The following is a 56,618-nucleotide window of genomic DNA, read 5'->3' as shown; positions in this document are numbered from 1 at the left end:
CGTGGTCCCGCTGGTGCCGGGGTCCGCGACGGATTCGAACCGCGACACGCACACCTCGATGCGGGTGCCGGGGCCCGACGAGCTGGCGGGGGGCGCCCTGGGCACGGCGCGGGTGCCCCGCCCGGCCGGCGGGCACCGCCCGGGCGCGGCCCGGCACCGTGCGGAGGCCGCGCGCAAGCGGCGCCTCGCCCTGTCCGCGGGTGCGGCCCTGCTGGTCGCGGCGGCCGGCCTGGGCACGTGGCTCGCCGCGTCCGGCGACGACGACCCCGCGCCCCCGCAGGACAGCAAACACACGGCCCCCCGCACCCCGTAGCCGCCCACCGGTCCTCCGCCCCGGACCCCGCGCCTCAAACGCCGGCGGGGCTGATTCTTGCCGGGCAGAGCTGCCACCAGGCGGCATCAGCCAAAATCCAGCCCCGCCGGGCTGCGGTACAGCCAGCCGAGAGGCGGCATCAGCCAGAATCCAGCCCCGCCGGCGTTTGAGGCGCGGGTCCGGGCGGAGCCCGTGGAGGAGCCGGGCAGGGCGTTCCGCTCGGCGGCCCGGGCTCGGGTCCGGGGCGGAGCCCCGAGGGTGGGGCCCCGCCCGGGGAGCTACGCGCCGACCAGCTCCGGGTGCCAGCGCCGCGCAACGGCGGGGTGGGCCCGGACCCAGCCCTTCAGCTCGTTGCGCCCGTACTCCGCGTGCAGCGGGTTCGACGCGTCGTGCGCGATGCCCGGCGCCGACCGCAGGTAGTCGCCCGGGACCGTGTCCACCACCGCGTCCAGCCGCGGGTTGTAGAAGAACGGCACCGAGAACCGCTCCACCCCGCCCCGCGGGCTCACCACCCGGTGGTCGGTGGCGGTCAGGTACCCCTCCGTCGCGATCTCCAGCAGCTCCCCGAGGTTGACCACGAAGGCCCCCGGCAGCGGCGGTACGTCCACGAAGCCGCCGTCGCGCACCACTTGGAGCCCGCCCACCGAGTCCTGGAGCAGCAGCGTCAGGAAGCCGTAGTCCTTGTGCGCGCCCACGCCCTGGTCCGCTCCCGACGGTGCGGACCCGGGGTAGCGGATCAGCTTCGTGTGCAGGTGCGGCCGGTCCGCGAAGGCCGCGTCGAAGAAGTCCGGCGGGGCGCCGATCGAGGCCAGGAGCTCCTGCAGCAGCCGGTGGGCCACCGCCGCCAGGCGGGACTGCCACTCCAGTACCGCCGTCCGCAGCTCCGGCAGCGCCGCGGGCCACTGGTTCGGCCCCTCCAGCCACAGGTACGCCGGGTCGCCCGGCCCCAGCTCCGGCGCCGGCCGCTCGGCGCCGACGTCCAGCTGGTCGCGCCAGTCGGAGGCCCCGCCCGTCAGCTCGTGCCCGATGCGGGTGTACCCGCGGAAGTGCGGGGAGTTCAGATTGCTCACGGACAGCCGGTCGGCCTCCGGGAGCGCGAAGAAAACCCTGGTCAGCTCCAGGATGCGGGCGGTCTCGGCGGCGCTCACGCCGTGCCCGGTGAGGTGCAGGAAACCGCTGTCGCGGGCGGCGGCGTGCAGTGCCTTCAGGAAATCGGCCCGCTGGGCCGGGTCGTCCGCCCGTGAGAGGTCCAGGACGGGAAGGGAGTGCGCGGACGGCATGACGTCTCCGTTTCGGATGTCACGGGGTCCTGTCCCCAAGGGGTGGCGGGGTCGCGGAAGGGGAGGGCCGCCGACAGGGATGGCGTCGGGGCCGCGTGGCCGCGTACAGGACCAAGTCGGATCGGGGTGGATCAGGCTTGGGGATGGTCCGGCGGCAGACAGCTCGTCGTCGTGACACGCATGTGGTCCACATGGCGGCGCTTGACGAGGAGAACAGTCATACGGTGAGCGTACGCCCGCACGGAGGTCCATCAGTACGGGTGATCCGGCCTGCCCGGAGATCGGCCTCCGGGGACCGGCTACGCTGGACCCGTGGCAGTCGTCGATGTTTCCGAAGAGCTGAAGTCCCTCTCCTCGACCATGGGGTCGATCGAGGCCGTCCTGGACCTCGACAAGCTGAGGGCAGATATCGCCGTGCTCGAGGAGCAGGCCGCCGCGCCGTCCCTGTGGGACGACCCGGAAGCCGCCCAGAAGATCACGAGCAAGCTTTCGCACCTCCAGGCCGAGGTCCGCAAGACCGAGACCCTGCGCGGCCGTATCGACGACCTCGCGGTGCTCTTCGAGCTCGCCCAGGAGATGGACGACGCGGACACCCTGGCCGAGGCGGAGACCGAGCTGGTCTCCGTCCGCAAGGCGCTGGACGAGATGGAGGTCCGCACCCTGCTCTCGGGCGAGTACGCCGAGCGCGAGGCGCTGGTCAACATCCGTGCCGAGGCCGGCGGCGTGGACGCCTCCGACTTCGCCGAGCGCCTGCAGCGCATGTACCTGCGCTGGGCCGAGCGCCACGGCTACCCGACGGAGGTCTACGAGACCTCGTACGCGGAAGAGGCCGGCATCAAGTCGACCACCTTCGTGGTCAAGGCCCCGTACGCCTACGGCACCCTCTCCGTCGAGCAGGGCACCCACCGGCTCGTCCGGATCTCGCCCTTCGACAACCAGGGCCGCCGCCAGACCTCCTTCGCGGGCGTCGAGGTGCTGCCGGTCGTCGAGTCCAGCGACCACGTCGAGATCGACGAGGGCGAGCTGCGCGTCGACGTGTACCGCGCCTCCGGCCCCGGCGGCCAGGGCGTCAACACGACCGACTCCGCGGTGCGCATCACGCACCTGCCGACCGGCATCGTGGTCTCCTGCCAGAACGAGCGTTCGCAGATCCAGAACAAGGCCAGTGCCATGAACGTCCTCCAGGCCAAGCTGCTCGAGCGGCGCCGCCAGGAGGAGAAGGACAAGATGGACGCCCTCAAGGACGGCGGCAGCTCCTGGGGCAACCAGATGCGCTCCTACGTCCTGCACCCGTACCAGATGGTCAAGGACCTCCGGACGGAGTTCGAGGTCGGCAACCCGCAGGCGGTGCTCGACGGCGAGATCGACGGCTTCCTCGAGGCCGGCATCCGCTGGCGCAAGCAGCAGGAGCAGACCGCGTAAGCGCCCGGACACGGCCGAAGGGCCCGGACGCCTCCTCGTGAGGTGTACGGGCCCTTCGGTCGTGCGGTGATGCGTGATGCGCTTGATCGGGACGTGGCGTGGGCTGCGCGGGCTATGCCGTCTGCTGCGCCACCAGCGCCAGTGCGGCCACCAGGACCACCAGAAGCGCGATGAGCGCCACGGGGTTCAGGCCGGAGAAGGGGCCCTCCTGCTGGAGGCGCTCCCGGTTCGCCCGGCACACAGGGCAACGGCCCTGGCTGACGGGTGCGGCGCAGTTCGCGCACACGAGCCGGTCATATGTCATGCGCTCCTCCTCTCGTCCCCTTGGTGTCCCTCCATGAGGGACAACGGCGCGGGGAACGAGACCGTTCCCCCTACCACTGTGCCAGCTTCGACGACATTCGGCGCGGCCCGTCCGGGCAATCGCGGTCGAGGGCGCCTCGGAGGCGGGGATATATCGGGCAACTCCGGACGCCGGGTCCACACCTCGCGCCCGTTCGCGTATGGTCACGCACACCTACTCCCGGCGACCGTGGTGCACCCGTGATCCGATTCGACAACGTCTCCAAGTCCTACCCGAAGCAGAGCCGCCCCGCACTCAGAGATGTCTCCCTGGACATCGCGAAGGGCGAGTTCGTCTTCCTGGTCGGCTCCTCCGGCTCCGGCAAGTCCACCTTCATGCGGCTCATCCTGCGCGAGGAGCGGGCGAGCCACGGCCAGGTGCACGTACTGGGCAAGGACCTCGCCAGACTCTCCAACTGGAAGGTCCCGCACATGCGGCGCCAGCTGGGGACCGTGTTCCAGGACTTCCGGCTCCTGCCCAACAAGTCGGTGGCCGACAACGTGGCCTTCGCCCAGGAGGTCATCGGCAAGCCGCGCGGCGAGATCCGCAAGGCCGTCCCCCAGGTCCTCGAACTGGTCGGGCTCGGCGGCAAGGAGGACCGGATGCCCGGCGAGCTCTCCGGTGGTGAGCAGCAGCGCGTGGCCATCGCCCGTGCCTTCGTCAACCGTCCCGCCCTGCTGATCGCGGACGAGCCCACCGGCAACCTCGACCCGCAGACCTCCGTCGGGATCATGAAGCTGCTGGACCGGATCAACCGGACCGGCACCACCGTGATCATGGCGACCCACGACCAGCAGATCGTCGACCAGATGCGCAAGCGCGTCATCGAACTCGAACAGGGCCGACTCGTGCGCGACCAGTCGCGCGGCGTCTACGGCTACCAGCACTGAAAGGTCCCTGAGACGCAATGCGCGCCCAGTTCGTCATGTCGGAGATCGGCGTCGGTCTCCGTCGCAATCTCACCATGACCTTCGCGGTCATCATCTCCGTGGCCCTGTCGCTGGCCCTGTTCGGTGGCTCCCTCCTCATGCGCGACCAGGTCAGCAAGATGAAGGGCTACTGGTACGACAAGGTCAACGTCTCGATCTACCTCTGCAACAAGAACGACGCCGAGGCCACCAACGGCGCGTCCTGCTCCAAGGGCGCGGTGACCCCGGAGCAGAAGCAGGCCCTGGAGACCGAGCTCAAGGGCATGGACCTCGTCGAGAGCGTGTCGTACGAGTCCTCCGACGAGGCCTTCAAGCACTACAAGGAGCAGTTCGGCCACACCGCCCTGGCCGCCTCCATCACCCCGGACCAGATGCCCGAGTCCTTCCGGGTCAAGCTCAAGCAGCCCGAGAAGTACAAGGTCATCACGACCTCCTTCTCGGGCCGGGACGGCGTCCAGTCGGTCGAGGACCAGCGCACCGTGCTGGACAACCTCTTCAGACTCCTCGGCTACCTCAACTGGGCCGCCCTCGGCATCATGCTGATCATGCTGGTGGTGGCGCTGTTGCTGATCGTCAACACGGTGCGCGTGTCCGCCTTCAGCAGGCGGCGCGAGACCGGGATCATGCGGCTGGTGGGCGCCTCCAGCTTCTACATCCAGGTGCCGTTCATCATGGAGGCCGCCTTCGCCGGCCTCATCGGCGCCGTCTTCGCCTGCGGCATGCTGGGCGCCGGCCAGTACTTCGTGATCGACCACGGCGCCGCGCTGCGCACGAAGATGGAACTGATCAACTTCATCGGCTGGGACTCCGTCCTGACGAAGCTGCCGCTGGTGCTGGTCATCGGGCTGCTGATGCCCTCCCTGGCGGCCTTCGTCGCGTTGCGCAAGTACCTGAAGGTGTGACGAGTGCCCCGCGAGCGGTACGGCCAACGACCCGTACCGCCACGGGGCTTGTCCTAGACTCGGCGCCATGCCGGGACTGCCCGCCTTCTGTCTCCGGCCCCGCGACCTGCGTCGCGGGGCCGTTTTGACGTTGGTCTTCCTCGTGGCCGTCGCAACCGCCGCGAGCACCGGCTGCTGGGACTTCGACACCCCGGCGGACATCGCGGGCCCGGGAGCCGTGCTGATCGCCCGCGGCGTGGACGGGCCCGCGGAGGGACCGGGGGCCGCCGAGGGACCCGGGGCCGCGGCCCCGCCCCGTGCGGCCGGCACCGCGGACCGGGAGGCCGTCGCCCGCGCCGCCGGGGAGGCCGCCGCCGCCGGGAAGTCCGGCAAGGACGCCGCCCAGGAGGTGGTCAGCCGCAGCGGAGACCGCTGGGGCACCGTCTACGACCGGGACGAGTACGAGACCTTCGCCGAGGACCTCGACGGCCGCTGGACCGGCGTCGGGCTCTGGGTCCAGCGCCGCCAGGGCGGCCGCGTCGAGATCGACCGGGTCCAGCCCGGCGGCCCCGCCGCCCGGGCCGGCCTGCGCGCCGGCGACCGGCTGCTGAGCGTCGACGGTCAGGGCGTGACCGGGCTGCGCGTCCCCGAGGTGGTGGCCCTGCTGCGCGGCGCGGCCGGCACCCCCGCGGTGCTGCACCTGACCCGCGGCGGCGCCGACCTCACCCAGACCGTGCGGCGCGAGGTACTGCACGCCGAGCCGGTCACCGTACGGGAACTCCCGGGCGGGATCACCGTCATCAAGGTCGCCTCCTTCACCCGCGGCTCCGGCGAACGGGTCCGGGACGCCGTCCGCGCCGCCCCGCCCGGCTCCGGGGTCATGCTCGACCTGCGCGGCAACACCGGCGGGCTGGTCACCGAGGCGGTGGCGGCCGCCGCCGCGTTCCTCGACGGCGGGCTCGTGGCCACGTACGACGTACGGGGGGACCAGCACGCGCTGTACGCCCCGCCGGGCGGCGATACGGCCCGGCCGCTCGTGGCCCTGGTGGACGGCGGCACGATGAGCGCGGCCGAACTCGTCACGGGCGCGCTCCAGGACCGGGGCCGCGCCGTCACGGTCGGCACCCGGACCTTCGGCAAGGGCTCGGTGCAGATGCCGACGCGGCTCCCGGACGGCTCGGTGGCCGAACTGACGGTCGGCACGTACCGCACCCCGGGGGGCCGCAGCCTCGACGGCGGCGGCATCCAGCCGGACCTGGCGGCGGCGGACGGGGCCGAGGAACGGGCCCGCGCGGTATTGGGTGGCCTCGGGGCGGGTCGGTAGTGCGAAAATGACCGCACTATGGCTAAGGAAAAAGGGCGCAAGCTGATCGCCCAGAACAAGAAGGCGCGGCACGACTACACGATCATCGACACCTACGAGTGCGGCCTCGTGCTCACGGGCACCGAGGTCAAGTCCCTGCGCCAGGGCCGGGCCTCGCTGGTGGACGGCTTCGTGTCGATGGAGGGCCACGAGGCCTGGCTGTACAACGTGCACGTGCCGGAGTACAGCCAGGGCACCTGGACCAACCACAGCGCCCGGCGCAAGCGCAAGCTCCTCATGCACCGGGAGGAGCTCGACAAGCTGGAGCGGAAGTCGGAGGAGTCGGGTCACACGATCGTGCCCCTGTCCCTGTACTTCAAGGACGGCCGCGCGAAGGTCGAGATCGCGCTGGCGAAGGGCAAGAAGGAGTACGACAAGCGGCAGACCCTGCGGGAGAAGCAGGACACCCGCGAGACGAACCGCGCGATCTCGGCGGTCCGCCGCAAGCAGCGGGGTACGGTTTAACCTCCTGGCACGCGGAGGTCCACTTCGCGTACCATGGCGTCAGCGCCACCCCCTCGGGGGCGGAGCGGTTCGTGCAGTACATAACTCAATAGCGTGAAACATGGGGATGATCGGTTTCGACAGCGGATGTCGATGCAGGGGAAGCGAGCCGAGGAAGCGGCAATGATCTCGTAAACCATATGTCGCAAACAATAATCGCCAACTCCAAGAGCGATAACTCCCGCTTCACCCTCGCTGCCTAATAACAGTGAGCTGAAGCCTCTGTGAGGAGCGTCAGCCCGGAAGTGGTCCCGGTCCGGATCCTGGCGTCAATTAGGGATCTAAACCTCTAACCCCGGTCACGGGGGCTGGAGGGAAACCAAACAGTGACTGAGCCCGTCGGAGACTTGTCCGTGTGATCTCCGGGGCTGAGAAAAGCGCAGCGGAATGCGCTCGGAGAAGCCCTGCTTCTGCACCGTTGGACGCGGGTTCGATTCCCGCCATCTCCACCACCCCATGTGGGCAAAGGCCCCGCGGCCTCTCGGCTGCGGGGCCTTTGTCATGCCGGGGGGTGCCTTCACAGCCGCGTCTGCGTGTTCGCGGGGAAGGTGAACCCGGCGCGGGTCCCGGCGTTGCAGGTCAGCGGCCGCGCGTCGTCCGAGCGCGTGCCTGCGACCGGGGCGCGCCGGCCGTCCCGGTAGGAGCGGGCCTCCGGGAAGGTCCGACGAAGCAGACAAGGGGTGTTCCTTCGCGAAGGGAAGGGCCTTGGGGAAGACCCCCCGGTTATCGCCGGCCTTGGGCGTTGGCCGTGAATACCACGCGGGCTCGGTCACCCGCCCGCCGGACGAACGGCCCCGCCACGGTGACCGCGAGGGCGGCCGCCGCGGGCAGCAGGTAGGCCGCGGCCGGACCGAGGTGGTCGACGGCGGCGCCCGCCGTGGCGGAGCCGGCCGCGATGCCCGCCAGGATCGCCGTGACGGCCAGGGTCATGCCCTCGTTCAGGCGGCCCTCGGGCGTGACGGCGTGCACCCGGGCCATCGCCGTCACCATCGTCGGGGCCGTGGCCATGCCCGCCAGGAGCAGCGCCGGGGCCAGCAGGACGACCGAGCCCGTCGCCGCGGCCGCCGCCGGCAGGGCCATCGCCGCGGCCAGGACGGCCAGGCAGGTGCCCAGGCCGCGCGGGCGCAGCGTGCCGTACAGGAGCCCGGCCGCGCAGGAGCCGGTCGCCTGCAGGGCCAGGACCAGGCCGGTGCCGGCGCCCAGCCGGTGCGCGTCGAGGTACGCGATCGAAGAGACCTCCATCGAGCCGAACACCAGGCCCAGGGCCAGGAAGAGGACGAGCAGCGGGCCCAGGGCGCGCAGCGGCGAGCCGCGCCGGGGCGCCGCCGTCACCGGGGGCTCGGTGGCGCGCCGGGAGGTGAAGACCAGCATGCCGGTGAGGAGCAGGGCCGCCCCGGTGAGGGTGCCCGCCTCCGGGAAGACGGCCGCGCAGAGGAGGGCCGCGAGGACCGGGCCGCACATGTAGCAGAACTCGTCGGCGGCCTGCTCGAAGGACATCGCCGTGTGGTGCGCGGCCGGGGAGTCGCGCAGCAGGTGGGTCCAGCGGGCGCGGGACATGCCGCCGATGTTGGGGGTGGTGGCCGTGGCGGCGTACGCGGCGAAGAGGGTCCAGGCGGGGGCTTCGAGGCGGACGCAGACGATCAGGGCGAGGGAGCCCAGGACCGCGATCAGCGTGGCCGGTACGGCGATCCGGGCCTGGCCGTGCCGGTCGATCAGCCGGGCCGTCCAGGGCGCGACCAGGGCGGTGGCGCCGAGTCCGGTGGCCGTGACCGCGCCGGCGAGGGCGTACGAGCCGCGCTGGCCGGCGATCATCATCACCGCGCTGATGCCGAACATGCCCATGGGGAGCCGGGCGAGCAGGTTCCCGGCGGTGAAGGCGCGGGCGCCGGGGAGGGCGAACAGCCGCCGGTACGGGCCCGGGGCGCGGGGCGCGGGCCCGGCGGGGGAGGGAGCGGCCGCGGGCGGGGCGGCGAGGACGAGGGTGGTGCCGGTGACGGTCATCAGCGGGGCAGTGGGCATGGATCAAGGTTCCGGCCGGGGGCCGGGCCGGGTCCAACACCTGTTCCCGGGGGATTCACCGCTCCCTGTTGTTAGTCTCCGGGGGTGATGCCCCGTGATGTGGAACCCCGCCTGCTGCGCGGATTCGTCGCCGTGGCCGAGGAGTCGCACTTCACCCGCGCCGCCGCCCGGCTGTACGTCGCCCAGCAGGCCCTGAGCCGGGACGTGCGCCGCCTCGAGCAGACCCTGGGCACGGCGCTGTTCGCACGCACCACCCGCGCCGTCGAGCTGACCCCGGACGGGCAGCGCCTGCTGCCCCTGGCCCGCGGCGTGCTGCGCGCCCACGAGGAGCTGGTCGCCGCCTTCGCCGGGCCCCGCCCGCTGCTCGTGGACCTCAACACCGACGGGCCGGGCACCGCGCGCACCGTCCTGGAGCGGGCCCGCGAACTGGCCCCGGAGTGCGAGCTGATGGCCCGCTTCGAGAGCGGGCTGACCCACGCCGCCGCCGAGATCGCGGCCGGCCGCCTGGACGTCTCCTTCGGGTACGCCGGCGGGCTGGACCCGAAGCTGCGGGCCCGGCTCGCGCACACGCCCGTACGGTACGAACCGCTCGCGGTGCTGCTGCCCGCCGGGCACGCGCTGGCCGCGGCGGCCGGACCGGCCGGCGTACCGCTGGAGCTGGACGCGCTGGCGGGGGAGAGCGTGTACACCGGGGCGGGCAACGCGCGGACCCTGGAGTGGACGGGGCTGGCCGGGGAGCTCTTCGCCGGGCGCGGGATCGCACAGGCGCCGCCCGCCCCGGTGGCGGTGGGCAAGGACGAGTTCGGGCGGGTGATGGCCAAGACCCGCAACCCGGTACTGGTGACGGTGGACTTCGCCGACATGCCCGGGTGCGTGAAACGGCCGCTCGCCGACCCGGTGCCGCTGTCGCCCCTCGAGATGGTGTGGCGCGAGGGCTTCGCCCATCCCGGGCTGGACGCCCTGCGCACGGCCGCGGCGGAACTCGCCGCCGAGCGGGGCTGGCTGGACGTGCCCCCCGGAAGCTGGCTGCCGGCGGCCGCGCTCACACCCGGCCCGGTCGGCGGGTGAGTGCAAGGTTTCCCGGCGGTCATCCGGCGGGGACCGGGGCCGAAACGCGCCCTTCCTAGGGTCGTCACCACGGACGCGACGGCAGCTGCGGAGGCGTGTGATGAGGCGTACGAAGACCTGGATCGAACACTGGGACCCCGAGGACGAGACGTTCTGGAAGGCCACGGGCGAGCGGATCGCCCGGCGCAACCTGCTGTACTCCGTGCTCTCCGAGCACATCGGCTTCTCGATCTGGTCCCTGTGGTCGGTGATGGTGCTCTTCATGGGGCCGGCCTACGGGATCGACCCGGCCGGGAAGTTCTTCCTCATCGCCACCGCCACCTGCGTCGGCGCCCTCGTACGGGTGCCGTACACCTTCGCCGTCGCCCGGTTCGGCGGCCGGAACTGGACGGTGGTCAGCTCCCTGCTGCTGCTCGCCCCGACGGTGGGCGCACTGGTGGTCATGGAGCCCGGCACCTCCTACGGCACCTTCCTGGCCGTCGCCGCGCTGACGGGGGTGGGCGGCGGCAACTTCGCCTCCTCGATGACGAACATCAACGCCTTCTTCCCGCTCCGCAAGAAGGGCTGGGCGCTCGGACTCAACGCGGGCGGCGGGAACATCGGCGTACCCGTGGTGCAGCTGCTCGCGCTGCTGGTCATCGCCACCGCCGGGGCGGGCCGCCCCAGGGTGCTGCTCGCGATCTACCTCCCGCTGATCGTGATCGCGGCCGCTCTGGCCGCCCTGCGCATGGACAACCTGGCGCCCGTACGCAATGACACAGGCGCCGTACGCGAGGCGGTGCGCGACGCGCACACCTGGATCATGGCGTTCCTCTACGTCGGCACCTTCGGCTCCTTCATCGGCTACAGCTTCGCCTTCGGCCTGGTGCTCCAGACGCAGTTCGGCCGGACCCCGCTCCAGGCGGCCTCGCTGACCTTCGTCGGCCCGCTCCTCGGCTCCCTGATCCGGCCCGTCGGCGGGGCGCTGGCGGACCGCTTCGGCGGCGCCCGGATCACCCTCGGCACCTTCGTGGCCATGGCGGCCGCGACCGGGGTGGTCATCTTCGCCTCCGTGCGGGAGTCGCTGCCGGTCTTCCTCGTCGGGTTCGTGGCGCTGTTCGTGCTCGGTGGGCTCGGCAACGGTTCGACGTACAAGATGATCCCGGGCATCTTCCAGGCGAAGGCGCTGGCCCGCGGCATGAGCGGCGAGGACGCCGCCGCCTACGGGCGGCGGCTCTCCGGGGCCTCGATGGGGCTGATCGGGGCGGTGGGCGCGCTCGGCGGTCTCGGCATCAACCTGGCGTTCCGGGAGGCCTTCTCGACCTCCGGCTCCGGGACGGCCGCCTTCGTGACCTTCCTCGGCTTCTACGCCGCGTGCTGCGCCGTCACCTGGACGGTATACCTTCGCCGGCCCGCGGCCGTGGCCTCCCCGGCGGCCGGGACGGCGGCGAAAGCGCAGCTCACCTCGGTGTAACGGGGGTTAACCGCGTGGAAATGCGGGTGAACCGAGCCTGATACGCACCCTTGGCAGGCTCGGCTCACGCGACACCCGACCCACTGCGCAAGGCAGGTCACCATGTACGACACGCACACCGGGCCGCTCGCCGGCTTCACCGTCGGGGTCACCGCCGCCCGGCGGGCCGACGAGCTGATCGCCCTGCTGCAGCGGCGCGGGGCCACCGTGCTGCACGCGCCGGCCCTGCGCATCGTGCCGCTGGACGACGACACCGAACTGCTCGCCGCGACCAGGAAGCTGATCGACTTCGCGCCGGACGTCGTGGTCGCCACCACCGCCATCGGCTTCCGCGGATGGATCGAGGCCGCCGACGGGTGGGGGATCGGCGAGGAGCTGATCGCCCGGCTGCGCGAGAGCGAACTGCTGGCGCGCGGACCGAAGGTCAAGGGCGCGATCCGGGCCGCCGGGCTGGTGGAGGCCTGGTCCCCGCGGTCCGAGTCCCTCGCCGAGGTGCTCGACCGGCTGCTGACGGCCGGGGTGGCGGGGCGGCGCATCGCGCTCCAGCTCCACGGGGAGCCGTTGCCCGGGTTCATCGAGGCGCTGCGGGACGGCGGGGCCGAGGTGATCGGCGTACCGGTCTACCGGTGGATGGCGCCGGCGGACCTCGGGCCGCTGGACCGGCTGCTGGACGCGGTGGTCTCGGGCTCGGTGGACGCGGTGAGCTTCACCTCGGCCCCGGCGGTGGCCTCGCTGCTGGCGCGGGCCGGGGAGCGGGGCGTACGGGAACCCGTCCTGGCGGCGCTGCGGGACGGCGGGGTGCTGTCCGCGTGCGTGGGCCCTGTGACGGCCCTGCCGTTGCAGGCGGAGGGCGTGGCGACCCTGCAGCCGGAGCGGTTCCGGCTGGGGCCGCTCGTCCAGCTGCTCTGCACCGAACTGCCGGGGCGCGCGCGGGTGCTGCCGGTCGCGGGGCACCGGGTGGAGATCCGCGGGCAGGCGGTGGTGGTGGACGCGGAACTGCGCCCCGTACCGCCGGCCGGGATGGCCCTGCTGCGGGCCCTGTCGCGCCGGCCCGGGTGGGTGGTGGCCCGGGCGGAACTGCTGCGGGCCCTGCCGGGCGCGGGGCGCGACGAGCACGCCGTGGAGACGGCGATGGCCCGGCTGCGGGTGGCGCTGGGCGCGCCGAACCTGATCCAGACCGTGGTGAAGCGGGGGTACCGGCTGTCGCTGGACGCCGGGGAGTGCGCGCCGGGGGCGCGCGTCGGTTAGCGTGCCCGGATGATGATCGCTGACGGAGTGGAGATGCGCGGCGTCACGCTGGACGACGCCGCCGGGCTGGCCGACACGCTGGCCCGCAACCGGGAGTACATGGCGCCCTGCGACCCTTACCGGCCCGAGGAGTTCTACACCGAGGCCGGTCAGCGGGCCCGCGTCGAGGCGCTGCTCGCTGAGCGCGACGACGGCCGGACGGTGCCCTTCGTGCTGACCGCGGGAGGCGTACCGGTGGGCGGGATCAACCTGGGCTCCATCACGCACGGGCCGCTGTGCAGCGGCGGCGTCGGCTACTGGGTCGACCGGGCATGGGCCGGGAGGGGCCTGGCCACCGCCGCCGTGGCGGAGGTCTGCCGGCTCGCCCGCGACGAGGTCGGACTGCACCGGGTGCAGGCCGGCACGCTCCTGGACAACCACGGCTCCCAACGGGTGCTGGCCAAGGCGGGCTTCACCGCCTACGGGGTCGCCCCCCAGTACCTCCACATCAACGGCGCCTGGCGCGACCACCGGCTCTTCCAGCGCCTGCTGCACGACGACCCGCCGCGCCGCTGAGCGGTCTCCCCGAGACCGCTCAGGGCCTGCACGGGGGCTTCCGCCGCGGAGCGGCTACGGGCACTCTGGGGGCACGCCCCAAGAGCGAGGCGGTGACGGGCATGTGGTTCGACTCCGGGCGGGTCTGCCTGGACCTGGTGGCCACCTCCGGGTCCCGCAGGGACATCGAGGGCACAGAGGGGATCCGGGACGGTGACGAGCTGCGGCTGTGGCTCGTCGGGACCGGGCTGGTGCCCGGCCGGACACCGCTGAGCCAGATCCAGACCGACTGGGTCCAGGCGTTCCGGGCGCTGCGCGCCGACGTGGAGAGCCTCGTACGGGCCGAACTGGCCGCGGCGGGGCCCGACCGGGACGCGCTGGCCCGGGTCAACGCGGCGGCCGCCGGTCCACCCCCGGGACTGTGTGCCGTACCGGACCAAGAGGGTCACCTCGTAAGGGAGTTGTGCGGCGGGCTGGAGTGCGGCGCGCTGCTCGCCGCCGTGGCCCGCGACGCCGTGGAACTGCTCACCGATCCCGGCGACCGGGCGCTGCTGAGGGCCTGCGAGGGGGAGGGCTGTGCCCGCGTCTACCTGGACACCTCGCGCGGGCACCGGCGGCGCTGGTGCTCCAGCGAGCTGTGCGGGAACCGGGAGCGGGTCGCCCGGCACCGGCGCAGGGTCCTGGCGGCCCGACCCGGGTAGGGGCGGCCCGCCCCGGACGGTCCCGAGGGGTTCCCGGGAGGTCCCGGCGTAGTGATCTTCGTCGTGATCCGCGTCCGTTCCCGGAACGGGCGTGCGGACAGGGTGCCGCTTCGCGTACGGTTGACGGTCGCCCATGCACGTCAGAAGGGGGCCTTGGTGGCCGCGCAGAATGCCGCTGTCGACAGCACGGCGGATTCCGTCCGCGATCGGGAGATCGCGGTCGAGCAGACGCATCTCGACCAGGTGTACCGACGCCTTGAGGAGAAGATCCACGAGGCCGAGTTCCTGATGAACGACGCCGCCAAGCGTGGCCAGGTGGGAACGCCCGGCGCGCTCGCCGAGCGCGACGCGCAGGTCTTCCGCGCCGGGATCCACCTCAACCGGCTGAACAACGAGTTCGAGGACTTCCTCTTCGGCCGCATCGACCTGGTGCTCGGCAAGGACGGGGAGCGCGGCGCCGACGGCGCCTACACCTCCGTCGAGCCGGCCGACGACGCGATCCGCGCCGACCTCACCGCCGACATCGCCGAGACGCTGCACATCGGCCGCATCGGAGTCCTGGACTCCGACTACGCGCCGCTCGTCATCGACTGGCGCGCCCCCGCGGCCGCGCCGTTCTACCGTTCCACCCCCAAGGAGCCCGGCCGCGTCGTGCGCCGCCGCGTCATCCGCTCCAAGGGCCGCAAGGTCCTCGGCGTCGAGGACGACCTGATGCGCCCCGAGGTCACCGCCTCGCTGCACGGGCAGGAGCTGCCCGCCATCGGCGACGGCGCGCTGATGGCCGCGCTCGGCCGGGCCCGTACGCACTCGATGCGCGACATCGTCTCCTCCATCCAGGCCGAGCAGGACCTCGTCATCCGGGCCCCCGCCGCCTCGGTCGCCGAGGTCGCGGGCGGGCCCGGCACCGGCAAGACCGCCGTCGCCCTGCACCGTGCCGCCTACCTGCTCTACCAGGACCGGCGCCGCTACTCCGGCGGCATCCTGATCGTCTCCCCGACGCCGCTGCTCGTCGCGTACACCGAGGGCGTGCTGCCCTCCCTCGGCGAGGAGGGCCAGGTCGCCATCCGCGCGCTCGGCTCGCTCGTCGACGGGGCCGAGGCGACGACGTACGACGATCCGTCCGTGGCCCGCGTCAAGGGCTCCTCGCGGATGCTGAAGGTGCTCCGCAAGGCCGTACGGGGCACCCTGGAGCTCGGCAACGCCCGCGGCCCCGCCCCGGACCGGCTCCGCGTGGTCGCCTTCGGCCGGCGCCAGGAGCTGGAGGCCGACGATCTGAACCGGATCCGGCAGAACGTGCTCGGCGGCACCGCGCCCGTGAACCTGCTGCGCCCGCGCGCCCGCAAGCTGCTCCTCGACGCGCTGTACGCGAAGTCGGGCGGCTCCGGTCGGCACAGCGACCCGGAGCTGGCCGCCGAGCTGCGCTCCGCCTTCGACGAGGACATCTCCACCGAGGACGCCTTCATCGACTTCCTCAACGCCTGGTGGCCGGAGCTGACCCCGCGCATGGTGCTCGCCGCGATGGCCGACGAGCGCAAGCTCGGCCGCTGGTCGCGCCGGGACCTGAACCCGCGCGAGACCCGGCAGCTGGCGCGCTCGCTGCGCCGGGTGGGCCCGGACGGCAAGGGCCCGCTGTCGGTGCACGACGTGGCGCTGCTGGACGAGCTCCATCAGCTGCTCGGCGCCCCGGCCCGGCCCAGGCGGAAGCGGGAGATGGACCCGCTGGACCAGCTGAGCGGGCTGGAGGAGCTGATGCCGACCCGCGAGGAGACCCAGTGGGAGCGGGCCGAGCGGCTCGCGGCGGAGCGCACCGAGTACGCGCACGTCATCGTGGACGAGGCGCAGGACCTGACGCCCATGCAGTGGCGGATGGTGGGCCGCCGGGGCCGGATGGGCACCTGGACGGTGGTCGGCGACCCGGCGCAGTCCTCGTGGACGGACCCGCAGGAGGCGGCCGCGGCCCGCGACGAGGCCCTGGGCTCCCGGCCGCGCCGGCGGTTCACCCTCACGGTGAACTACCGCAACCCGGCGGAGGTCGCCGAGGTCGCGTCCCGGGTGCTGCGCCTCGCGATGCCGGGCATGGAGCCGCCGACGGCGGTGCGTTCCACGGGCCTGGAGCCCCGTTTCGCGGCCGCCGGGGGCGAGCTGGGCGCGGCGGTGCGCGAGGAGACCCGGCGGCTGCTGGAGCAGGTGGACGGCACGGTGGGCGTGGTCGTGGCCATGGACCGGCGCGCGGAGGCCGCGGGCTGGCTGGCGGACCTGGGCGACCGGGCGGTGGCGCTGGGCAGCCTGGAGGCCAAGGGCCTGGAGTACGACGCCACCGTGGTCGTCTCGCCGGCGGAGATCGCGGAGGAGTCCCCGGCCGGCCTCCGGGTGCTGTACGTGGCGCTGACGCGCGCGACGCAGCAGCTCACGGTGGTCTCGGCGGACCGGGACCGGCCGGACGGATCCGGGGTGCCGGAGCTGCTGCGGGGGTAGGCGCGGGCGCGTACGGCCGGATGGCCCGCGGCCAGGCGGCTGGTGCGCGGAGGTCAACTTCCGGGAGGGGGATCACTTCCGGCGAACCTTTGTTAGCCTGGTCAAGACACCGGCTCGATCCAAGCCCCCGGGCCCAACCTTCGTCGCCTAGAGCGACCACTTGCCGCGAGGCGAGCATGGCGGGTCGGTGTCGTAGTCGTACACAACAGGTCTGCCCTCTTCGCTTCGGCGGAGGGGGCAGACCTGTTTTGCGTGGCCGGAAAAGCTTCCGAGACACCTGGAAATCTCGTATGGTGGAAGAGTCTTTCCGAAATTTGTAGCTGGTTACCTCGTACTGGCTGGTAGGTGGGACGATCGGACAACAGGTCCTGCCGACACCTTGCGTGCAGCGGGACCCTGTGTGTACAGAAAAACCAGGGACAGAAGAGGAACACGGCCATGGCAACGGCGCCCAGCGTCTCGTACTCGATGACGGTCCGCCTGGAAGTGCCCGCGAGCGGAACCGCGGTCTCCCAGCTCACCACCGCCGTGGAGTCGTCCGGTGGCTCGGTCACCGGCCTCGATGTGACCGCTTCCGGCCACGAGAAGCTCCGTATCGACGTCACCATCGCGGCGACCTCCACGGCGCACGCCGACGAGATCGTCGAGAAGCTGCGGGGGATCGAGGGCGTCAGCCTCGGCAAGGTCTCCGACCGCACCTTCCTGATGCACCTCGGCGGCAAGATCGAGATGGCGTCCAAGCACCCCATCCGCAACCGCGACGACCTCTCGATGATCTACACCCCGGGCGTGGCCCGCGTGTGCATGGCGATCGCCGAGAACCCCGAGGACGCGCGCCGCCTGACCATCAAGCGCAATTCCGTCGCAGTCGTGACGGACGGCTCCGCCGTGCTGGGCCTCGGCAACATCGGCCCGATGGCCGCGCTGCCCGTCATGGAGGGCAAGGCGGCCCTCTTCAAGCGCTTCGCGGGCATCGACGCGTGGCCGATCTGCCTCGACACCCAGGACACCGACAAAATCGTCGAGATCGTCCGAGCCATCGCCCCGGGCTTCGCCGGCATCAACCTGGAGGACATCTCCGCGCCGCGCTGCTTCGAGATCGAGGCCCGGCTGCGCGAGGCCCTCGACATCCCCGTCTTCCACGACGACCAGCACGGCACCGCGATCGTGGTCCTCGCCGCCCTCACCAACGCACTTCGCGTGGTGGGCAAGGCAGTTGGCGATGTCAAGGTCGTCATGTCGGGCGCCGGCGCCGCCGGTACCGCGATCCTCAAGCTGCTCCTCGCCGCGGGCGTCAAGAACGCGGTCAGCGCCGACATCCACGGTGTCGTGCACGCCGACCGCCCCGACCTGGTCGACGCGGACGCCGATTCCCCGCTGCGCTGGATCGCCGACAACACCAACCCCGAGGGCTACACCGGCAGCTTGAAGGAGGCCGTGGTCGGCGCCGACGTCTTCATCGGCGTCTCGGCCCCGAACGTGCTCTCCGGCGAGGACGTCGCCGCGATGGCGGAGGGCGCGATCGTGTTCGCGCTCGCGAACCCGGACCCCGAGGTGGACCCGGCCATCGCCCGCCAGACGGCCGCCGTGGTGGCCACCGGCCGCTCGGACTTCCCGAACCAGATCAACAACGTGCTGGTCTTCCCGGGCGTCTTCCGCGGCCTGCTGGACGCCCAGTCCCGCACCGTGAACACCGACATGATGCTGGCCGCCGCGAGCGCCCTGGCCGACGTGGTCGGCGAGGACGAGCTGAACGCGAACTACATCATCCCGTCCGTGTTCAACGACAAGGTCGCCGGCGCGGTCGCCGGAGCCGTCCGCAAGGCCGCCTCGGCCGTCGGATCGGCCACCACAACCCCCTGATCCCCGGCGCGTCGCGGGATGCGGGCCCGGCGGGCCCCCTCTAGGGTTGCGGGGATGCCCGCGTGGCCCGCGGTCCGCATCGGCCGGATCCCCTCTGGTGCGGACGGAGCGTCACCGCGGCGTGACTGTGGCGCTTTTCGTGTGACCCTGGCGGGTGCCGGATTGGCTTTCCCGCCGCTGGTGGGGGCAGGATGCGTAATCGGGCGAGAGGGTCTGACGTCAGACCCGGGTCCGGGGACTGTCCTAGGGCCCTGGCAGCATCGGCTTCGATCTCACGCCTCTAAGGCAAGTTGAACACGGGAGTACAACATGAACCGCAGTGAGCTGGTGGCCGCTCTGTCCGAGCGCGCCGAGGTGACCCGCAAGGACGCCGACGCCGTTCTGGCCGCGCTCGCCGAGACCGTCGGCGAGATTGTCGCCAAGGGCGACGAGAAGGTCACCATCCCCGGCTTCCTGACCTTCGAGCGCACCCACCGTGCCGCTCGCACCGCGCGCAACCCGCAGACCGGCGACCCCATCCAGATCCCGGCCGGCTACAGCGTGAAGGTCTCCGCGGGCTCCAAGCTCAAGGAAGCCGCCAAGGGCAAGTAGTCCCGCCCTTGTGCCGAGAGCCGTACAGGCCCTCGGGACGGCAGTAGTACGTGACACGGCGAAGGGCGGCCACCCCCTGGTGGGGTGGCCGCCCTTCGGCCTGTTCCGGGCCCCTGAGGGGCCCGGAGGGGGCTTCGTCAGACGAGGTCGCCGTTCGGCAGCTCGACCTTGGCGCCGAGCTCCACGAGCTTCTCCATGAAGTTCTCGTAGCCGCGGTTGATCAGGTCGATGCCGTGGACCCGCGAGGTGCCCTCGGCGGCCAGCGCCGCGATCAGGTACGAGAAGCCGCCGCGCAGGTCGGGGATGACCAGATCGGCGCCCTGCAGCTTGGTGGGGCCGGAGACGACCGCCGAGTGCAGGAAGTTGCGCTGCCCGAAGCGGCAGGCGCTGCCGCCCAGGCACTCCCGGTAGAGCTGGATGTGTGCACCCATCTGGTTGAGCGCGGACGTGAAGCCCAGGCGGGACTCGTAGACCGTCTCGTGGACGATCGACAGGCCCGTGGCCTGGGTCAGCGCCACGACCAGCGGCTGCTGCCAGTCGGTCTGGAAGCCGGGGTGGACGTCGGTCTCCAGTGCGATGGCGTTGAGCGGGCCGCCCGGGTGCCAGAAGCGGATGCCGTTGTCGTCGATCTCGAACGCCCCGCCGACCCGGCGGAAGGTGTTCAGGAACGTCATCATCGAGCGCTGCTGGGCGCCGCGCACGTAGATGTTGCCGCCGGTGGCCAGGGCCGCGGAAGCCCAGGAGGCGGCCTCCAGGCGGTCCGGGAGCGCCTTGTGGTTGTAACCGCCGAGCCGGTCGACACCCGTGATCCGGATGGTCCGGTCGGTGTCCATGGAGATGATGGCGCCCATCTTCTGCAGTACGCAGATGAGGTCCTCGATCTCCGGTTCGACGGCGGCGTTGCTGAGTTCGGTGACGCCCTCGGCCAGCACGGCCGTCAGCAGCACCTGTTCGGTCGAGCCGACCGACGGGTAGGGCAGGCGGATCTTGCAGCCGCGCAGCCGCTGCGGGGCCTCCAGGTACTGGCCGCCCTCGCGCTTCTCGATGGTCGCGCCGAACTGGCGCAGCACCTCGAAGTGGAAGTCGATCGGGCGGCCGCCGATGTCGCAGCCGCCCAGGCCCGGGATGAAGGCGTGGCCGAGGCGGTGCAGCAGCGGGCCGCAGAAGAGGATCGGGATGCGCGAGGAGCCCGCGTGCGCGTCGATGTCCGCGACGTTCGCGCTCTCGACGTGCGAGGGGTCGAGGACCAGCTCGCCCGGCTCGTCACCGGGTCGCACCGTCACCCCGTGCAGCTGGAGCAGTCCGCGCACGACCCGGACGTCACGGATGTCGGGGACGTTGCGCAGCCGGCTGGGCTCGCTGCCGAGCAGGGCCGCGACCATCGCCTTCGGTACGAGGTTCTTCGCGCCGCGGACACGGATCTCGCCCTCGAGCGGGGTTCCGCCGTGAACAAGCAGTACATCGTCGCTGATGCCGGTCATGAATCTCGCGTTCCGGAGAGGGGTGGGCAGGGGGACCAGTGGCAAGGGTAAGGGGCACCACCCCCTTGTTTGTATGGCTGACGCGGCCGTAGGACTGTCATGGATTCGCCACAACACCCTCGGTGTGCGCTCCATGGCGGAGTGTCGCGTTCCGGCGGAGGAGGAAACGGTCGGCGCCACGCGCCGCGTACCGCTGCCGTGCGCCCTGAACTGCGTACGACCCGATGTCCCCGCCGACTCCCCCGAAGGGCGAATGTGCGAGATCATGTCGCCATGACCGAGGTGTCCTCCCTCACAGGGCGGTTGCTCGTGGCCACCCCCGCCCTCGCGGACCCGAACTTCGACCGCGCGGTGGTGCTGCTGCTCGACCACGACGAGCAGGGCTCGCTGGGCGTCGTCCTCAACCGGCCCACTCCCATTGGCGTCGGGGACGTCCTGCTGCCGTGGGCCCCGCTGGCCGGCGACCCGGGGGTGGTGTTCCAGGGCGGCCCGGTGGCGCTGGACTCGGCGCTGGGCGTGGCCGTCATCCCCGGCGAGGAGGGGCCGCTCGGATGGCGCCGGGTGCACGGGGCGATCGGCCTGGTCGACCTGGAGACCCCGCCGGAGCTGCTGGCCGCGGCGCTGGGGGGCCTGCGCATCTTCGCGGGCTACTCGGGCTGGGGCCCGGGGCAGCTGGAGGACGAGCTGGGCGAGGGCGCCTGGTACGTCGTGGACTCCGAGCCCGGTGACGTGTCCTTCCCCGATCCGCAGGGCCTGTGGCGCGCGGTCCTGCGGCGCCAGCGCAGCGAGCTGGCGATGGTGGCCACCTATCCGGACGACCCGTCGCTGAACTGACCCGGGCCGGGATCGGTACCCTGGCTGTTATGAGCACTCTTGAGCCCGAGCGCGGGACTGGTACGGGGACCCTCGTTGAGCCGACGCCGCAGGTGTCCCACGGCGACGGCGACCACGAGCGCTTCGCCCACTACGTCCAGAAGGACAAGATCATGGAGAGCGCGCTCGGCGGCACCCCCGTCGTCGCGCTCTGCGGCAAGGTCTGGGTGCCGGGCCGGGACCCGAAGAAGTACCCGGTCTGCCCCATGTGCAAGGAGATCTACGAGTCCATGGGCCCCGGCGGGGACAAGGACAAGGGCGGCAAGGACAAGTAGTCCGACCCGGTCCCGGCGGGACCAAGGCCCTCGGATGCGCCGTGCGCGTCCGGGGGCCTTTGCCGTGTCAGGGGGGCGGGTTAGGGTCGGCGGCACAAGCGCCATGTGAAACGCCCGTTGCGCCTGATGCAACGGCCGGAGCTGGAGGGGTCGAGGCCATGCCCGAGTTGATTCCGGAGCCGCGGTACGCACGGTTCGCCCGTGACCGCCGCGTGTGCGCACTGGACGATCCGCTGCTCTCCGTCGGCCCCGGCGCCGAAGGCACCGCGCGCTGGCTGCGCCGCGAGCTCGGCGCGGCCACCGGCTGGGAACTGCCCGCGCCGGCGCGGGGGCAGGAGGACGGGGGGCGCGCGGTGATCCGGCTCGCGCTGCGCCCCGACCTGGCGCGGAGCGTCGGCGCGGAGTCCTACGAGGTGCACGTCACGGACGGCGCCGTACTGCTCGAAGGCGCCGACCCGGCCGGTCTCTTCTACGCCGCGCAGACGCTGCGTCAGCTGCTCGGACCCGAGGCGTACCGGCGCGCACCCGTGACCCCGGGCCGCGGCTGGCGGCTGCCGGTGGGGGACCTCCTGGACGGCCCCCGCTTCGGCTGGCGCGGGATGATGCTCGACGTCGCCCGGCACTTCATGCCCAAGGACGGGGTGCTGCGGTACATCGACCTGCTCGCCGCCCACAAGCTGAACGTGCTGCACCTGCACCTGACGGACGACCAGGGCTGGCGGGTCGAGATCAAGCGCTACCCCAAGCTCACCGAGGTCGGCGCCTGGCGTGCGCGCAGCCGCTGGGGGCACCGGGCCTCGCCGCTGTGGAACGAGACCCCGCACGGCGGTTACTACACGCAGGACGACATCCGCGAGATCGTCGCGTACGCGGCCGAGCGGCACGTCCGGGTGGTGCCCGAGATCGACGTGCCCGGGCATTCGCAGGCCGCCATCGCCGCGTACCCGGAGCTGGGCAACACGGACGTGGTCGACACCGCGGCGCTCGGGGTGTGGGAGGACTGGGGGATCAACGAGAACGTCCTCGCCCCGACGGAGGCCGTCCTGCGGTTCTACGAGGGCGTGTTCGAGGAGCTGTTGGAGCTGTTCCCGGCCGAGGTGTCGCCCTTCGTGCACGTGGGCGGGGACGAGTGCCCCAAGGCGCAGTGGAAGGCGTCCGCGCTCGCGCAGGAGCGGATCCGTGAGCTGGGGGTGGACGGCGAGGACGGGCTCCAGTCCTGGTTCATCCGGCACTTCGACGGCTGGCTCGCCGAGCGCGGGCGCCGGCTCATCGGCTGGGACGAAATCCTGGAGGGCGGCCTGGCGCCGGGCGCGGCCGTCTCCTCGTGGCGCGGGTACGGGGGCGGGATCGCGGCCGCCGAGGCCGGGCACGACGTGGTGATGTGCCCCGAGCAGCACGTCTACCTGGACTACCGTCAGGCGGGCGGCCCGGACGAGCCGATGCCCATCGCGTACGTGCGCTCGCTGGAGGACGTGTACCGCTTCGAGCCGGTGCCGCCGAAGCTGTCGCAGGAGGCCGCGGCCCACGTGCTGGGGGCGCAGGCCAACGTGTGGACCGAGGTGATGGAGAACCAGAGCCGGGTCGACTACCAGGTGTTCCCGCGGCTGGCCGCCTTCGCGGAGGTGGTGTGGTCGCAGCTGCCCGGGCCGGCGGAGCGCGACTACGCGGGCTTCGAGGCGCGGATGGGGGCCCACTACCGCCGCCTGGACGCGCTCGGGGTCGCCTACCGGGCGCCCGGCGGGCCGTTGCCGTGGCAGCGCCGGCCCGGGGTGCTGGGGCGCCCGAAGGAGGGCGCGCCCCCGAACGTGTGACACGTGCGTGGCGGCGGGAACCGGAACTCTGTTCACTTTTCCTCCCTGTACGGGGGAAACCGGGCGATAGGGGAAGGGCCCGGCGCGGGCGGCGCGGCCCCCCGTGCGGGGAGCCGGACGGGGTGCCGCGCGAGGAGGGGCCCCCGGTCGACCCTCGCGCCGGGTGCCGTGCAAGATGTGCCAGAGTTGCCACGTCCCGGCGGCGAGCACGTACCGTACGGCGGACAGGCGTGAGCGCCGGGACCGGGACATCGGGAAGGGGCAGCTGGGTTGACCACGCACGCACCGCAGGCGGCGCAGTCCGTGACGCTGCCGGCCTCGCTCGAGGAGGCCGTGGCGGCACTCGCCGCCATGCCCGCCGCCGTGCCCGTGGCCGGCGGCACCGACCTCATGGCCGCCGTCAACGCCGGGCTGCTGCGGCCCGCCGCGCTGGTGGGCCTGGGCCGGATCAACGAGATCCGCGGCTGGCAGTACCAGGACGGGCACGCGCTGCTCGGCGCGGGCCTCACCCACGCGCGGATGGGCCGGCCCGACTTCGCCGCCCTGATCCCGGCCCTGGCCGCCGCCGCGCGCGCCGCCGGGCCGCCGCAGATCCGCAACGCCGGCACGCTCGGCGGGAACATCGCCACGGCCGCGCCGACGGGTGACGCGCTGCCCGTGCTGGCCGCGCTGGAGGCCGTACTGCTCATCGTCGGGCCGGGCGGGTCCGGGCGCGAGATCCCCGTGTCGCACCTGCTGGCGGGCCGCGAGATGCTGCGGCCGGGCGAGCTGATCGGCTTCGTCCGGGTGCCGCTGCTGCACGCCCCGCAGGTCTTCCTGAAGGCCACGGGCCGTACGGGTCCGGGGCGCGCGGTGGCGTCCGTGGGGCTCGTGCTGGATCCCGCGCGCCGGGGTGTGCGCTGTGCGATCGGAGCGGTCGCCCCGATGCCGCTGCGGCCGCTGGAAGCCGAGCAGTGGGTGGCGTCGTTGATCGACTGGGACGGGGAACGGAGCCTGGCCCCGGAGGCGCTGGAGGCCTTCGGCGAGTACGTAGCGGCCGCGTGCGTTCCCGACCAGGGGGAACCGGTGGCTCCCGGCGTACTGCATCTGCGGCGGACGGTGGCCGTGCTGGCACGGAGGGCCCTGGGGAGGGCGCTGACCTCATGAGTGAGAACGAGATCGAGAACGTGAGTGGTGGCAGCGGCCCCGCGTGGGGCTGGGAACCGGTACCGCACGGCGGCGAGTACGACTCCGACGCGACGGCCTTCGTGAAGCTGCCGCAGGACATGCTGGACGCGCTCGACACCGGGGAGCCGCTGGCTGCCCCCGGGCACGGGTACGTGCCGCCGCCGATGATCGTGCCGCTGGGCTCCGCGAGCACGGATCCGGCGGCGACGGGGACGTGGGCGATGCCGGTCCAGTGGCCTGAGGCCGGGGCCGGGGCGTCGGTCGCGTCCGGCGCGGCGCAGGGGTCCGCTCCGGCGCCCGCTTCGCCGCCCGCTCCGGCTCCGGTGCGCGGGCCGATCCCGGCATCGGTGCCGATCCCGGCGTCGGTGGCGGCCGCGTTCGCCGAGCCGCACGTAGCCGAGCCGCACGTAGCCGAGCCGCACGTCGAGGCGCGGGCCGTCGAGGCGCCGGCCGAGCCGGACGCCGGGCTGGACATCGACCCGGGGGCCACTGCCGAGTGGCGGTTTCCCGAAGTCGCGACGGGCGAGTTCCAGCCGGGCGCGCTGGCGGCCGACTGGAGCCAGGCCCCGGCGACGCTGCCCGGCGGGGCCGCGGCCCCGTGGGCGAGCCACCCCGACTTCGACGGGGGACTGAACTCGGGCGTGCTGCCGGGTGCCCCCGCGGCCGGCGCGCTGAGCCGCGGGCCGCGCGTGCTGGGCGGCCCGGGCGTGGGCACCCCGCTGCCCGCACCGGAGCCGGAGGGGGAGCCGGTGCATCCGGCCCCGCACGACATCGAGGCCGTCCACGGCCCGGCCGAGCCCCCGGTGGCGGGGGAGCGCCCGCATCCGGGGACGGAGGGCGGGCACGGTGCCGGCCGTGGCCTCGGCTCTGGCCCTGGTCCCGGCTCTGGCCTTGGCCCTGGCTCGACCGACGGGCACGGCTTCGTGGTGCCGCCGGTCGAGGAGGCGCCGGTGGAGGTGCCGCCGGTCGAGGAGGCGCCGGTCGAGGAGGGCGGGCGGACCGTCGCCGAAGCGGAGGCCGAGCCCGCTCCGGGTGAGGACACCGCCGACCGTGCTGTCACGGCGGCGGAGGGGGGCTTCGGCGAAGGGGTCCCAGACGCCGGGCCGACGTACGAGGAAGAACCGGAGGCCGCGGCCGTCGCTCATCACGAGCACCCGCTGGCCTCCTACGTGCTGCGCGTCAACGGCGCCGACCGTCCCGTCACCGGCGCCTGGATCGGTGAGTCCCTCCTCTACGTGCTGCGCGAGCGCCTCGGCCTCGCCGGCGCCAAGGACGGCTGCTCGCAAGGCGAATGCGGCGCCTGCGCCGTGCAGGTCGACGGCCGGCTCGTCGCCTCCTGCCTCGTCCCGGCGGCGACGGCCGCGGGCAGCGAGGTCCGCACGGTCGAGGGGCTGGCGACGGACGGGGAACTGTCGGACGTGCAGCAGGCGTTGTGCAGGTCGGGTGCGGTGCAGTGCGGGTTCTGCGTGCCCGGCATGGCCATGACCATCCACGACCTGCTGGAAGGCAACCACGCCCCCAGTGAGCTGGAGACCCGGCAGGCCCTGTGCGGGAACCTCTGCCGCTGCTCCGGCTACAAGGGCGTCATCGACGCGGTGCAGGACGTCGTGGCCGGCCGCGAGGCGGCGGCCGCGGAGAACGCGGCGTCGTCCGGATCGGCCGGGCCGGGCGGCTCGGGCGGCTCGTCCGCCGCGGCTTCCGAGCCGCGCATTCCGCATCAGGCCCCGCCCGGCGAGGGTGGCGTCCACGGCACCCACGACACCCACGGCACCCACCTCGGAGGCACGGCGTGAGCGGGCAGGACGCGACGGCGACGACGGCCGCGGCCGGAGGGTCCACGACGGTGGTCGCGACCGCGACGGCCGCGGCAGCCGCGGCGCAGGCCTCCGAGCAGGAGGTGCTGCGCGGAATCGGGGTCTCCGTTCCGGCCGCGGACACCCGTGCCAAGACCGAGGGCACCTTCCCCTACGCCGCCGACCTGTGGGCCGAGGGCCTCCTGTGGGCCGCCGTGCTGCGCTCCCCGCACGCCCACGCCCGGATCCTGTCCATCGACACCTCGGCCGCCGTCGAGATGCCCGGCGTGCGCGCCGTCGTCACGCACGCCGACGTCCCCGGCGCCACCACGCACGGCCGCCGCATCGCCGACCGGCCGGTGTTCGCGCACGACGTGGTCCGCCACCACGGCGAGCCCATCGCCGCCGTCGCCGCCGACCACCCCGACACGGCGCGGCTCGCTGCCGCCGCCATCGCGGTGGAGTACGAGCTGCTGGACGCGGTCACCGACCCCGAGCAGGCGTTCGGGGCCCCCGCCCTGCACCCCGACGGCAACCTCATCCGGCACATCCCGCTCCGCTACGGCGACCCCGAAGCCACCGGCGAGGTGGTCGTCGAGGGCCTCTACCGCATCGGCCGCCAGGACCCCGCGCCCATCGGTGCCGAGGCCGGGCTGGCCGTGCCGCGGCCCGACGGCGGCGTGGAGATCTACACCGCCTCCACCGACCCGCACAGCGACCGCGACCTGGCCGCGGCGTGCTTCGGGCTGGAGCCCGACCGCGTACGGGTCGTGGTCACCGGGGTCCCGGGCGCGACGGCGGACCGCGAGGACGCGGCGTTCCAGCTGCCGCTGGGCCTCCTCGCCCTGCGCACGGGCTGCCCGGTCAAGCTCGCCGCCACCCGCGAGGAGTCCTTCCTCGGCCACACCCACCGCCACCCGACGCTGCTGCGCTACCGCCACCACGCGGACGGCGAGGGCCGCCTGGTCAAGGTCGAGGCCCAGATCCTGATGGACGCCGGCGCGTACGCCGACGCGTCCGCGGAGTCGCTCGCGGCGGCGGTGGCCTTCGCCTGCGGCCCGTACGTCGTCCCGCACGCCTTCGTCGAGGGCTGGGCGGTCCGTACGAACAACCCGCCGTCGGGCCACGTCCGCGGCGAGGGTGCCATGCAGGTCTGCGCCGCGTACGAGGGCCAGATGGACAAGCTCGCCGCGGCCCTCGGGATCGACGGCGCGGAACTGCGCCTGCGCAACGTCCTGGCCACCGGCGACCTGCTCCCCACCGGGCAGACGGTGACGTGCCCCGCTCCGGTCGCGGAACTCCTGCGCGCGGTACGGGACTTCGAGCTTCCCTCGCTCCCGAAGGACACCCCGGAGGAGGAGTGGCTGCTGCCGGGCGGCCCGGAGGGCGCGGGCGAACCGGGCGCGGTGCGGCGCGGGGTCGGCTACGGCGTCGGCATGGTGCACATGCTCGGCGCGGAGGGCGCCGACGAGGTCTCGACGGCGACGGTCAAGGTCGTGGGCGGTTCGGCGACGGTCATCTGCGCGGCGGTCGACACCGGCCAGGGCTTCTCCACGCTGGCCCGGCAGATCGTCCAGGAGACCCTGGGCGTCGACGAGGTGGTCATGGCCCCCGTCGACACCGACCAGCCGCCGGCGGGCCCCTCGGCGCACGGTCGGCACACCTGGGTCTCGGGCGGCGCGGTGGAACGGGCCGCGAAGATGGTCCGTACGCAGCTCCTCCAGCCGATGGCGCACAAGCTGGGCATGTCCACGGAACTCCTGCAGATCGCGGACGGCCGGATCACCTCGTACGACGGGGCGTTCTCCACCACCGTGACCGAGGCCATGGAGGGCAAGGAACTCTGGGCGACGGCCCAGTGCCGCCCCCACCCGACCGAACCGCTGGACGGGGACGGCCAGGGCGACGCCTTCGTGGGCCTCGCCTTCTGCGCCGTGCGCGCGGTGGTCGACGTGGACATCGAGCTCGGCTCGGTGCGCGTGGTCGAGCTGGCGGTGGCCCAGGACGTGGGCCGCGTCCTCAACCCCCGACAGCTGGAAGCCCGTATCGAAGCCGGCGTCATCCAGGGCGTGGGTGCGGCCCTGACGGAGAACCTCCGCACGGCCGCGGGCCTGATCCGCCACCCCGACCTGACGGGCTACGCCCTGCCCACTTCGCTGGACGCCCCGACGGTGCGCATCGTCAAGCTGGTGGAGGAGCGCGACGTGGTGGCGCCGTTCGGCGCCAAGGCGGCCAGCGCCGTCCCGGTGGTGACCTCCCCGGCGGCGATCGCGTCGGCGGTGCGGGCGGCCACGGGCCGGCCGGTCAACAGACTCCCGATCAGGCCGCAGGCGGCGGTCGTGGTGCCCGGCGCGTAACGGGGCCGGCGGTGGCTCTGGACCGGCGCGCGGACTTGCGCGCCCTGGAGATCGATTTCAACTCCCTCACGCACTACAAAGCAACGGTCGACGGCCTCCTCCTGAAGCTGGGCGAATCCGCGGCGTCCGACGAGGAGCTGGCCCGGTTCGCCCTGCCGTCGGGCGCCCTGGGCACGGGCTTCGCGGAGGCCGACGCGCTCTTCACGGCGTACCACACGGTCCAGGAGCACTTACGGGACCTGTCCAGGGCCCTGGCGGGGCAGATCGAGGCGCTGGGCATCGCGATCCTGTCGGCCGACAAGGGCTTCACCGCGATGGACGACGAGGCCAAGCGGCGCATGGCGGCCCTCGCGAAGCGGGCGCGGCAGGACTACGCCGAGGACCGTGACCCGCCGGCGCGCGGGAGCACGGCGGGGGGCCGGTTCTGATGGTGACGCGATTCGACGGGTACTCGCACGAGCAGCTGTGGCACATGATCGCCGCGCTCGACCCGGGGACGGTGGCGGCGCGGGCCGCGCAGCTGACGACGGCCGCGACCACGATCGAGGAGATCGGCGAGGCCCTCAAGCGGCACGAGGTCCGAGGCTGGCGGGGCGAGGCCGCCCAGGCCTTCCATGACTGGGCCGGCCGGGCGGGCAACGCGACGCTGCGCCTGAGCGAGTACAGCGCGGCGAGCGCCCAGTGGATGAGCCGCGCGGGCCAGGTGATGCACGAGACCAGGGGCGAGGGCGGCGTCCCGCCGTACGACCCGCCAACGGCGGCGGCCCTCACGGCGAACATCGCCGCGGCCCGCGCCGCCCACAACGACCCGGACGCCCAACGGATCGCCCACGACTCCCGCGCGAAACTGACGACCGACCACGAGCGCGCGATCGACGGCCTGAGAAAACTGGCGGAGGCATACGAACAGTCGACGACGCAACTAAACAGAGCAGAAATCCCCACGTTCCCCCCGGTACCGACAGTGTTCGTGCCGCAGAACTATGGCAATTCGGAGGATATTTCACCTCCTGGGGAACGGTCAGGGGGCGGGAGGCCGTCGTCGCACTCCTCAAGTGTCCCGATCGGTGCACCTGGCGGAACGCCCTCGAACGAGCCCAGTTCGGCGGCCGGGCGCCATATCCAAGTCGGCAGCATGCTCCGTCCCACCGCGGTGCACGGGCTGGTGACGGGCCAAGAGGCCGCGGATTGCGATCCAGGTGTCGTCCTGGACAGCCTCGGGACTATCTCGGAAATGTCAGCATCGAGCGGCTACCAGGCAGGAGCGCCCGTCAACACTGGCGGGGGAATCATCCCCGGTGCTGCCATTCCGCCCCTGCCGCTACCACCGTTCGGCGGTCTGGTGACACCTGGCGGCGCCAGTGGTTCCGCTGGCGCCTTTCCAGGTACCAATGCCCCTGGTGGCAATCTCGGCACCATCTCCCCGCGGGACACCGGGATCGTGGGTGGGCGTCCAGTGGGGACCGCCGGGCCGGCTGCGGGCATTCCGCGAGGTACCGTCATCGGTTCTGAGAGCACGCCAGCCGGTGGTCGAGGCCTGGGCGGAATGGCGGGCGGCGGTACTCATGGAGGTCCACGCGCTTCGGCGCCCGGTCGTCGGCTCGCCATGGAACCCGGCGGGGTCGTTGGAGGGCGCCAGCCCGGGGCGGATGGTCGGCCATTCACACAAGGTGGCTCGGGGCTCGTGCGCGGAAATACGGGCGCCATGGCACATGGTGGTGCGGGAGCCAACTCGCCTGGTAAGCGGCAGGGGATCGAGGGCGGCCAACGCCCTGAGTATCTGGCTGAGGATGTGGAGACCTGGGAGGCGCACCGCCATGTTGTGCCGCCTGTGATCGACTGAGCAGAACGGACGTTGCAGGGGATGCGTATGCGTAAGGCGACCGCGGTCGTTTTGGGTCTTCTGCTGGCCGTCGTCGCCGCGACCCTGGCCCAGGCAGAGCCCATTCGGGCGCAGCAATGGCATCTCGATGCAATGAAGGCCGACGACTTGTGGAGGCTCAGTACTGGCAAAGGAGTCACCGTAGCGGTGATCGATACCGGCATCGGTCGCATCCCAGAACTCGAGGGGCAAGTCCTTCCTGGTAAGGACTTCGCTCCGGACAATGTCGACGGCGACGAACGCAGCGACTATGACAATCACGGCACCGCCATGGCTGCTTTGATCGCGGGTTCCGGGAGGAAGTCGAGCGGTGATGGATCGTTCGGGCTTGCGCCCGATGCCCAAATTCTTCCCCTGCGTGTTCCGCACGAGGTCAGCCCGGTGACCCCATCCTGGGTTACAGCCATTCGCTACGCAGCGGACTCGAAGGCCAAGATCATCAACCTCTCCTTGGGCTTGTCCAGTGAGCCCAAGGAGGATCATGATCGATTCGAAGCTGTGAAGTACGCCTTGAGTAAAGGCAAGTTGATCTTTGCGGCCGTTGGCAACGATGGGGATGCGGGCAACAGGGTCAGTTACCCCGCCACAACGCCCGGAGTTGTGGGTGTCGGGGCAGTGGACGCCAGCGGCGTTGCGACCAAGGAGTCCGTGCACGGCCCCCAGGTGGACATGGCCGCGCCCGGCATCGACATCGTCACGGCCTGCGCCGGCAAAACGGGACTGTGCAAGAGCCACGGCACGAGCGACGCCACCGCCCTCGCCTCCGCCTCCGCGGCATTGCTCTGGTCCGCCCACCCCGACTGGACCAACAACCAGGTACTCCGCGTGCTCCTGAACACCGCCGGCAAGCCCGTGGACGGCGTCGCGCGCAACGACTACGTCGGTTACGGCATCGTCCGCCCCCGGGTCGCGCTGCCCACCCCCGGGGACCCCGGCCCGGCGGACGTGTACCCGCTGCCGGATCTCGCGGCGGCGGAGGCCGAAGCCAAGTCGCCCCCTCCGTCGTTGGACACCACGACCCCCCGGCCAGTCGCGCAGGAGGGCGACGGCAGCACCCTCCCCTGGCTCGCCCTGGGAATCGGCGCCTGCCTGCTGATCGGCGGCGCCGTCGCCGTCGCCGCCCTCGTCCGGCGCGCGAGCCGCTGACGGCGCCCGACACGCAAGGAGAACCGCCCGCGATGTCCTTCGACGAGGAATGGTCCGCCGCCCGGGCCACCGCCACCGCCAGCGCCTCCATGCGCCTCAACCACGTCGCCACCGGCCCCACCAGCCCCACCGCCCCCGCCGACCTCGAGCTCAACCAGGACCACATCGGCGCCATCGGCAGCGAGGCCCACAAGCTCCACGCGCGGCTGTCCACCGACGGCAAGCACGCCGCCACCGCCACCGCCGACGCCGCGAGCGCGCTCTCCAAGGAGAACTTCGCCAGCGGGGCGGCCCTGCTCAAGGTCAACAGCAGGTGGGAGAGCCAGGTCAAGACCCTCGTCGCCGCCTGCGCGCACATCTCCAACGGCCTGAACTACTCCCTGTCCTCCCACCACAAGGAGGAGAAGGAACTCCACGCCGAGTTCACCGCCTCCAAGATCGACACGGTTCTCAAGTAAAGGCACAGCGCAGGTGCTGAAGTACGACAACGTGATCAACGCACCCGTGGCCAAGCTCCACACCGCGGTCAGCGACTGGCAGGCGCTCGTCACCAAGCTCGAAGAGCTGGCCGAAGCCGCCCGCAACGGCATGAAGGCCAAGGCCGCCAAGGCTGAGTGGAGCGGGGTCACGGCCGGCGTGGCACGGCAGTTCGTCGACAAGACGGCCAAGGAGTTCGAGGACGCGGCCAAAGAAGCCAAGGGCATCCACCGGGCACTCACCGAGAGCCACGCCACCTTCGCATCCTCCCGCGAGAAGCTACGGAAGATCGCCGAGCAGGAGGCTCCCGCCGCCGGCTTCCGGGTCGACGCCGAAGGGCGCGTATCGACCACACCCCTCCTCACCGACGAAGAGGAGAACGCGGCGCGCCACGACCCCGACTACCAGGAGCTGATCCGGGTCAACCGGCCGAAATGGCAGGCCAGGATCGACGCGATCATCGACGAGTGCGACGACATCGACCAGTCATTGGCCCGCATCCTCAACGCGAACGTCACCGACGACCACGACTTCAGCGCACCCAAGTACGCCGGCCTCGACGCCGAACAGGCCGGCCGCGCCACCGCCCTGGCGAAGAAGGGGCGCGACCTCACCCACGCCGAGCTCATCGAGCTCAACGAACTGCTGGCGGACAACGCCAAGGTCCCGGAGTTCTCCAGGGACTTCTACGCGGCGCTCGGCCCCAAAGGCGCGCTGGAGTTCTTCGGCCGCCTGTCGACGGACACGTACGACTACTCCGACCTCGACGAGCAGCGCCTCAAGGACGTCCAGGCCCTCCAGCGCAACCTCGGCCTCAACCTCGCCACCGCCACCAACAGCAAGACCGAGCCGCACCTGCCCGACGGCTTTGCCCAGGAGCTGCGCAAACTCGGCACCCAGCACATCCCGCTGGCGAGGTACGACCAGAACCCGCCGTACGGGTACCAGCTGCTCGGCGGCATCATGCGGTACGGGAACTACGACCCGAAGTTCCTGCTCCCCATCGCGGAACACGCGACCCAGCTCCACGCGAAGGACCCGGACTTCTTCAACCAGACGCGGCAGCTCAACGGCCACGGCCGCAGCCCCCTCAACCCGTCAGGCCTCAACGGCGCCGGCTACGACCCGGTGGTCAGCTTCCTGGAGGCGCTGGGCCACAGCCCGGACGCGGCGAAGCAGTTCTTCGACCCGGACCGGCCGCCGCACGCGTACAACCACGACGGTACGGAGCGGCCGGGCCCGGCAGACCTGGGCAGGGGCGCGAAGAAGCAGCCGATCACGAGCTACCTCGACTTCTTCGGCCACGAGAAGTACGCCGCCACCATCGACGTGGCGGGCTCCAACCCGGACGACTTCGCGAAGGCGCGCGCCCACATGCCGGACGCCTTGGGCCACGCCCTGGAGGCGGCAACCCTCGGCCACGCCTGGGACGACCCGGCGCCGACGTTGGTGCGTGACAAGACTTCGGCGAGCATCATGCAGGAGGTCGTGGCCAAGTACGGCGGCGATGCGGCTCTGCTGAAGAATCAGGAGTCGATGGCGGACAGCCTTGGGCGCATGGGGGCGGGCTACATCGACGACCTCAACCACGGCTTGACTGAAAACGATTCTGTGAGTGTGTTCGCTCAGGCCACCCGCGGCCATGCGTCGTTCGAGAAGGATGACGCTCTGGGGTTCCTGAGCAGTCTCGGCCAATACCCGGACTCCTACCTCACGATGTCCCGCGCGGAGTCTGTCTTCCAGGCCTCTGTGTTGGAGTCTCAGGTGGGGTCTGACGGAAAGCTGAACCAGAGCGGTCTTACGGAGGCCGCCCGAATCGGTGGAGAATTCCAGGGGATTCTGGACGAGTCGCGTGGCAAGCAGATCGATGCCGATGCAGAGAAATGGACCAAGGATTACGAGCAGGCACTCGAGAAGCGCTCTGGCTGGGTCGAGTTCGGGACCACGGCGGGTATCGCGGCCGGCGTCGCCTTCTTGCCAGCCACCGCGGTGGCTGCCGGAGCGGCTGCGGTAATCGTGCCCCTCGCCGTCGACACCGGCAGCGGAGCGCTGGAGCAGATCGCTGGCGATGTGATTGGAGACTGGTCGGAAGCCGACCGGGAGCGCAAGAAGGAAAGGGTGGAGGGTCAGGCTCACGAGGACAAGGCGAGTGTCTACCAGCACGGGGAGGATCTGGCCCGGGCGCCCGTGCGCCGGTTCCTTGATCACCACCCCGTTGGGCCGGAGGATCCGCTGGACGAGGTTCTGAGGCAAGCAGTGCTGGTGGGCTATGACCACGGGTGGGGCATCGAGCGGCACAGGGGCAACGAGCCCCAGGTGAAGAAATAGGCCGCCGGATGGATACGCGCGGCCGGGGCACTGGGCGCGGTGTCAACATGATTGTGGCTGTGCTGACGGCCGGGATGGTCGTCACGGGCTGCGGTGGAGACGAGGCTCCGGTCGTCGGTCCGACTGAGATGTCGCCGGCTGAAGCCTGCCCCGGGGTTCTCCTCAATGTGGAGGCCCAGCAAGGGCTCGCACGGGTCATGGGCACTGCGCGCTTCCAGTTACGAAAGTACGGCGCTAACCCGGGCGTGGAATGGGTGGCTGGAGTCTTGGAGCGCGGTTACGCGATACGAGGTAGCTCGGCCGGGGCTGAGGTATGCATGGCCACCCCGTTCGACAACATGAACCGGCGGCGGGTCACTGTGGCATTCCAGGTGGAGAGCGAACTCCAACGGACCGGGGAGCACAGCGAGAACGGCGACGGCTACTACTGGGAGTACGACCTGGGGCGCAACGCCCTTGCGTTGTCCCACCAGGCGAGGCTCTTCTTCGACTGTGCGAGTACTCGCCTCGCGGGGCTCGACAAGACAGTGCCGATCAGGGCAAGCGTGAACGTGTCGAACGGCTCCGAAGAGGACGACCCCGCCCTGCGTGAAGCCAACCTCGCCATCGCCCATTCGGCCGCTCTCGCCATGGTCAAGGAGCTCGGCTGCAAGGACAACGGGGGACTGCCGGACAAGTTGGTCGTCAAGGAGAAGGCTGCCCGGACCAAGTAGCGGCGCCGGCGGGACGCCGCGGGGGCAGGTTCGGGGGCCTCTAACTCTTTGGTCAAGGTGGTGGGGTGGGTGCCGGGCGGGTAGGCCGCCTGGCACTGTGGCTGTCATGAGTGTTGAAGCACCTGTTGAGGAGTCGGCTGATGAGGGCCTGCGTCCGTGTGACCACTGCGGTCACCCGGTCTTGATCGACTCGGTCGACGAGTGCGACTGCCCAGCGTGTGGCGAGCGTGACGAGGATCAGCCTGAGGCCGCTGGCCGGGGTTCGTAGAAGGTTCCGTCGCGGAGCATGGCGAAGAGGACGTCGGCCCGTCGTCGGGCGAAGCAGAGCAGAGCAGGGCCTGGGTGTGGTGCTTCCCTTGGGCGATCTTCTTGTCGTAGTAGATCCGCGATGCCGGGTCGCCAAGTGCCGCGAACGCGGAGAGGAAGAAAGCCCGTTTGCCCCGCCGCCGGGCGGTCGAGCATGGGGGCCGGCTGTTCACGCCGGGCGGGTCGGGGCTCGTACGCTCACCCGGTGCCGCCGGTGCCGCCGGTGCCGGCGGGAGTACGCCGCGGTCGACCGGCCGCGCGGCCACGCGCCGCGGGAGCGCGTCGAGGGGGAGGCCGGCGAACGCCCCGAGTACCTCGTCGAGGACGGGGGGACCTGGGAGGGCAGGCGGGGCTCGTACCGCCGGTGATCGACTGAGTGCCACAGCCGGCCGACCCCGCCCGCCCCGCGGACCGGGCGCGGACATGGCGAAAGCCGCCCAGGGGAGCGCCTTCCCCTGAGCGGCCTGCCGCGAAGCCGTGACCGGAATCGAACCGGCGTAACTCGCTTTGCAGGCGAGTCCCTCAACCACTCGGGCACACGGCTGTGTGGTGGTGATGTGTAAGACCGTACGGAGGAGCGGTCTGCTGGGGAAGGGATCCGCGGCGGCTGCAATGTGACTGCCATGCCGCGTTCACAGTCCGGTTCATCCCAACCGTCCCCGCCCTCCCCGCCCTCCCCGCCCTCCCAACCGTCCTCGCCATCCAGGCCATCCCCGCCGTCCCCGCAGGCCCGGCCTAGGACTGGAGGCCGAGTCCGGATCCGCCGAATTGACAGGGTCGCGGGCGGGGAACGCACCTTACGCTGGGGCGATGAGCGCCCTAGAACCCCGTGTGCCCCAGAGAACCGCACCGGTCCCGCCCCCGCCGGAGGACGGGATCCTGGGTGCCGCGTACCGGACGCTCAGCATCGGGATCATCTCCGTCGTCTTCCTCATAGCCTTCGAGGCGACCGCCGTCGGTACGGCCATGCCCGTCGCCGCCCGCGAGCTGGACGGGATCGGGCTCTACGCCTTCGCCTTCTCCTCCTACTTCACCACCAGCCTCTTCGGCATGGTCCTGTCGGGCCAGTGGGCCGACCGGCAGGGCCCGTTGCGGCCGCTGACCGTCGGGATCGGGGCCTTCGCCGCCGGGCTGGTCCTCGCGGGGACCGCCGGCACGATGTGGATCTTCGTGCTCGGCCGGGCCGTACAGGGCTTCGGCGGCGGGCTGGTCATCGTCGCCCTGTACGTCGTGGTCAGCCGGGCCTACGAGGAGCGGCTGCGCCCCGCGATCATGGCGGCCTTCGCCGCGAGCTGGGTGGTCCCCTCGATCGTCGGCCCGCTGGCCTCCGGGACCGTGACCGAGCACCTCGGCTGGCGCTGGGTGTTCCTCGGGATCCCGGCCCTGGTCGTCGTGCCCCTGGTCGTCGCGCTGCCCGCGATACGGCGGACCGCCTCCGGCCCGGTGGACACGGGCGGCGGCGAGCCGGCGGCCTTCGACCGGCGGCGGATCCGGCTCGCGTTCGGGATCTCGGTGGGCGCGGGGCTGCTCCAGTACGCCGCCCAGGACCTGCGGTGGCTCTCGCTGCTGCCCGGCGCCCTGGGCGCGGCCCTGCTGGTGCCCGCCGTGCTGGGGCTGCTGCCGCGCGGCACCTACCTGGCCCGGCGCGGGCTGCCGTCCGTGGTGCTGCTGCGCGGGGTGGCGGCGGGGTCGTTCATCGCCGCGGAGAGCTTCGTACCGCTGATGCTGGTGACCCAGCGGGGGCTGAGCCCGACGCTGGCCGGCTTCTCCCTCGCGCTGGGCGGGCTCACCTGGGCGGGCGGCTCGTGGGTGCAGTCGAAGGGGCGGATGGCGCCGTACCGGGTGCGGCTGATGGTGGCCGGCATGGTGATGGTGGCCTTCGCCATCGCGGCGGCGCCGGCCGTGCTCGTCGAGTCCGTGCCGGTGTGGACCCTGGCGGTGGCCTGGGCCGTCGGCTGTCTCGGCATGGGTCTGGTGATCGGCTCCACGAGCGTGCTGCTGCTCAAGCTGTCGGCGCCGCAGGAGGCGGGGGCGAACTCCGCCGCGCTGCAGATCTCGGACGCGCTGGCGAACGTCGTGCTGCTGGCGGCGGGCGGCGCGGGGTTCGCCGCGCTGGGCGGGGGAGCGGTGGGGGCCGCGCACACGGTGGCGGCCGACGGTGGTGCCTCGCACCCCGCGGCCTTCGTGGTGGTCTTCCTGCCGATGGCGTGCGTGGCCCTGGTCGGGGCCTGGGTCGCGACCCGGCTGGACGCCCCCGCCGAGGCTCTCGGGTCACAGCGCTGACTAACCTTCCCTCATGAACGAGCTGATCATCCGGCTGTCCGACACCGAGCGCGCGGAGCTCGCCGATCTCGCCGATGCCACCGGGCGGACCCCCGAGGAGTGCGCGCGGGGCGCCGTACGGGCCCACCTGCGGGCGGAGCGGGAACGCGTCGGGGAAGCCGCCGGGCGGCTGGCCGAGCGGCACTCCGCGCTGCTGAAGCGGCTCGGCCAGTGAGGGCCGCAGGAGCGGCCGCCGGAGCCGGAGCCGCAGCCGGGGCCACACCCCCAGCCGGGGCCACACCCGCACCCGGAGCCACAGCCCGGGCCGCCGCCGGAGCCGCGGCCGCTGTGCCCGAGGTCCGCCACCTCACCCTCGCCGAGGTGCTCGACCTCGCCCGGCACGCGTGCCGGGCCCAGGACCAGCCCGTCGAGCTGCGCGCCCCCGGGCTGCTGGAGTCGGCGGTGCACCGGCCGCGCGCCCGGATGTTCGGCACCCCTGCCTACGAGGACCCGTACGAGCAGGCGGCCGCGCTGCTGCACGGCATCGCGACGAACCACCCCCTCGTCGACGGGAACAAGCGGACCGCCTGGCTCGCTGCCGCGACCTTCCTCGCCGTCAACGGCATCGATCTCGCCGACGCCGACCAGGACACGGCGTACGACCTGGTCATCGACGTGGCGGCCGGGAACGAGGTCGATGTGGCCGTGATCGCGGGGCGGTTGCGCAACCTGAGAGGCCGCACGCGAGGCCACACGCGGGGCCACACACGAGGCGACACACGAGGCGACACGAGCCGCCACATGTGACGCTCGCCGCACGCGCCGAGGTCACGGGCCTGTCCCTCCGCGAGGGCGTGCCCGGGCCGGTAGGGTGGCCCGGTTGTCCTACGTACGACTGCCGAGAGCGACGAACCGGAGACCGTGACTACTACCGCCTCCCACCACCTCTCACCCGCCTTCCCCGGCCGCGCGCCGTGGGGTACCGCCAGCAAACTGCGTGCCTGGCAGCAGGGTGCGCTGGACCGGTACCTGGAGACCCAGCCCCGCGACTTCCTCGCCGTCGCCACCCCCGGCGCCGGCAAGACGACCTTCGCGCTGACGCTCGCGTCCTGGCTGCTGCACCACCACGTGGTCCAGCAGGTGACCGTCGTCGCGCCGACCGAGCACCTCAAGAAGCAGTGGGCGGAAGCAGCCGCCCGGATAGGCATCCGGCTCGACCCGGAGTACTCGGCGGGCCCGCTGAGCAAGGACTACCACGGGGTCGCCGTCACGTACGCGGGTGTGGGCGTACGGCCGATGCTGCACCGCAACCGGTGCGAGCAGCGCAAGACCCTCGTGATCCTCGACGAGATCCACCACGCCGGCGACTCCAAGTCCTGGGGCGAGGCCTGCCTGGAGGCCTTCGACCCGGCGACCCGGCGCCTGGCCCTGACCGGTACGCCCTTCCGGTCCGACACCAACCCGATCCCCTTCGTCGCGTACGAGGAGGGCAACGACGGGATCCGGCGGTCCTCCGCCGACTACACCTACGGTTACGGCAACGCGCTGGGCGACGGCGTCGTGCGGCCGGTCATCTTCCTCTCCTACAGCGGCAACATGCGCTGGCGCACCAAGGCCGGCGACGAGATCGCCGCCCGGCTCGGCGAGCCGATGACCAAGGACGCCATCTCGCAGGCCTGGCGCACGGCGCTGGACGCGCGCGGCGACTGGATGCCGAACGTGCTGCGCGCCGCCGACCAGCGGCTGACCGAGGTCAGGAAGGGCATCCCGGACGCGGGCGGGCTGGTCATCGCCTCCGACCAGGACTCGGCGCGTTCGTACGCCAAGCTGCTCCGGGAGATCACCGGGACCAAGCCGACGGTCGTCCTGTCCGACGACACGGGCGCGTCGAAGCGGATCGACGACTTCAGTGCGAACGAGGACCGCTGGATGGTCGCCGTCCGCATGGTGTCGGAGGGCGTCGACGTGCCCCGCCTCGCGGTGGGCGTGTACGCGACGACGATCTCGACCCCGCTGTTCTTCGCGCAGGCCGTGGGCCGCTTCGTGCGCTCGCGCAGACGCGGTGAGACCGCGTCCGTGTTCCTTCCGACGATCCCGTACCTGCTCGGCTTCGCGAACGAGATGGAGGTCGAGCGCGACCACGTGCTCGACAAGCCGAAGAAGCAGGGCGAGGAAGACCCGTACGCCGAGTCCGAGAAGGAAATGGACGAGGCGAACAAGCAGGAGGACGAGGACACCGGCGAGGACGAGCAGATGTCCTTCGAGGCGCTGGAGTCCGACGCCGTCTTCGACCGGGTGCTCTACGACGGCGCCGAGTTCGGCATGCAGGCGCACCCGGGCAGCGAGGAGGAGCAGGACTACCTCGGCATCCCCGGACTGCTGGAGCCGGACCAGGTCCAGATGCTGCTCCAGAAGCGGCAGTCGCGGCAGATCGCGCACAGCAGGCGCAAGCCGGACGCGGAGGCCGACCTGCTGGAGCTGCCGGCCGACCGGCGGCCGGTGGTCTCGCACAAGGAGCTGCTGGAGCTGCGGAAGTCGCTGAACACGATGGTGGGCGCGTACGTCCACCAGAGCGGCAAGCCGCACGGGGTGATCCACACCGAGCTGCGCCGCGTGTGCGGGGGCCCGCCGAGCGCGGAGGCGACGGCCGGGCAGTTGCGCGAGCGGATCAAGAAGGTCCAGGAGTGGGCCACCCGTATGCGGTGACGCCTCCCGGCGGGGTGTGCGGTGGAATGCGGACGGGGTCCGTGCGGCGTGCCGCACGGCCCCCGTCGCCGTTGCGCCCTTACGCGGTCGGGCGCCGGCGGCGGCCGGTGCCGGCGACCAGGGCCGCGCCCATGGAGAGCGCGACCGCGGCGCCGCCGAGGGCCCAGGTGGTGGCCGGGTCGGTGCCGGTGGCGGCGAGCTGCCCGCCGGTGGTGGGAGCGGTGTGCTGGTTGCCGGCGTCGACGATCGGGGTCGTGGCGCCGCCGTCGGGCTTCGGGGTGTTGCCCGTGTCGCCGCCGCCCGTGTGGCCGCCGTTGCCGGTCTGACCGCCGGTCTGGCCGCCGGTGTTGCCACCGGTCTGGCCGCCGTTGTCCGTGCCCGTGCCCGCCGCCGCGATGATCTTGGTCGTTTTGGTGTCCGTGCGGGACGAGACGAACTCGTTCGCGGCCTCGTTCAGCACGGACCCGTCGAACGAGAAGTGGAACGCGCCGGGGACGGTGTCGCCGGTGAAGCGGATGCGGAGGTCGACCGAGGTCTTGGCGCCGGCCTTCAGGGACAGCCGGCCGATGTCACCGCCCATCACCTCCTCGGAACCGCCGAGTTCGACGTCGTGCCATCCGTTCACGCCGCGTGCCTGGAGCTGGACCTGCGAGGTGGTGACCCACGGGCCCTCGCCTTCACCGCGGCCCATGTGGGTGGCCAGCAGGAAGTCGTCGACGGCTCCGCGCCCGGTGTTGTCGAGGTGCAGCGTGAGGTTCTGCCAGTCCGCTCCGGCCCGGAAGCCCGCGTCGGGAGTTCCCTCGAAGGTCATCCGGGGGCCCTCGACGTGGGCGGCCTCGGTCGCGCCGATGATCCCCGAGTAGTAGGTGGCCATGTCGGAGACGGCGCCGCCGTGGTGCGGATCGCCGGCGCCCACGACGTTCAGGCTGAAGGAGGTGCGGGGGGCGTCTCCCGCGAACCGGACCTGGAAGACCAGGTCCCGCTGCTCGCCGGCGGCGTACTCGCCCCCGTAGGTGAAGATCCGGAGCTTGCCGTCCTCCTCGACGACCTCCACGGGGTGCCAGTAGGACTGTCCGTCGGCGGTGGTGGCGAGGAACTCCACCTCGACCTGGCCGGCCCGGATGTCCTCCGCGGCCTGCGGGACGAGGTCGACGCCGACGCGGTACTCGCCGGTCCCGGCGCGCCCGGAGTTGTCCACCTTCAGCGTGAGCGTGCGCCAGGTGGCGGCGCCGGCCCGAAAGCCCTCATGGGGCAGCCCGTCGAGGCGGAGCTTGGGTCCCTTGGCGTCCTGCTGGCCCTCGCCGGCCCGCGTGATCTTCGACTCGTAGATCGCGGTGCGGGAGTCGACGGACGTGTGGTTGCTGCCGGCGAGGTCGATGCGGATCGGGGCGGCGGCCGCTTCCGCTGCCACGCGCACCCGCACCGGGACGTCGACTGTCGCGTCCTGCTGGACGGCGGTGCCGGGCAGGAGGAACGAGGCGGTCATCGGGCTGGGGCCCGTCTCCCGTATGACGGACTGCCACACCCCCGCGACGCGGTGCTCGACCTCGATGTGGGCGCCCTTGACCGGGCGGTCGGTGCCGGAGAAGAACAGCATGAGGTCGTAGGACGGCGACAGCTTCGGCTTGCCGGTGTTGTCCAGACGCAGGCTGAGCTCGGTCCACTCGCCCCCGGCCGCGAACCCGTCCTTCGGGAGGCCGTCGATCGACAGCACCGGCCCCTTGTAGGCGTCCTCGGACGCCGCGTCCCCCTTCGGCTCCGAGTCCGGCGTGGTGACCGCCGTGCCCTTGGCCTCGTCGGCCATCGCCGGGGTCGCGGCAAGGACCGTCGGCCCGAGTACCGCGGCCGCTGCCACGATGGTCATCCGCTTGTTGAGCTTCACTGAACTGCTTCCCCTCCGTGCGGCGGCACCCGTGCGCACGACTGCGCCCCTCCCGGATGCCCGCCCCTTGTTTTTGAACATGATCAGCGTAGAGGGGGCGTGAGGGGGCCATGGGACCGGGGAGGTCACGAATTGACACTGTGGGGAGATCCGAACCTGCATAAAGCGGTAGTAGGCGCCCGGATTCTGGACGAGCCCTTCCGCTGAGCGGACCCGCTCGCTAATGTCCCCGCATTGAACGCACCGTGGCAGCGCCGCCGCGGGAGCGCAGCCGGTGCCATGGCCGCTACCGGCGGCCTCTCCGTGCGCCGCCGAGGGACCGGCGGCGTTCCACTCAGAGAGTCACCGCCGCTCACCGAAAGAGGGAGAGGCGTCGTGACCGCGGAAACCTCCCAGACTCTCGACAGAGGGCTCAGAGTCCTCAAACTGCTCGCCGACACCGACCACGGTCTGACCGTCACCGAGCTCTCCAACCGCCTCGGGGTGAACCGCACCGTGGTCTACCGCCTGCTGGCCACCCTCGAACAGCACGCCCTGGTCCGCCGTGACCTCGGCGGCCGGGCCCGCGTCGGGCTCGGAGTGCTGCGCCTGGGCCGCCAGGTGCACCCGTTGGTCCGCGAGGCGGCACTGCCGGCGCTGCGCTCCCTCGCCGAGGACATAGGCGCCACCGCGCACTTGACCCTCGTGGACGGCACAGAGGCGCTCGCCGTGGCGGTCGTGGAGCCGACCTGGACGGACTACCACGTGGCCTACCGGGCCGGCTTCCGCCACCCGCTGGACCGCGGGGCCGCGGGCCGGGCGATCCTGGCCGCGCGGTCGGGCGCGCTGATCGAGCCCGGGTACACGCTCACCCACGGGGAGCTCGAGGCGGGCGCCAGTGGCGCAGCCGCGCCGCTCGTGGGCATCACCGGGCTGGAGGGCAGCGTCGGCGTCGTCATGCTGGCCGACGCGGTGCCGGAGCGGGTGGGGCCGCGGGTCGTGGACGCGGCGCGCGAGGTCGCCGACGCGTTGCGCTAGTGCTGAGGCCGCGGGCCCGGCGGGTCCCGGCGAGGCCGATTTCGCCCCGCGGGGCCGGGGGAGGCCCGGCCCGATAGATTGGCCGGGTGCTCTCTCGTCTCACGCGTCTGCCGCGTCCCACCGCACTGGCCGTCTGCGCCGTTCCCGTGCTCGGGCTGTTCGCCGTCGCCGCCTTCGCGCCGCTGCCCTTCGTGATCGCCCAGCCGGGGCTCACGGCCGACGTGCTGGGCTCGCGGGACGGCAAGCAGGTCATCGTCGTCAGCGGCGCGCCCTCCCGGTCGACCAGCGGTCAGCTCCGGATGACCACGATCCAGGCCACCGGCCCGTCCACCTCCGTCCGCCTGAGCGAACTGGTCGGCAAGTGGTTCGACACGACCCGGGCCGTGATGCCCCGCGAGGCCGTGTACCCCTCGGGCGGCAGCGACGAGGAGATCGAGGAGCACAACCTGGAGGAGATGACCAAGTCCCAGTCGGCGGCCGCCGACGCCGCGCTCGGCTACCTCCACAAGAACCCGAAGGACGTCAAGGTCGAGCTCAACCTCGCCGACGTCGGCGGCCCGAGCGCCGGGCTCCTCTTCTCCCTCGGCATCGTCGACAAGCTCGACGGCAACGGCAGCGGCGGGGACCTCACCGGCGGCCGCACCATCGCCGGTACGGGCACCATCACCGCGGACGGCGAGGTCGGCGCGGTCGGCGGCGTGGCCCTGAAGACCCAGGCCGCTCAGCGCGACGGGGCGAGCGTGTTCCTCGTCCCGCAGGCGGAGTGCTCGGACGCGCAGTCCGAACTCCCCGAGGGCCTGCGGCTGATCCCCGTCACGACGCTGTCGGGTGCGGTGAACGCTCTTCGGGCGCTGGGCAAGGGCGAGCCGGTTCCGTCCTGCTGACCGCCGGCGCCGCCGGCCGGGCCTCCATCGAGCGCCAGGCCGGGAAGACCAGCGGCGAGAGCGTGGCCAGCAGGTACGCGCCGCCGAAGGCCAGCAGCGCCCAGCGCGCCCCGAAGCCGTCCACCAGCAGGCCCGCCGCGAGCCCGCCCAGCGGCATGGTCAGTTCGCAGCCCGCGGTGCTCACGCCGGAGACGCGGCTGCGCAGGGCGTCCGGTACCCGCTCGTAGACCACGGTGGTCAGGACCGGGTTGAGCACGCCCGCGCCCAGCCCGGCCAGCGCCATGGTGACGGCCAGCGGCAGCGCCGTGTCCGTGAAGGCCGCCACGGCGAAGCGCGGGGCCCCGCACACCAGGAAGGCCACCGCGAAGACCGTTCTCCGGGGGAACCGCTCGCCCCACGCCCCGTAGAGCAGGGCGCCCAGCAGCGCGAAGCCGCCGAACAGCGAGATCATCAGCCCCAGGGCGGTGGCCCCGCCGAGGTCCTCCCGGCCGTGGACGGGCAGCAGGACCGAGGACCAGCCCTGGTCCAGGCCGTTGGTCACCATCACCATCAGGGTGATGCCGAGCAGGAGCCGCTGCCGGGTCAGGAAGCCCCAGCCCTCGGCCAGTTCGGCCCGGTACCCGGCGAACGACACCTTCCCGGCCGCCCGTTGGGGCTCGGCGGCCGGCACCCCGCGCAGGAACGCGGTGACCAGCAGCGCCGACGCCCCGAAGGTGGCCGCGTCCACCAGCAGCACCGCCTCGGAGCCGAAGGCCGCGATGAGTACGCCGGCCAGTGCGGCCCCGATCATGCGGGCTCCGCGCGAGACCGCGTCGTACAGGCTCGCGGCCCGGGCGACGGTGGTGCCGGCGTGCTCGGCGAGGTCGGGCAGCAGGACGTAGCGGGCGGTCAGGCCCGGGGTGTGCACGAGGCCGCCGGCGGCCATCAGCGCGCACAGCATCCAGAACTCCAGCAGGCCCGCGTAGTGCAGCAGCGGGATCGCGGCGACGGCGAGGCCGCAGATCAGGTCGGAGGCGGCCGAGACCCGCCGGCGGCCGATCCGGTCGATGACCGGCCCGCCGACGAGCGCGGCCACGACGACGGGCAGGGTGGCGCAGAAGGCGACGATCCCGGCCCGTCCGGCGCTGCCGGTGGTCTGGAGCACGAACCAGGGGACGCCGATGAGGGTCAGTGAACTCCCGGCTATGGAGATGGTGTTGGCGGCCAGGACAGCGGTGAAGGGACGTCTGCTCATGCGACGCGCTGCTGGATTCGGGCGTGGACGTGGGCCGGCTGCATCAGGCGGATGCCGGCGGCGACCAGGGCTTCGCCGAGCCGGTCGCGCAGGGCGGGGGTGAGGGGGGCGGTCTCGTGCGCGAGGCGCCAGGCGGCGGCCTCGGCGGCGAGTTCCGCGGTGCGGGCGGCGTGCGTGCGGGCATGGGTGAAGGCGTGCATGGCAGGACTCCTTCTGCTTCTGCTTCTACTCGCTGGTGCGGGGGAAGGCGTGGGTGTGGACGCGGACCGACTTCGTGCCTTCCGCGGGCGGCAGGTCCCGATAGCTGTTGATCACGTCGTGCAGTTCGCGGATCAGTTCGAGGCTCTGTGCGGCCGTCAGGTGCAGGGTGAAGTCGCTGATGTCCGAGCCGCGCCGCCACTCCTGGGACCAGCTGTGGGCGTTGCCGAGCCAGGTGCTCAGCTCCTGCGTGTGGATCGTCGCGATCTCGTGCAGGAAGAGGTCCGCCGCGCCGCGCGTGGCCGGGTCCTCGTCGTAGATCAGCTTCTCGTCGAAGGCGGTGCCGTCGTGCGCGGCCTGCCACCACCGCTCGCGGCCCTTGCCGTGCCCGGGCGCGTCCTCGACGAAGCCGTGCGCGGCGAGCTGGCGCAGGTGGTAGCTGGTCGACCCGCTGGACTCCCCGAGCCGCTCGGCCAGTTGGGACGCGGTGGCCGGGCCGTCGTGGCGCAGCGTCGCCAGCATGCGGATGCGCAGGGGGTGGGCGAGGCCGCGCAGGGAGCGGGCGTCGAGCATGCGGACCTGGGGCGGCGGGGCATCCGGTTCTTCGGGCATGCCCCCACAGTAGAGTTGCAAAGACTTCTCTGCAAGGGTTTCTTTGCAACGTTTTCTTTGGAACTCATGAACTCGCGAACTCACGAACTCGGGAACTCAGCCCTCCTTGATGAACCCCTCCTCGATCAGCCACTCCTTCGCCACCTCGTGCGGATCCTGCCCGTCCACGTCCACCTTGGCGTTGAGCTGCCGCGCCACGTCGGTCGTGAGCCGCTTCGTCAGCGGGTCCAGCAGCTGTGCGATCACCGGGTACTTCGCCAGCGTCTTCGCGTTGATCTCCGGCGCCGCGTTGTAGTTGGGGAAGAAGTGCCGGTCGTCCGCGAGGATGTCCAGGTCCATGGCCTTGATCCGGCCGTCCGTGGTGAACGCCTCGCCCAGCAGGCAGGAGTCGGACTTCGACACCTGCGTGTAGATGATCCCGGCGTCCATCTTCTTGACGTTGCCCGGCGGGATCTTCATCCCGTACGCCTTCTCCATGCCCGGCAGCCCGTCCTCGCGGGAGGCGAACTCGTTCTCCACGCAGAGCGTCACCGCCGACGGGTTCTCCCGCGCCAGCTTCGCCAGGTCCGACATGGTCTTCAGCCGGTACTTCGCGTTGTTCTTCTTGCTGATCGCGAGCGTGTACGTGTTGTTGAGGGCGGACTGCGGCAGCCAGGCGACCCCTTTTCCCCTGTCCCCCTCCCGTACCGCTTCCCACTGCTTGTGCGGGTCGTCGATCGGCTCCGCGTTGCCCTGGTAGGTGATCCAGGCCGTGCCCGTGTACTCGTACATGGCGTCCGCGTCGCCCTGGACGATCGCCTCGCGCGAGCTGATCGAGCCGGGCAGGTTGGTGCGGTCGAGGACCTCCGCGCCGGCGGCCTTGAAGATCAGCCCGATCATCTGGCCGAGCACGATGTTCTCGCTGAAGTTCTTCGAGGTGACCGTGAGCGAGGCGCCCTTGAGGGGCTGCCCCCGGCCGACCGAGCCCGGTACGACCTCGTCCACCAGCGGGGACCCGCTCTTGAGCCCGCAGCCCGCGAGCGCCAGTACCGCCGCCGAGCCCGCGACCGCCGTGGCCGCCCGCAGGAAGTGGGTGCGCATCTACGCCTCCAGCCCGCGCGGCGTCAGGACCGTCTCCGCCAGCGAGGCCAGCCAGTCCACGAACAGGGCCAGCGCCACCGTCAGCACCGAGCCCAGCACCAGCACCGGCATCCGCTGCGTCTGGATCCCGGAGGTGATCAGGTCGCCCAGCCCCCCGCCCCCGCCGAAGGTGGCCAGGGTCGCGGTGCCGACGTTGAGGATCAGGGCCGTGCGGACGCCCGCCAGGATCAGCGGTACGGCCAGCGGGAGTTCCACCTTGCGCAGCCTCCCCGTCGAGGACATCCCGATCCCGCGCGCGGCCTCCACCAGCTGCGGGTCGATGGCACGCAGCCCCGCGACCGTGTTGGACAGCACGGGCAGTACGGCGTACGCGACCATGCCGATGATCGCGGTCGACGGGCCGATGCCGAGCCAGATGACGAGCAGGGCCAGCAGGCCGATGGCGGGCGTGGCCTGGCCGATGTTGGCGATCGCGGTCACCAGTGGGGCGGCCCGGCGCATCGCCCCGCGGGTCAGGGCGATGCCCAGCGGGATCGCGATGACCAGCACCCAGAAGGTGGAGATGGCGGTGAGCTGCACGTGCTGCCGCAGCCGCAGCCGCACGATGCCGCCCGCGAGGGAGTTCTCGGCGACCGAGTCGAGGGTGATGTTCTCGATCCACAGGTACGTGGCCAGCAGCACCAGCGCCAGGACGGCGGGCAGGACGACCAGCTTGCGCCAGGTGATCCGGGACGGGGGCGGGGCGGGCGCCGGCGCCTCCTCGGCCTCGACCAGCTGATCGTCCCGGAAGGTGAGGTCCCTGAAGGCGTGCCCTTTGACCTCGTGCTCGCCGGGCGGGCGCTCGGGGGTGGCGGGGTTCCTGGTGTTCATGGGCCGTCCGCACCGCCCTCCAGCTCCTGTTCGGTGCGGCGGTGGCGCAGTTCCTCCAGGTCGTGCTGATGCTCGGCCGCCGTCAGCCGGTCCGCCTCCAGCATCTCGTGCACCGAGTTCATGAGGGTCTGCATGTCCACGACGCCGATGTACTCTCCGCGCCGCCCGGTCACCGCGACCCGGCCGCCGCTGTCGGTCAGGACGGCTTCCAGGGCGTCGTGCAGGGTCGCGTCCCGGGTCACCGTGTCGTGTACGAGCTGTCCGGCCCGGGCCAGGGAGCCCTTGGCGCGCATCAGGTCGCCGCGGCGCAGCCACTTGTACGGGCGGCCGCGCCGGTCCAGCATCAGCACCTCGTTGTGCGCGCCGCCGCGCAGGGTGTTGAAGATCTGCTGGAGCGGGTCGTCCACCGACACGGTCGGGAAGTCCGCGATCCCGACGTCCCGTACCCGGGTGAGGTTGAGGCGCTTGAGGGCGGCGCCCGCGCCGACGAAGCCGGAGACGAAGTCGTCGGTCGGGTTGGTGAGGATCGCCTCGGGGGTGTCGAACTGCGCGATGTGCGAACGCTCGCGCAGCACCGCGATGCGGTCGCCGAGCTTGATGGCCTCGTCGAAGTCGTGGGTGACGAAGACGATCGTCTTGTGCAGCTCGTGCTGCAGCCGGATCAGCTCGTCCTGGAGGTGGTCGCGGGTGATCGGGTCCACGGCGCCGAAGGGTTCGTCCATCAGCAGCACGGGGGGGTCGGCGGCCAGTGCCCGGGCCACCCCGACGCGCTGCTGCTGGCCGCCGGAGAGCTGGCGCGGGTAGCGGCCGTGGAACTCGCGCGCGTCCAGCCCGACCAGGTCGAGCATCTCCTCCACCCGGTCCTTGACCCGCGACTTCGACCAGCCGGTCATCTTCGGGACCAGTGCGATGTTCTCGGCGACCGTCATGTGCGGGAAGAGCCCGGAGGACTGGATCGCGTACCCGATCTTGCGGCGCAGCTTGACCGGGTCCATGTCGGTGACGTCCTCGTCGCCGATGCGGATCCGGCCGGAGCTGGGCTCGATCAGCCGGTTGATCATCTTCAGGGTGGTGGACTTGCCGCAGCCGGAGGGGCCGACGAAGACCACCGTCTCGCCCGCCTTGATCTCCATCGAGACGTTGTCGACGGAGGGGTTGGGGTTGCCGGGGTAGCGCTTGGTGAGGTTCTCCAGCCGGATGGTCGCGCCCGAGGTGTTCCCCGGGCCGTCGGCACGGGCGGGCTCAGGCACGGATTCCCCTCGGGATGGTGAGACGGCCGAGCAGGACGTACGCGGCGTCGAAGAGCAGGGCGAGGATGACGATGCCGATCGTGCCCGCCAGGACCTGGTTGAGGGCGTTGGCGCTGCCGAGCGAGGCGATCCCGCGGAAGATCTCGTTGCCGAGGCCCGGCCCGGAGGCGTACGCGGCGATGGCGGCGATGCCCATCAGCATCTGCGTGGCGACCCGGATGCCGGTCAGGATCGGAGGCCAGGCCAGTGGCAGCTCCACCTTGAGCAGCCGGGCGGTGCGGGACATCCCGATGCCCTTGGCCGCGTCGACCAGCGCCGGGTCCACCCCGCGCAGGCCCACGATCGAGTTCCGCACCACGGGCAGCAGTCCGTACAGGGTCAGGGTGATCACGGTCGGGGGGACGCCGAGCCCGACCAGCGGGATCAGCAGGCCGATCAGGGCGAGGGAGGGGATGGTCAGCACCGTGGAGGTGGAGGTGATGGCGAGGTTCCCGCCCCAGGCGCTGCGGTAGGTGAGGAGGCCGATGGCGATGCCGAGCAGGGTCGCGATCACCATGCACTGGAAGACGACGCTGGCGTGCTGGTAGGCATCGGTCAGGAGCTGCTGGTGGCGGTAGGACAGGTACGTCCAGAAACTCACGCCTGGTCACCTCGTCCTGTGCCGGGCCGCCTTCGGTCAGCGGCTGTCGTCCTCGGCCGCTTGTTCGACCAGTGGGATGATCCGCAAGGGTACGGGATTCTCCATGACAATGGCTGTCGAAGCCCGCACAATGCCATCAAACCCGACAACACGGTCGATGACCCGCTGGAGGTCCGCGTTGGACCGCGCCACGAGCCGGCACAGCATGTCCCCGTGCCCGGTGGTGGTGTGCAGCTCCAGCACCTCCGGCACCCCGTCCAAGTGGGCCCGTACGTCGGCGCCTTGGCCCTGCTTGATCTCCAGCGTGGCGAAGGCGGTCACCGGATATCCCAGGGCGGCCGGATCGACCTGCGGACCGAATCCGCGGATGACTCCATTCGACTGAAGCCGGTCGAGCCGGGCCTGCACGGTGCCGCGGGCCACCCCCAGCCGGCGCGAGGCCTCCAGGACGCCGATCCGGGGCTCGCGCGCGAGGAGAACGATGAGCCGGCCGTCGAGGTCGTCGATGCCCACGGGGTGCCTCCCGGGCTCGGGGATGGTCATAGTGCACAGATGTTTCAGCCATCCTGCGATGACTCTGGGCAGTCTGTACAGCAGAAATGGAAACTATTGCGCAGCTTGTGGATCGGCGGGACTCTGCGCTCATGACTGAGTCTTTGGCGCACCTCGAAACCACCCCGCACACCGCGCGTGAGGCAGACCCCTTCCCCGTGAAGGGCATGGACGCGGTCGTCTTCGCCGTGGGCAACGCCAAGCAGGCCGCGCACTACTACTCGACCGCCTTCGGCATGAAGCTCGTGGCGTACTCCGGACCGGAGAACGGCAGCCGCGAGACGGCGAGCTACGTCCTGACCAACGGCTCCGCGCGCTTCGTGCTGACCTCGGTCATCAAGGTGGCGACCGACCGCGGCCGCTTCCTCGCCGAGCACGTCGCCGAACACGGCGACGGCGTCATCGACCTCGCGATCGAGGTCCCGGACGCGCGGGCGGCCTACGCCTACGCCGTGGAGCACGGCGCGCGCGGCCTGGACGAGCCGCACGAGGTCAAGGACGAGCACGGCACGGTCGTACTGGCCGCCATCGCCACCTACGGCCAGACCCGCCACACGCTGGTCGAGCGCCGTGACTACACCGGCCCGTACCTGCCCGGCTTCGTCGCCGTGGACCCGATGGTCGAGCCCCCGGCCAAGCGCACCTTCCAGGCCATCGACCACTGCGTGGGCAACGTCGAGCTCGGCCGGATGAACGAGTGGGTCGCCTTCTACAACAAGGTCATGGGCTTCACGAACATGAAGGAGTTCGTGGGCGACGACATCGCGACCGAGTACTCGGCGCTGATGTCCAAGGTCGTCGCGGACGGCACCCTGAAGGTGAAGTTCCCGATCAACGAGCCGGCGATCGCGAAGAAGAAGTCGCAGATCGACGAGTACCTTGAGTTCTACGGCGGCGCGGGCGTCCAGCACATCGCGCTCGCCACGAACGACATCGTCGCCTCGGTACGGGCGATGCGGGCGGCGGGCGTCACGTTCCTGGACACCCCGGACTCGTACTACGACACGCTCGGCGAGTGGGCCGGCGAGACGCGGGTGCCGGTCGAGACCCTGCGCGAGCTGAAGATCCTCGTCGACCGCGACGAGGACGGCTACCTGCTGCAGATCTTCACGAAGCCGGTGCAGGACCGGCCGACGGTCTTCTTCGAGATGATCGAGCGGCACGGGTCGATGGGCTTCGGCAAGGGCAACTTCAAGGCGCTGTTCGAGGCCATCGAGCGCGAGCAGGAGAAGCGGGGCAACCTGTAGGCCCCCCGGATTCCGGGCGGGCGGGGCCCTGCGGCACCGCTGCCGGGGCCCCGCCCCGGACCCCGGGCCTCAAACGCCGGCGAGGCTGGAGACTCGCGCGGCGGGGAGGCGCGGGTCCGGGCGGAGCCCGGGGTTCCGGCCAGCCGGTCAGTGCCCCGCCGGGGACGGCTTCGGGCTGGCCTTCGGGAGCTCCGGCGCCACCCACGGAGTGACCGGCTGCATGTTCTCCGGACCCCCCGCCGCCGGCTGGCCGATCGCCGCCAGGGCGGCCTTCGCCGCCCGCGACCGCACCGGCGAGAAGCCGGGGTTCGTCCGCATCGTCTCCTGCAGGTGCCGCCGCGCCGCCGCCTCGTCGCCCAGGCCCCGCTCGATCACCGCCCGGTGGTAGGAGAAGTCCGCCAGCCGCAGACCCAGTTCGGTCGCCTTCTTCGCGTACTCCAGCGCCGCCGCGTCGTCACCCGACTTGTGCAGCGCCCACCCCAGCGCGTCCGCCACCTGCGCGCTCTTGTGCCGCGACCACTGCGCCGACAGGCGCCGCACGGCCGCCGCCGGGTCCGTGTGGTCCGCCTCGTACAGGCCGAGGACCACGTCCTCGTTCACCCCGTTCGTACTGCCCCGCGCGGCCAGCGCGCTCAGCGTGCCGTACGGGACCTTCGCCTCCTCCGCCCGCCCCAGCGACTCCAGCAGCTCGCCCAGCTCCAGCGCCAGCTGCGGCACCGGAGTGCGCCCCAGCGCCAGCCGGTAGTCCCGCACCGCCTCGCCGCCCCGCCCCAGCGCGGCCAGCGCCCGGGCCCGGCCGCCCAGCGCCTCCGCCTGCGCCGGATCGGCCCGCAGCGCGCCCTCGTGGTGCCGCAGCGCCTCAGCCGTCTCACCGCGCTCCCAGGCCAGCTCCCCCAGCCGGAACAGCACGTAGGCCTTCTCCGCCGGAGCCTTCGCGGCGCCCGCCGCGTGCTCCATGGCCATCGCCGCGTCCTCGCGCCAGCCGCGGTCCCGGTAGACCTGCGAGGCCCGGATGAAGGCCGCCAGCCCCGGCCGCAGGTCCATCACCCGCTCCATCGCCTTCTCGGCCGCCTTGTAGTCCCCGAGCCCGGTGTACGCGTCCACGAGCACCGGGTACGCCGTCCACCGCCGCGGCGCCTGGGCCCGTACCAGCTCGCCCCACTTGCGCGCGGTCCCGTAGTCCCGCCGGGCGTTGGCCAGCGCGCCCATGCCCGTCATCGCGTCGAAGTTGCCCTTCTCGGCCGGGCGCAGCTCAAGGGAGCGCTTCAGCGCCTTCTCCGCCTTCGGGTACCAGCCCGGGTCCGCCGTCCGCCGCGCCTGCTCCAGGTACGCGGACCCGAGCACCGCCCACGACGCGTCGTCGTCCGAGTGCCCCGCGACCCACTTCTCCCGGTCCGCGACCAGCGCCGTCAGGTCCACCGCCGCGGCGGGCGCACCCATCCCGACCGCCGTCGCGGCCCGTTCGCTGGGCCCGGGAGGCCGTGCGTCGTCGTCCGACCGGGCCGGCCGGATCAACAGGGCGCCGGCGATCAGGGTCACCGCGACCGCGGCCGCCACGAGTGTTTTGCGCCCTGTGAAGGTCACGGGCGGGGCCGGCTGCTGCGATTCCTCGTCCATGGGGTCACTGTGCGTCAATATGAAGAGTTCGCCGAGGTGTCCGAAGAGGGTCGCGGCCGTGTTCACACCGATGGCCCCGGCTGCCACGCTGGCCCCATGGATGACGATCCCTCCGCACAGCCCATCGCGCAGCTCACCGCACAGGACATCGCACGGCTCACGGCGCGGCTCCGCGAAGGACTCCCGCCCGAGGCCCTCCTCACCGACCCGCAGGTGACCGCCTCCTACGCCACCGACATGGCCGGCTTCTGCGCCGCCGGCACCCCTGCCGTCGTGGTCCTGCCCCGTACGGCCGAGCAGGTGCAGCACGTCCTGCGCACCGCCCACGCGCTACGGGTCCCCGTGGTCCCGCAGGGCGCCCGTACGGGGCTGTCGGGCGCCGCCAACGCCTCCGACGGCTGCATCGTGCTGTCCCTGGTCAAGATGGACCGGATCCTGGAGATCAACCCCGTCGACCGGATCGCCGTCGTCGAACCGGGCGTCGTCAACGCCGTGCTCTCGCGGGCCGTCGCCGAGCAGGGCCTGTACTACCCGCCGGACCCCTCCAGCTGGGAGCAGTGCACGATCGGCGGCAACATCGGCACCGCCTCCGGCGGGCTGTGCTGCGTCAAGTACGGGGTCACCGCCGAGTACGTGCTCGGCCTCGACGTGGTCCTCGCCGACGGGCGGCTGCTGCGCACCGGCCGGCGCACCGCCAAGGGCGTCGCCGGGTACGACCTCACCCGGCTCTTCGTGGGCTCCGAGGGCAGCCTCGGCGTCGTCGTCCGGGCCGTCCTCGCGCTGCGGCCCGCCCCGCCCCGGCAGCTCGCGCTGGCCGCCGAGTTCCCCTCGGCCGCGGCCGCCTGCGCGGCCGTCTGCGCCGTCATGGAGGCCGGGCTGACGCCCTCGCTGCTGGAGCTGATGGACCACACGACCGTCCGGGCCGTCAACGCGCTGGGCAAGATGGGCCTGCCCGAGACCACCGAGGCGCTGCTGCTCGCCGCCTTCGACACCCCGCAGGCCCCCGCGGACCTGGCCGCCGTGGGGGAGCTGTGCACGGCCGCCGGGGCCACCGCCGTGGTGCCCGCCGAGGACGAGGCCGAGTCCGAACTGCTGCTCCAGGCCCGTCGGATGTCCCTGACCGCGCTGGACGCCCTGCGGCCCGCGACGATGATCGACGACGTGTGCGTACCGCGCTCGCGGCTCGCCGAGATGCTGGACGGGACCGCCGCCATCGCCCGTACGCACGACCTGCTCATCGGGGTCTGCGCGCACGCGGGCGACGGCAACACCCACCCCGTGGTCTGCTTCGACCCGGCCGACGAGGACGAGACCCGGCGGGCCCGCCAGTCCTTCGACGAGATCATGGCGCTCGGGCTGGCCCTGGGCGGGACCATCACGGGCGAACACGGGGTCGGCGTGCTGAAGAAGGAGTGGCTGGCCCGCGAACTGGGGCCGGTGGGGCTGGAGATGCAGCGCGCCGTCAAGCACGCCTTCGACCCGGAGGGGCTGCTCAACCCGGGCAAGCTCTTCTGACCGTACGCGGCGCCCCCGGGCGGACCGGCGGGGGCCGTCACCTCACTGGTCCCCGTCGGCCGACTCGTCCGAGGGCCACGGATCGCGCATCCACAGATCGTCGGCCGGCGTCGGGGCGAGCAGCTCGGCCAGCGCCGCGTCGAGGCCGAGCCGCTCGGCCTCGGTGCCCGGCGGCACGACGCGCAGGGTGCGCTCCAGCCACGCGGACACGGGCGTGGCGGGCGCCTCCAGCAGGGCGTCGCCGTCCGGGGAGCTGAGCGCCATGCAGAGGACGGACCTGTTGTCGATCTTCGTGGGCCAGATCCGGACGTCTCCGTGGCCGGACGGCCGGAACACCCCCTCGACCAGCAGCTCGCGGGCGAAGGTCCAGTTGACCGGGGTGCTGGAGCCGGTGTGGAAGGTGATGTGCACGGCGTACGGGTCGTCCGTGAGGTACAGGAGCCTGGCGGGGACGGCGATGCTGCGCTCGGGGGACAGGACCAGTTTCAGTTCCAGCTCGCGCTCGATGACGGGGTGGTGCATGACGGCCTCACTTCGCTGCGGTGCGGTGCGGTGCGGTTCGGTGCGTGGGGCCGGGATCGCACCCACGCCCGGAGAGAGCGCGGAACTGCCCGGGTATGACGCGACTTCGTGCAGCGCACGTGAGATTGGCCGAATTCTGTCGGCTGACCGAAAAAAGCCGCACCTCGGTGTATTCGCCCGAAGGTTTGGATTCTCCCGTTACCGGACCTGTCGGGGGGCGGTTCTTGGCTATGGTCCTCCCTTGCACAAGCCTCAAGCCACGATCGGAGTTGGGGACATTGACGGCCTCCCCTGGTGACGGCGAGCACGCGGCCCGCGAGGGCTACTACCCCGACCCGTCCATCCCCGGGTTCGTCCGGTACTGGAACGGAGCGTCCTGGGTGCCGGGCACGAGCCGCCCCGCGGCCGTCGTCCCCGGTCAGGTCTGCGCCGGTCCGGCCGTCCCCGGGGCAGGCACCCCCGCCGTCGCGGCCGGCGGGACGGGCCCGGTGTTCCTGGACGAGACCTCGGCGACCGAGGCCCTGCCCGAGCCGGGGTCGGGCCCGGACCCCGGAGCGGACCCCGGTCCGATGGCGGCCTGGCAGGCCGACCCCGCCCAGCAGTCCGGCTTCGGCGGGCCGCGCGACGAGCGGGTCTCGTGGGGCAGCGAACCCGCGCCGCGGCCGGCGGCGGGGATCTCGCTGGCCCGCAGCCCGGTCCCCGCACAGCAGGGCGTCGGCATCCTCTCGGCCCGGTCCCCGGTCGGCGCGGCCGCGCCCGCGTCGGCCGCCTCCTCGGCCGCCCCGCCGGCGACGGCCTGGCCGGACGCTCCGGGCGCCTCCGGGGCGGAGTCGGGCCTGACCACCTCCTGGCCCCAGCAGGCGCCCCAGCGGCCCGCACAGCCCCTCCCGAAGCCCGTCCCGGCGGCCGCCGCTCCCGCCCCGCGGCCCGCGGC

49 protein-coding genes, 1 tRNA gene, 1 other RNA gene and 2 pseudogenes (1 of these 53 running past the window's edge) are annotated in these 56,618 nt (G+C 72.2%); 36 read left to right on the top strand and 17 right to left on the bottom strand.

Going from position 1 to position 56,618, the window contains the following annotated elements; translation table 11 throughout:
• A protein-coding gene (locus ACFWB8_RS17960) for a serine/threonine-protein kinase (RefSeq protein WP_385227238.1) crosses the window boundary here: on the top strand, positions 1-313 show its final stretch. The gene continues 938 nt to the left of window position 1, outside the view; only the last 313 of its 1,251 coding nucleotides appear in the window; its start codon lies beyond the left edge, outside the window; its stop codon occupies positions 311-313.
• Positions 314-591: 278 nt separating this feature from the next.
• Here ACFWB8_RS17960 and ACFWB8_RS17955 read toward each other — a convergent pair whose 3' ends face one another.
• Positions 592-1,593, bottom strand: coding sequence for an isopenicillin N synthase family dioxygenase (locus ACFWB8_RS17955; protein WP_385227235.1), 1,002 nt, complete (start codon positions 1,591-1,593; stop codon positions 592-594).
• A 312-nt stretch (positions 1,594-1,905) separates the two neighbouring features.
• Here ACFWB8_RS17955 and prfB point away from each other — a divergent pair, with 312 nt between their 5' ends.
• Positions 1,906-3,015, top strand: coding sequence for a peptide chain release factor 2 (gene prfB / locus ACFWB8_RS17950; RefSeq protein WP_385227232.1), 1,110 nt, complete (start codon positions 1,906-1,908; stop codon positions 3,013-3,015).
• Between the two features lie 112 nt (positions 3,016-3,127).
• On the opposite strand, the gene ACFWB8_RS17945 is transcribed toward prfB, so the two are convergent.
• Positions 3,128-3,319 (bottom strand): hypothetical protein, encoded by a 192-nt coding sequence (locus tag ACFWB8_RS17945; protein ID WP_365921525.1) that lies wholly within the window; start codon positions 3,317-3,319, stop codon positions 3,128-3,130.
• Between the two features lie 239 nt (positions 3,320-3,558).
• Here ACFWB8_RS17945 and ftsE point away from each other — a divergent pair, with 239 nt between their 5' ends.
• The 5 genes from ftsE (at position 3,559) to ssrA (ending at position 7,487) form a co-directional block, all read left to right on the top strand.
• Positions 3,559-4,248: a cell division ATP-binding protein FtsE gene (gene ftsE, locus ACFWB8_RS17940; protein ID WP_385227229.1), complete on the top strand. Its 690-nt coding sequence runs from the start codon at positions 3,559-3,561 to the stop codon at positions 4,246-4,248.
• A 17-nt stretch (positions 4,249-4,265) separates the two neighbouring features.
• Positions 4,266-5,189, top strand: coding sequence for a permease-like cell division protein FtsX (ftsX, locus tag ACFWB8_RS17935; RefSeq protein WP_385227226.1), 924 nt, complete (start codon positions 4,266-4,268; stop codon positions 5,187-5,189).
• Positions 5,190-5,256: 67 nt separating this feature from the next.
• Complete coding sequence (locus tag ACFWB8_RS17930; protein WP_385227223.1) at positions 5,257-6,492, top strand: S41 family peptidase; 1,236 nt, start codon at positions 5,257-5,259, stop codon at positions 6,490-6,492.
• Positions 6,493-6,510: 18 nt separating this feature from the next.
• Complete coding sequence (gene smpB / locus ACFWB8_RS17925) at positions 6,511-6,996, top strand: SsrA-binding protein SmpB (RefSeq protein ID WP_385227220.1); 486 nt, start codon at positions 6,511-6,513, stop codon at positions 6,994-6,996.
• A 102-nt stretch (positions 6,997-7,098) separates the two neighbouring features.
• Positions 7,099-7,487, top strand: a transfer-messenger RNA (tmRNA) gene (gene ssrA, locus ACFWB8_RS17920).
• A 271-nt stretch (positions 7,488-7,758) separates the two neighbouring features.
• Here the strand turns inward: ssrA and ACFWB8_RS17915 are convergent.
• Positions 7,759-9,054 (bottom strand): MFS transporter, encoded by a 1,296-nt coding sequence (locus ACFWB8_RS17915; protein ID WP_385227217.1) that lies wholly within the window; start codon positions 9,052-9,054, stop codon positions 7,759-7,761.
• A gap of 87 nt (positions 9,055-9,141) precedes the next feature.
• On the opposite strand from ACFWB8_RS17915, the gene ACFWB8_RS17910 reads away from it, so the two are divergent.
• From ACFWB8_RS17910 to ACFWB8_RS17875, 8 genes are all read left to right on the top strand, one after another.
• Positions 9,142-10,122, top strand: coding sequence for a LysR family transcriptional regulator (locus ACFWB8_RS17910; protein ID WP_385227266.1), 981 nt, complete (start codon positions 9,142-9,144; stop codon positions 10,120-10,122).
• A 100-nt stretch (positions 10,123-10,222) separates the two neighbouring features.
• Positions 10,223-11,575, top strand: coding sequence for a nitrate/nitrite transporter (locus ACFWB8_RS17905; RefSeq protein WP_385227214.1), 1,353 nt, complete (start codon positions 10,223-10,225; stop codon positions 11,573-11,575).
• A gap of 102 nt (positions 11,576-11,677) precedes the next feature.
• Positions 11,678-12,823 carry a uroporphyrinogen-III synthase gene (locus tag ACFWB8_RS17900; protein ID WP_385227211.1) on the top strand — a complete coding sequence of 382 codons (1,146 nt, stop codon included), beginning with the start codon at positions 11,678-11,680 and terminating at the stop codon, positions 12,821-12,823.
• A gap of 12 nt (positions 12,824-12,835) precedes the next feature.
• Entirely contained in the window at positions 12,836-13,378 is a 543-nt protein-coding gene (locus ACFWB8_RS17895; protein WP_385227262.1) for a GNAT family N-acetyltransferase, read from the top strand.
• 101 nt (positions 13,379-13,479) lie between these two features.
• A complete protein-coding gene (locus ACFWB8_RS17890) occupies positions 13,480-14,058 on the top strand; it encodes a CGNR zinc finger domain-containing protein (RefSeq protein WP_385227259.1) in 579 nt (192 codons plus the stop codon).
• Positions 14,059-14,214: 156 nt separating this feature from the next.
• Positions 14,215-16,533: a HelD family protein gene (locus tag ACFWB8_RS17885; RefSeq protein ID WP_385227208.1), complete on the top strand. Its 2,319-nt coding sequence runs from the start codon at positions 14,215-14,217 to the stop codon at positions 16,531-16,533.
• Positions 16,534-16,971: 438 nt separating this feature from the next.
• Positions 16,972-18,396, top strand: coding sequence for an NAD-dependent malic enzyme (locus ACFWB8_RS17880; protein ID WP_385227205.1), 1,425 nt, complete (start codon positions 16,972-16,974; stop codon positions 18,394-18,396).
• A 309-nt stretch (positions 18,397-18,705) separates the two neighbouring features.
• Complete coding sequence (locus tag ACFWB8_RS17875; protein WP_007264399.1) at positions 18,706-18,987, top strand: HU family DNA-binding protein; 282 nt, start codon at positions 18,706-18,708, stop codon at positions 18,985-18,987.
• Positions 18,988-19,124: 137 nt separating this feature from the next.
• Here ACFWB8_RS17875 and murA read toward each other — a convergent pair whose 3' ends face one another.
• Positions 19,125-20,468: a UDP-N-acetylglucosamine 1-carboxyvinyltransferase gene (murA, locus tag ACFWB8_RS17870; RefSeq protein WP_365921561.1), complete on the bottom strand. Its 1,344-nt coding sequence runs from the start codon at positions 20,466-20,468 to the stop codon at positions 19,125-19,127.
• 273 nt (positions 20,469-20,741) lie between these two features.
• On the opposite strand from murA, the gene ACFWB8_RS17865 reads away from it, so the two are divergent.
• The 12 genes from ACFWB8_RS17865 (at position 20,742) to ACFWB8_RS17810 (ending at position 35,290) form a co-directional block, all read left to right on the top strand.
• Complete coding sequence (locus tag ACFWB8_RS17865) at positions 20,742-21,302, top strand: YqgE/AlgH family protein (RefSeq protein WP_385227201.1); 561 nt, start codon at positions 20,742-20,744, stop codon at positions 21,300-21,302.
• Positions 21,303-21,331: 29 nt separating this feature from the next.
• Positions 21,332-21,616 carry a DUF3039 domain-containing protein gene (locus ACFWB8_RS17860; protein WP_030161320.1) on the top strand — a complete coding sequence of 95 codons (285 nt, stop codon included), beginning with the start codon at positions 21,332-21,334 and terminating at the stop codon, positions 21,614-21,616.
• A gap of 158 nt (positions 21,617-21,774) precedes the next feature.
• Positions 21,775-23,427 carry a beta-N-acetylhexosaminidase gene (locus ACFWB8_RS17855; protein ID WP_385227198.1) on the top strand — a complete coding sequence of 551 codons (1,653 nt, stop codon included), beginning with the start codon at positions 21,775-21,777 and terminating at the stop codon, positions 23,425-23,427.
• A 270-nt stretch (positions 23,428-23,697) separates the two neighbouring features.
• The gene (locus ACFWB8_RS17850) at positions 23,698-24,573 is read left to right on the top strand and encodes an FAD binding domain-containing protein (RefSeq protein WP_385227195.1); all 876 of its coding nucleotides are present in this window, start codon (positions 23,698-23,700) and stop codon (positions 24,571-24,573) included.
• On the top strand, positions 24,570-26,387 hold the full coding sequence (locus tag ACFWB8_RS17845) for a 2Fe-2S iron-sulfur cluster-binding protein (protein ID WP_385227192.1): 1,818 nt from the start codon (positions 24,570-24,572) through the stop codon (positions 26,385-26,387). Before ACFWB8_RS17850 ends, ACFWB8_RS17845 begins: the two co-directional genes overlap by 4 nt.
• A gap of 50 nt (positions 26,388-26,437) precedes the next feature.
• Entirely contained in the window at positions 26,438-28,744 is a 2,307-nt protein-coding gene (locus ACFWB8_RS17840) for a xanthine dehydrogenase family protein molybdopterin-binding subunit (RefSeq protein WP_385227256.1), read from the top strand.
• Between the two features lie 11 nt (positions 28,745-28,755).
• Positions 28,756-29,172: a DUF2563 family protein gene (locus ACFWB8_RS17835; RefSeq protein WP_385227189.1), complete on the top strand. Its 417-nt coding sequence runs from the start codon at positions 28,756-28,758 to the stop codon at positions 29,170-29,172.
• A complete protein-coding gene (locus tag ACFWB8_RS17830; RefSeq protein WP_385227186.1) occupies positions 29,172-30,587 on the top strand; it encodes a hypothetical protein in 1,416 nt (471 codons plus the stop codon). Before ACFWB8_RS17835 ends, ACFWB8_RS17830 begins: the two co-directional genes overlap by 1 nt.
• Positions 30,588-30,614: 27 nt before the next feature.
• A complete protein-coding gene (gene mycP, locus ACFWB8_RS17825; RefSeq protein WP_385227183.1) occupies positions 30,615-31,772 on the top strand; it encodes a type VII secretion-associated serine protease mycosin in 1,158 nt (385 codons plus the stop codon).
• Positions 31,773-31,804: 32 nt separating this feature from the next.
• A complete protein-coding gene (locus ACFWB8_RS17820) occupies positions 31,805-32,230 on the top strand; it encodes a hypothetical protein (RefSeq protein WP_385227180.1) in 426 nt (141 codons plus the stop codon).
• 13 nt (positions 32,231-32,243) lie between these two features.
• Positions 32,244-34,577, top strand: a complete 2,334-nt coding sequence (locus tag ACFWB8_RS17815; protein WP_385227177.1) for a hypothetical protein — start codon at positions 32,244-32,246, stop codon at positions 34,575-34,577.
• Positions 34,578-34,894: 317 nt separating this feature from the next.
• Positions 34,895-35,290 (top strand): hypothetical protein, encoded by a 396-nt coding sequence (locus ACFWB8_RS17810; RefSeq protein ID WP_385227174.1) that lies wholly within the window; start codon positions 34,895-34,897, stop codon positions 35,288-35,290.
• Between the two features lie 237 nt (positions 35,291-35,527).
• Here the strand turns inward: ACFWB8_RS17810 and ACFWB8_RS17805 are convergent.
• A pseudogene (locus tag ACFWB8_RS17805) lies at positions 35,528-35,736 on the bottom strand (IS110 family transposase); the annotation flags it as partial.
• Positions 35,737-36,068: 332 nt separating this feature from the next.
• A tRNA-Cys gene (locus ACFWB8_RS17800) sits at positions 36,069-36,140 on the bottom strand.
• A 266-nt stretch (positions 36,141-36,406) separates the two neighbouring features.
• Between ACFWB8_RS17800 and ACFWB8_RS17795 the strand changes: the two genes are divergently transcribed.
• From ACFWB8_RS17795 to ACFWB8_RS17780, 4 genes and pseudogenes are all read left to right on the top strand, one after another.
• Positions 36,407-37,879, top strand: a complete 1,473-nt coding sequence (locus tag ACFWB8_RS17795) for an MFS transporter (protein WP_385227171.1) — start codon at positions 36,407-36,409, stop codon at positions 37,877-37,879.
• A gap of 13 nt (positions 37,880-37,892) precedes the next feature.
• Entirely contained in the window at positions 37,893-38,093 is a 201-nt protein-coding gene (locus tag ACFWB8_RS17790) for a hypothetical protein (protein WP_385227168.1), read from the top strand.
• 113 nt (positions 38,094-38,206) lie between these two features.
• Positions 38,207-38,590: pseudogene (locus ACFWB8_RS17785) on the top strand (type II toxin-antitoxin system death-on-curing family toxin); the annotation flags it as partial.
• A 189-nt stretch (positions 38,591-38,779) separates the two neighbouring features.
• The gene (locus ACFWB8_RS17780; protein WP_385227165.1) at positions 38,780-40,564 is read left to right on the top strand and encodes a DEAD/DEAH box helicase; all 1,785 of its coding nucleotides are present in this window, start codon (positions 38,780-38,782) and stop codon (positions 40,562-40,564) included.
• Between the two features lie 79 nt (positions 40,565-40,643).
• On the opposite strand, the gene ACFWB8_RS17775 is transcribed toward ACFWB8_RS17780, so the two are convergent.
• Positions 40,644-42,446 (bottom strand): hypothetical protein, encoded by a 1,803-nt coding sequence (locus ACFWB8_RS17775; protein WP_385227162.1) that lies wholly within the window; start codon positions 42,444-42,446, stop codon positions 40,644-40,646.
• Positions 42,447-42,821: 375 nt separating this feature from the next.
• Between ACFWB8_RS17775 and ACFWB8_RS17770 the strand changes: the two genes are divergently transcribed.
• Together ACFWB8_RS17770 and ACFWB8_RS17765 are read left to right on the top strand one after the other, a co-directional pair.
• Complete coding sequence (locus ACFWB8_RS17770; RefSeq protein WP_365921598.1) at positions 42,822-43,463, top strand: helix-turn-helix domain-containing protein; 642 nt, start codon at positions 42,822-42,824, stop codon at positions 43,461-43,463.
• Positions 43,464-43,549: 86 nt separating this feature from the next.
• On the top strand, positions 43,550-44,347 hold the full coding sequence (locus ACFWB8_RS17765; RefSeq protein WP_385227159.1) for a S16 family serine protease: 798 nt from the start codon (positions 43,550-43,552) through the stop codon (positions 44,345-44,347).
• Here ACFWB8_RS17765 and ACFWB8_RS17760 read toward each other — a convergent pair.
• The 8 genes from ACFWB8_RS17760 to ACFWB8_RS17725 all read right to left on the bottom strand — a co-directional run bounded on the left by ACFWB8_RS17760 (position 44,277) and on the right by ACFWB8_RS17725 (position 50,744).
• On the bottom strand, positions 44,277-45,581 hold the full coding sequence (locus ACFWB8_RS17760) for an MFS transporter (protein WP_385227156.1): 1,305 nt from the start codon (positions 45,579-45,581) through the stop codon (positions 44,277-44,279). The genes ACFWB8_RS17765 and ACFWB8_RS17760 overlap by 71 nt on opposite strands.
• Entirely contained in the window at positions 45,578-45,781 is a 204-nt protein-coding gene (locus ACFWB8_RS17755; protein WP_385227153.1) for a hypothetical protein, read from the bottom strand. The genes ACFWB8_RS17760 and ACFWB8_RS17755 overlap by 4 nt, the downstream gene beginning before the upstream one ends.
• A 25-nt stretch (positions 45,782-45,806) precedes the next feature.
• Complete coding sequence (locus tag ACFWB8_RS17750; RefSeq protein ID WP_385227150.1) at positions 45,807-46,391, bottom strand: ArsR/SmtB family transcription factor; 585 nt, start codon at positions 46,389-46,391, stop codon at positions 45,807-45,809.
• Between the two features lie 96 nt (positions 46,392-46,487).
• Positions 46,488-47,471 (bottom strand): glycine betaine ABC transporter substrate-binding protein, encoded by a 984-nt coding sequence (locus ACFWB8_RS17745; protein ID WP_385227147.1) that lies wholly within the window; start codon positions 47,469-47,471, stop codon positions 46,488-46,490.
• Positions 47,472-48,341, bottom strand: coding sequence for an ABC transporter permease (locus ACFWB8_RS17740; RefSeq protein ID WP_385227144.1), 870 nt, complete (start codon positions 48,339-48,341; stop codon positions 47,472-47,474).
• A complete protein-coding gene (locus ACFWB8_RS17735) occupies positions 48,338-49,591 on the bottom strand; it encodes a betaine/proline/choline family ABC transporter ATP-binding protein (protein ID WP_385227141.1) in 1,254 nt (417 codons plus the stop codon). The genes ACFWB8_RS17740 and ACFWB8_RS17735 overlap by 4 nt, the downstream gene beginning before the upstream one ends.
• Positions 49,584-50,231, bottom strand: coding sequence for an ABC transporter permease (locus ACFWB8_RS17730; protein ID WP_385227138.1), 648 nt, complete (start codon positions 50,229-50,231; stop codon positions 49,584-49,586). The genes ACFWB8_RS17735 and ACFWB8_RS17730 overlap by 8 nt, the downstream gene beginning before the upstream one ends.
• 36 nt (positions 50,232-50,267) lie before the next feature.
• Positions 50,268-50,744, bottom strand: a complete 477-nt coding sequence (locus ACFWB8_RS17725) for an Lrp/AsnC family transcriptional regulator (protein WP_385185474.1) — start codon at positions 50,742-50,744, stop codon at positions 50,268-50,270.
• Positions 50,745-50,875: 131 nt separating this feature from the next.
• Between ACFWB8_RS17725 and hppD the strand changes: the two genes are divergently transcribed.
• Entirely contained in the window at positions 50,876-52,030 is a 1,155-nt protein-coding gene (gene hppD / locus ACFWB8_RS17720) for a 4-hydroxyphenylpyruvate dioxygenase (RefSeq protein ID WP_385227135.1), read from the top strand.
• A 147-nt stretch (positions 52,031-52,177) separates the two neighbouring features.
• On the opposite strand, the gene ACFWB8_RS17715 is transcribed toward hppD, so the two are convergent.
• Positions 52,178-53,647: a tetratricopeptide repeat protein gene (locus ACFWB8_RS17715; protein ID WP_385227131.1), complete on the bottom strand. Its 1,470-nt coding sequence runs from the start codon at positions 53,645-53,647 to the stop codon at positions 52,178-52,180.
• A gap of 96 nt (positions 53,648-53,743) precedes the next feature.
• On the opposite strand from ACFWB8_RS17715, the gene ACFWB8_RS17710 reads away from it, so the two are divergent.
• Positions 53,744-55,162, top strand: coding sequence for an FAD-binding oxidoreductase (locus tag ACFWB8_RS17710; RefSeq protein ID WP_385227128.1), 1,419 nt, complete (start codon positions 53,744-53,746; stop codon positions 55,160-55,162).
• A gap of 42 nt (positions 55,163-55,204) precedes the next feature.
• On the opposite strand, the gene ACFWB8_RS17705 is transcribed toward ACFWB8_RS17710, so the two are convergent.
• Positions 55,205-55,684, bottom strand: coding sequence for an SsgA family sporulation/cell division regulator (locus tag ACFWB8_RS17705; protein ID WP_385227125.1), 480 nt, complete (start codon positions 55,682-55,684; stop codon positions 55,205-55,207).
• Between the two features lie 278 nt (positions 55,685-55,962).
• Between ACFWB8_RS17705 and ACFWB8_RS17700 the strand changes: the two genes are divergently transcribed.
• Positions 55,963-56,618: DUF2510 domain-containing protein (locus ACFWB8_RS17700; protein WP_385227122.1), on the top strand; the 656-nt coding region annotated here is incomplete at its 3' end.

The sequence above is a fragment of the Streptomyces sp. NPDC060031 genome (genome assembly GCF_042736805.1).
Taxonomy (GTDB): Bacteria; Actinomycetota; Actinomycetes; order Streptomycetales; family Streptomycetaceae; genus Streptomyces.
Note: the sequence above shows the minus strand (reverse complement) of the source record. Positions and strands in the feature narration are given on the sequence as shown.

Excerpts from the sequence above, each read along its gene's own strand:
- ACFWB8_RS17955 (WP_385227235.1), bottom strand. The coding sequence starts at position 1,593 with ATGCCGTCCGCGCACTCCCTTCCCGTCCTGGACCTCTCACGGGCGGAC.
- ACFWB8_RS17945 (WP_365921525.1), bottom strand. The coding sequence starts at position 3,319 with ATGACATATGACCGGCTCGTGTGCGCGAACTGCGCCGCACCCGTCAGC.
- ftsX (WP_385227226.1), top strand. The coding sequence starts at position 4,266 with ATGCGCGCCCAGTTCGTCATGTCGGAGATCGGCGTCGGTCTCCGTCGC.
- ACFWB8_RS17930 (WP_385227223.1), top strand. The coding sequence starts at position 5,257 with ATGCCGGGACTGCCCGCCTTCTGTCTCCGGCCCCGCGACCTGCGTCGC.
- smpB (WP_385227220.1), top strand. The coding sequence starts at position 6,511 with ATGGCTAAGGAAAAAGGGCGCAAGCTGATCGCCCAGAACAAGAAGGCG.
- ACFWB8_RS17915 (WP_385227217.1), bottom strand. The coding sequence starts at position 9,054 with ATGCCCACTGCCCCGCTGATGACCGTCACCGGCACCACCCTCGTCCTC.
- ACFWB8_RS17910 (WP_385227266.1), top strand. The coding sequence starts at position 9,142 with ATGCCCCGTGATGTGGAACCCCGCCTGCTGCGCGGATTCGTCGCCGTG.
- ACFWB8_RS17905 (WP_385227214.1), top strand. The coding sequence starts at position 10,223 with ATGAGGCGTACGAAGACCTGGATCGAACACTGGGACCCCGAGGACGAG.
- ACFWB8_RS17900 (WP_385227211.1), top strand. The coding sequence starts at position 11,678 with ATGTACGACACGCACACCGGGCCGCTCGCCGGCTTCACCGTCGGGGTC.
- ACFWB8_RS17895 (WP_385227262.1), top strand. The coding sequence starts at position 12,836 with ATGATCGCTGACGGAGTGGAGATGCGCGGCGTCACGCTGGACGACGCC.
- ACFWB8_RS17890 (WP_385227259.1), top strand. The coding sequence starts at position 13,480 with ATGTGGTTCGACTCCGGGCGGGTCTGCCTGGACCTGGTGGCCACCTCC.
- ACFWB8_RS17880 (WP_385227205.1), top strand. The coding sequence starts at position 16,972 with ATGGCAACGGCGCCCAGCGTCTCGTACTCGATGACGGTCCGCCTGGAA.
- ACFWB8_RS17875 (WP_007264399.1), top strand. The coding sequence starts at position 18,706 with ATGAACCGCAGTGAGCTGGTGGCCGCTCTGTCCGAGCGCGCCGAGGTG.
- murA (WP_365921561.1), bottom strand. The coding sequence starts at position 20,468 with ATGACCGGCATCAGCGACGATGTACTGCTTGTTCACGGCGGAACCCCG.
- ACFWB8_RS17865 (WP_385227201.1), top strand. The coding sequence starts at position 20,742 with ATGACCGAGGTGTCCTCCCTCACAGGGCGGTTGCTCGTGGCCACCCCC.
- ACFWB8_RS17860 (WP_030161320.1), top strand. The coding sequence starts at position 21,332 with ATGAGCACTCTTGAGCCCGAGCGCGGGACTGGTACGGGGACCCTCGTT.
- ACFWB8_RS17855 (WP_385227198.1), top strand. The coding sequence starts at position 21,775 with ATGCCCGAGTTGATTCCGGAGCCGCGGTACGCACGGTTCGCCCGTGAC.
- ACFWB8_RS17845 (WP_385227192.1), top strand. The coding sequence starts at position 24,570 with ATGAGTGAGAACGAGATCGAGAACGTGAGTGGTGGCAGCGGCCCCGCG.
- ACFWB8_RS17830 (WP_385227186.1), top strand. The coding sequence starts at position 29,172 with ATGGTGACGCGATTCGACGGGTACTCGCACGAGCAGCTGTGGCACATG.
- mycP (WP_385227183.1), top strand. The coding sequence starts at position 30,615 with ATGCGTAAGGCGACCGCGGTCGTTTTGGGTCTTCTGCTGGCCGTCGTC.
- ACFWB8_RS17820 (WP_385227180.1), top strand. The coding sequence starts at position 31,805 with ATGTCCTTCGACGAGGAATGGTCCGCCGCCCGGGCCACCGCCACCGCC.
- ACFWB8_RS17810 (WP_385227174.1), top strand. The coding sequence starts at position 34,895 with ATGGCCACCCCGTTCGACAACATGAACCGGCGGCGGGTCACTGTGGCA.
- ACFWB8_RS17795 (WP_385227171.1), top strand. The coding sequence starts at position 36,407 with ATGAGCGCCCTAGAACCCCGTGTGCCCCAGAGAACCGCACCGGTCCCG.
- ACFWB8_RS17790 (WP_385227168.1), top strand. The coding sequence starts at position 37,893 with ATGAACGAGCTGATCATCCGGCTGTCCGACACCGAGCGCGCGGAGCTC.
- ACFWB8_RS17760 (WP_385227156.1), bottom strand. The coding sequence starts at position 45,581 with ATGAGCAGACGTCCCTTCACCGCTGTCCTGGCCGCCAACACCATCTCC.
- ACFWB8_RS17755 (WP_385227153.1), bottom strand. The coding sequence starts at position 45,781 with ATGCACGCCTTCACCCATGCCCGCACGCACGCCGCCCGCACCGCGGAA.
- ACFWB8_RS17750 (WP_385227150.1), bottom strand. The coding sequence starts at position 46,391 with ATGCCCGAAGAACCGGATGCCCCGCCGCCCCAGGTCCGCATGCTCGAC.
- ACFWB8_RS17745 (WP_385227147.1), bottom strand. The coding sequence starts at position 47,471 with ATGCGCACCCACTTCCTGCGGGCGGCCACGGCGGTCGCGGGCTCGGCG.
- ACFWB8_RS17740 (WP_385227144.1), bottom strand. The coding sequence starts at position 48,341 with ATGAACACCAGGAACCCCGCCACCCCCGAGCGCCCGCCCGGCGAGCAC.
- hppD (WP_385227135.1), top strand. The coding sequence starts at position 50,876 with ATGACTGAGTCTTTGGCGCACCTCGAAACCACCCCGCACACCGCGCGT.
- ACFWB8_RS17715 (WP_385227131.1), bottom strand. The coding sequence starts at position 53,647 with ATGGACGAGGAATCGCAGCAGCCGGCCCCGCCCGTGACCTTCACAGGG.
- ACFWB8_RS17710 (WP_385227128.1), top strand. The coding sequence starts at position 53,744 with ATGGATGACGATCCCTCCGCACAGCCCATCGCGCAGCTCACCGCACAG.
- ACFWB8_RS17705 (WP_385227125.1), bottom strand. The coding sequence starts at position 55,684 with ATGCACCACCCCGTCATCGAGCGCGAGCTGGAACTGAAACTGGTCCTG.